This window comes from Brotaphodocola sp. (assembly GCF_983179755.1).
The window spans coordinates 57,672-110,340 of record NZ_CFAHBC010000006.1 but is presented as its reverse complement, the minus strand read 5'-3'; the positions used below and the strand labels follow the sequence as shown (position 1 = coordinate 110,340).

General features: G+C 48.8%; 56 protein-coding genes (1 of these 56 running past the window's edge). 12 read left to right on the top strand and 44 right to left on the bottom strand.

From position 1 onward, the window contains the following. The 5 genes from AC4EVX_RS04495 to rimP form a co-directional block, all read right to left on the bottom strand. Nucleotides 1-525, bottom strand: a 525-nt coding sequence (locus AC4EVX_RS04495) for a translation initiation factor IF-2 N-terminal domain-containing protein (RefSeq protein ID WP_490159655.1), incomplete at its 3' end; no start/stop codon positions are given. A 29-nt stretch (nt 526-554) separates the two neighbouring features. Beyond that, complete coding sequence (locus AC4EVX_RS04490; RefSeq protein WP_331681976.1) at nt 555-875, bottom strand: L7Ae/L30e/S12e/Gadd45 family ribosomal protein; 321 nt, start codon at nt 873-875, stop codon at nt 555-557. Beyond that, the gene (gene rnpM / locus AC4EVX_RS04485) at nt 868-1,137 is read right to left on the bottom strand and encodes an RNase P modulator RnpM (protein ID WP_432628787.1); all 270 of its coding nucleotides are present in this window, start codon (nt 1,135-1,137) and stop codon (nt 868-870) included. The genes AC4EVX_RS04490 and rnpM overlap by 8 nt, the downstream gene beginning before the upstream one ends. Before the next feature lie 48 nt (nt 1,138-1,185). Then, nucleotides 1,186-2,364: a transcription termination factor NusA gene (gene nusA / locus AC4EVX_RS04480; RefSeq protein ID WP_308450381.1), complete on the bottom strand. Its 1,179-nt coding sequence runs from the start codon at nt 2,362-2,364 to the stop codon at nt 1,186-1,188. A gap of 238 nt (nt 2,365-2,602) precedes the next feature. Continuing rightward, nucleotides 2,603-3,067: a ribosome maturation factor RimP gene (gene rimP, locus AC4EVX_RS04475; RefSeq protein WP_432630318.1), complete on the bottom strand. Its 465-nt coding sequence runs from the start codon at nt 3,065-3,067 to the stop codon at nt 2,603-2,605. 263 nt (nt 3,068-3,330) lie between these two features. Between rimP and AC4EVX_RS04470 the strand changes: the two genes are divergently transcribed. Continuing rightward, on the top strand, nt 3,331-4,098 hold the full coding sequence (locus AC4EVX_RS04470; protein WP_490159654.1) for an ABC transporter ATP-binding protein: 768 nt from the start codon (nt 3,331-3,333) through the stop codon (nt 4,096-4,098). Nucleotides 4,099-4,265: 167 nt separating this feature from the next. Beyond that, nucleotides 4,266-5,648 (top strand): SpoIVB peptidase, encoded by a 1,383-nt coding sequence (gene spoIVB, locus AC4EVX_RS04465; protein ID WP_490159653.1) that lies wholly within the window; start codon nt 4,266-4,268, stop codon nt 5,646-5,648. 47 nt (nt 5,649-5,695) lie between these two features. Here spoIVB and recN read toward each other — a convergent pair whose 3' ends face one another. The 9 genes from recN to nusB all read right to left on the bottom strand — a co-directional run bounded on the left by recN (nt 5,696) and on the right by nusB (nt 14,684). Further along, nucleotides 5,696-7,372: a DNA repair protein RecN gene (recN, locus tag AC4EVX_RS04460; RefSeq protein WP_490159652.1), complete on the bottom strand. Its 1,677-nt coding sequence runs from the start codon at nt 7,370-7,372 to the stop codon at nt 5,696-5,698. 48 nt (nt 7,373-7,420) lie between these two features. After that, nucleotides 7,421-7,873: an arginine repressor gene (gene argR, locus AC4EVX_RS04455; RefSeq protein WP_177977686.1), complete on the bottom strand. Its 453-nt coding sequence runs from the start codon at nt 7,871-7,873 to the stop codon at nt 7,421-7,423. A 95-nt stretch (nt 7,874-7,968) separates the two neighbouring features. Then, on the bottom strand, nt 7,969-8,832 hold the full coding sequence (locus AC4EVX_RS04450) for an NAD(+)/NADH kinase (protein WP_177977685.1): 864 nt from the start codon (nt 8,830-8,832) through the stop codon (nt 7,969-7,971). Between the two features lie 42 nt (nt 8,833-8,874). After that, nucleotides 8,875-9,684 carry a TlyA family RNA methyltransferase gene (locus AC4EVX_RS04445; RefSeq protein ID WP_308450376.1) on the bottom strand — a complete coding sequence of 270 codons (810 nt, stop codon included), beginning with the start codon at nt 9,682-9,684 and terminating at the stop codon, nt 8,875-8,877. A 106-nt stretch (nt 9,685-9,790) separates the two neighbouring features. Next, nucleotides 9,791-11,668 (bottom strand): 1-deoxy-D-xylulose-5-phosphate synthase, encoded by a 1,878-nt coding sequence (dxs, locus tag AC4EVX_RS04440; RefSeq protein ID WP_177977683.1) that lies wholly within the window; start codon nt 11,666-11,668, stop codon nt 9,791-9,793. A 43-nt stretch (nt 11,669-11,711) separates the two neighbouring features. Continuing rightward, a complete protein-coding gene (locus AC4EVX_RS04435) occupies nt 11,712-12,611 on the bottom strand; it encodes a polyprenyl synthetase family protein (protein WP_490159659.1) in 900 nt (299 codons plus the stop codon). Continuing rightward, nucleotides 12,604-12,834: an exodeoxyribonuclease VII small subunit gene (gene xseB / locus AC4EVX_RS04430; protein ID WP_177977682.1), complete on the bottom strand. Its 231-nt coding sequence runs from the start codon at nt 12,832-12,834 to the stop codon at nt 12,604-12,606. Before xseB ends, AC4EVX_RS04435 begins: the two co-directional genes overlap by 8 nt. A 76-nt stretch (nt 12,835-12,910) precedes the next feature. After that, nucleotides 12,911-14,137: an exodeoxyribonuclease VII large subunit gene (gene xseA / locus AC4EVX_RS04425; protein WP_177977681.1), complete on the bottom strand. Its 1,227-nt coding sequence runs from the start codon at nt 14,135-14,137 to the stop codon at nt 12,911-12,913. Nucleotides 14,138-14,225: 88 nt separating this feature from the next. After that, the gene (nusB, locus tag AC4EVX_RS04420) at nt 14,226-14,684 is read right to left on the bottom strand and encodes a transcription antitermination factor NusB (protein ID WP_177977680.1); all 459 of its coding nucleotides are present in this window, start codon (nt 14,682-14,684) and stop codon (nt 14,226-14,228) included. A 211-nt stretch (nt 14,685-14,895) separates the two neighbouring features. Here nusB and AC4EVX_RS04415 point away from each other — a divergent pair, with 211 nt between their 5' ends. Further along, complete coding sequence (locus AC4EVX_RS04415) at nt 14,896-15,324, top strand: DMT family transporter (RefSeq protein WP_177977679.1); 429 nt, start codon at nt 14,896-14,898, stop codon at nt 15,322-15,324. A 91-nt stretch (nt 15,325-15,415) separates the two neighbouring features. Here the strand turns inward: AC4EVX_RS04415 and AC4EVX_RS04410 are convergent, their stop codons facing one another. The 3 genes from AC4EVX_RS04410 to AC4EVX_RS04400 form a co-directional block, all read right to left on the bottom strand. Beyond that, complete coding sequence (locus tag AC4EVX_RS04410; RefSeq protein ID WP_177977678.1) at nt 15,416-15,802, bottom strand: Asp23/Gls24 family envelope stress response protein; 387 nt, start codon at nt 15,800-15,802, stop codon at nt 15,416-15,418. A gap of 136 nt (nt 15,803-15,938) precedes the next feature. Continuing rightward, the gene (locus AC4EVX_RS04405; protein WP_490159651.1) at nt 15,939-16,844 is read right to left on the bottom strand and encodes a SpoIIIAH-like family protein; all 906 of its coding nucleotides are present in this window, start codon (nt 16,842-16,844) and stop codon (nt 15,939-15,941) included. A gap of 99 nt (nt 16,845-16,943) precedes the next feature. Beyond that, entirely contained in the window at nt 16,944-17,603 is a 660-nt protein-coding gene (locus AC4EVX_RS04400) for a DNA-3-methyladenine glycosylase 2 family protein (protein ID WP_177977676.1), read from the bottom strand. A gap of 63 nt (nt 17,604-17,666) precedes the next feature. On the opposite strand from AC4EVX_RS04400, the gene AC4EVX_RS04395 reads away from it, so the two are divergent. Continuing rightward, nucleotides 17,667-17,888 (top strand): hypothetical protein, encoded by a 222-nt coding sequence (locus tag AC4EVX_RS04395; protein ID WP_490159650.1) that lies wholly within the window; start codon nt 17,667-17,669, stop codon nt 17,886-17,888. 105 nt (nt 17,889-17,993) lie between these two features. Here AC4EVX_RS04395 and AC4EVX_RS04390 read toward each other — a convergent pair whose 3' ends face one another. The 3 genes from AC4EVX_RS04390 to AC4EVX_RS04380 are packed head-to-tail and all read right to left on the bottom strand — an operon-like array spanning nt 17,994 to nt 20,145. Then, nucleotides 17,994-18,362, bottom strand: a complete 369-nt coding sequence (locus tag AC4EVX_RS04390) for an ACT domain-containing protein (RefSeq protein WP_177977675.1) — start codon at nt 18,360-18,362, stop codon at nt 17,994-17,996. Between the two features lie 51 nt (nt 18,363-18,413). Continuing rightward, a complete protein-coding gene (locus AC4EVX_RS04385) occupies nt 18,414-19,268 on the bottom strand; it encodes a histidinol-phosphatase HisJ family protein (protein ID WP_490159649.1) in 855 nt (284 codons plus the stop codon). 34 nt (nt 19,269-19,302) lie between these two features. After that, nucleotides 19,303-20,145, bottom strand: coding sequence for a Cof-type HAD-IIB family hydrolase (locus AC4EVX_RS04380; protein WP_177977674.1), 843 nt, complete (start codon nt 20,143-20,145; stop codon nt 19,303-19,305). A 343-nt stretch (nt 20,146-20,488) separates the two neighbouring features. On the opposite strand from AC4EVX_RS04380, the gene AC4EVX_RS04375 reads away from it, so the two are divergent. The 6 genes from AC4EVX_RS04375 (at nt 20,489) to AC4EVX_RS04350 (ending at nt 27,281) form a co-directional block, all read left to right on the top strand. Next, nucleotides 20,489-23,257: a PRD domain-containing protein gene (locus tag AC4EVX_RS04375; protein WP_490159648.1), complete on the top strand. Its 2,769-nt coding sequence runs from the start codon at nt 20,489-20,491 to the stop codon at nt 23,255-23,257. Nucleotides 23,258-23,266: 9 nt separating this feature from the next. After that, complete coding sequence (locus AC4EVX_RS04370; protein ID WP_177977672.1) at nt 23,267-23,752, top strand: PTS sugar transporter subunit IIB; 486 nt, start codon at nt 23,267-23,269, stop codon at nt 23,750-23,752. An 18-nt stretch (nt 23,753-23,770) separates the two neighbouring features. Beyond that, nucleotides 23,771-24,541 (top strand): PTS mannose/fructose/sorbose/N-acetylgalactosamine transporter subunit IIC, encoded by a 771-nt coding sequence (locus tag AC4EVX_RS04365; protein WP_177977671.1) that lies wholly within the window; start codon nt 23,771-23,773, stop codon nt 24,539-24,541. Continuing rightward, a complete protein-coding gene (locus tag AC4EVX_RS04360; protein WP_308450369.1) occupies nt 24,534-25,367 on the top strand; it encodes a PTS system mannose/fructose/sorbose family transporter subunit IID in 834 nt (277 codons plus the stop codon). Before AC4EVX_RS04365 ends, AC4EVX_RS04360 begins: the two co-directional genes overlap by 8 nt. A gap of 180 nt (nt 25,368-25,547) precedes the next feature. Further along, complete coding sequence (locus AC4EVX_RS04355; RefSeq protein WP_490159647.1) at nt 25,548-26,771, top strand: hypothetical protein; 1,224 nt, start codon at nt 25,548-25,550, stop codon at nt 26,769-26,771. A gap of 102 nt (nt 26,772-26,873) precedes the next feature. After that, a complete protein-coding gene (locus AC4EVX_RS04350) occupies nt 26,874-27,281 on the top strand; it encodes a PTS sugar transporter subunit IIA domain-containing protein (RefSeq protein ID WP_177977669.1) in 408 nt (135 codons plus the stop codon). A 121-nt stretch (nt 27,282-27,402) separates the two neighbouring features. On the opposite strand, the gene AC4EVX_RS04345 is transcribed toward AC4EVX_RS04350, so the two are convergent. The 7 genes from AC4EVX_RS04345 to spoIIIAA form a co-directional block, all read right to left on the bottom strand. Continuing rightward, nucleotides 27,403-28,023, bottom strand: a complete 621-nt coding sequence (locus tag AC4EVX_RS04345; protein WP_490159646.1) for a stage III sporulation protein AG — start codon at nt 28,021-28,023, stop codon at nt 27,403-27,405. Then, nucleotides 27,989-28,804: a stage III sporulation protein AF gene (locus AC4EVX_RS04340; RefSeq protein WP_490159645.1), complete on the bottom strand. Its 816-nt coding sequence runs from the start codon at nt 28,802-28,804 to the stop codon at nt 27,989-27,991. The genes AC4EVX_RS04345 and AC4EVX_RS04340 overlap by 35 nt, the downstream gene beginning before the upstream one ends. Nucleotides 28,805-28,917: 113 nt before the next feature. Beyond that, nucleotides 28,918-29,991, bottom strand: coding sequence for a stage III sporulation protein AE (locus tag AC4EVX_RS04335; RefSeq protein WP_177977666.1), 1,074 nt, complete (start codon nt 29,989-29,991; stop codon nt 28,918-28,920). A 239-nt stretch (nt 29,992-30,230) separates the two neighbouring features. Beyond that, entirely contained in the window at nt 30,231-30,617 is a 387-nt protein-coding gene (locus AC4EVX_RS04330) for a SpoIIIAC/SpoIIIAD family protein (RefSeq protein WP_177977665.1), read from the bottom strand. Between the two features lie 21 nt (nt 30,618-30,638). Then, nucleotides 30,639-30,833, bottom strand: coding sequence for a stage III sporulation protein AC (gene spoIIIAC, locus AC4EVX_RS04325; RefSeq protein WP_177977664.1), 195 nt, complete (start codon nt 30,831-30,833; stop codon nt 30,639-30,641). A gap of 74 nt (nt 30,834-30,907) precedes the next feature. Then, complete coding sequence (locus AC4EVX_RS04320) at nt 30,908-31,465, bottom strand: stage III sporulation protein AB (protein ID WP_177977663.1); 558 nt, start codon at nt 31,463-31,465, stop codon at nt 30,908-30,910. A gap of 33 nt (nt 31,466-31,498) precedes the next feature. Next, nucleotides 31,499-32,494, bottom strand: coding sequence for a stage III sporulation protein AA (gene spoIIIAA / locus AC4EVX_RS04315; protein ID WP_490159644.1), 996 nt, complete (start codon nt 32,492-32,494; stop codon nt 31,499-31,501). 189 nt (nt 32,495-32,683) lie between these two features. Between spoIIIAA and AC4EVX_RS04310 the strand changes: the two genes are divergently transcribed. Further along, the gene (locus tag AC4EVX_RS04310) at nt 32,684-33,754 is read left to right on the top strand and encodes a Gfo/Idh/MocA family protein (RefSeq protein ID WP_490159643.1); all 1,071 of its coding nucleotides are present in this window, start codon (nt 32,684-32,686) and stop codon (nt 33,752-33,754) included. Between the two features lie 255 nt (nt 33,755-34,009). Here the strand turns inward: AC4EVX_RS04310 and AC4EVX_RS04305 are convergent, their stop codons facing one another. The 14 genes from AC4EVX_RS04305 to coaBC all read right to left on the bottom strand — a co-directional run bounded on the left by AC4EVX_RS04305 (nt 34,010) and on the right by coaBC (nt 50,080). Continuing rightward, on the bottom strand, nt 34,010-34,756 hold the full coding sequence (locus AC4EVX_RS04305) for a hypothetical protein (RefSeq protein WP_177977660.1): 747 nt from the start codon (nt 34,754-34,756) through the stop codon (nt 34,010-34,012). 278 nt (nt 34,757-35,034) lie between these two features. After that, a complete protein-coding gene (rlmH, locus tag AC4EVX_RS04300) occupies nt 35,035-35,514 on the bottom strand; it encodes a 23S rRNA (pseudouridine(1915)-N(3))-methyltransferase RlmH (protein ID WP_177977659.1) in 480 nt (159 codons plus the stop codon). Further along, nucleotides 35,511-36,491 (bottom strand): alpha/beta hydrolase, encoded by a 981-nt coding sequence (locus AC4EVX_RS04295; protein ID WP_490159642.1) that lies wholly within the window; start codon nt 36,489-36,491, stop codon nt 35,511-35,513. Before AC4EVX_RS04295 ends, rlmH begins: the two co-directional genes overlap by 4 nt. A gap of 78 nt (nt 36,492-36,569) precedes the next feature. After that, nucleotides 36,570-38,039, bottom strand: a complete 1,470-nt coding sequence (locus AC4EVX_RS04290; RefSeq protein ID WP_490159641.1) for a condensation domain-containing protein — start codon at nt 38,037-38,039, stop codon at nt 36,570-36,572. A 155-nt stretch (nt 38,040-38,194) separates the two neighbouring features. Further along, a complete protein-coding gene (locus AC4EVX_RS04285; RefSeq protein ID WP_308450361.1) occupies nt 38,195-38,893 on the bottom strand; it encodes a response regulator transcription factor in 699 nt (232 codons plus the stop codon). 109 nt (nt 38,894-39,002) lie between these two features. Then, nucleotides 39,003-39,896 carry a helix-hairpin-helix domain-containing protein gene (locus tag AC4EVX_RS04280; RefSeq protein WP_177977655.1) on the bottom strand — a complete coding sequence of 298 codons (894 nt, stop codon included), beginning with the start codon at nt 39,894-39,896 and terminating at the stop codon, nt 39,003-39,005. A gap of 337 nt (nt 39,897-40,233) precedes the next feature. Beyond that, the gene (locus AC4EVX_RS04275; RefSeq protein WP_490159640.1) at nt 40,234-42,690 is read right to left on the bottom strand and encodes a homocysteine S-methyltransferase family protein; all 2,457 of its coding nucleotides are present in this window, start codon (nt 42,688-42,690) and stop codon (nt 40,234-40,236) included. Nucleotides 42,691-42,745: 55 nt separating this feature from the next. Further along, nucleotides 42,746-43,384: a vitamin B12 dependent-methionine synthase activation domain-containing protein gene (locus AC4EVX_RS04270; protein WP_177977653.1), complete on the bottom strand. Its 639-nt coding sequence runs from the start codon at nt 43,382-43,384 to the stop codon at nt 42,746-42,748. 11 nt (nt 43,385-43,395) lie between these two features. Then, nucleotides 43,396-44,253, bottom strand: a complete 858-nt coding sequence (gene metF / locus AC4EVX_RS04265; RefSeq protein ID WP_177977652.1) for a methylenetetrahydrofolate reductase [NAD(P)H] — start codon at nt 44,251-44,253, stop codon at nt 43,396-43,398. A gap of 141 nt (nt 44,254-44,394) precedes the next feature. After that, nucleotides 44,395-44,937 carry a hypothetical protein gene (locus AC4EVX_RS04260; protein ID WP_177977651.1) on the bottom strand — a complete coding sequence of 181 codons (543 nt, stop codon included), beginning with the start codon at nt 44,935-44,937 and terminating at the stop codon, nt 44,395-44,397. Between the two features lie 100 nt (nt 44,938-45,037). Beyond that, complete coding sequence (locus AC4EVX_RS04255) at nt 45,038-46,444, bottom strand: Sapep family Mn(2+)-dependent dipeptidase (RefSeq protein WP_308450357.1); 1,407 nt, start codon at nt 46,442-46,444, stop codon at nt 45,038-45,040. A gap of 72 nt (nt 46,445-46,516) precedes the next feature. After that, on the bottom strand, nt 46,517-46,963 hold the full coding sequence (locus tag AC4EVX_RS04250) for a GatB/YqeY domain-containing protein (RefSeq protein ID WP_177977649.1): 447 nt from the start codon (nt 46,961-46,963) through the stop codon (nt 46,517-46,519). 68 nt (nt 46,964-47,031) lie between these two features. Continuing rightward, nucleotides 47,032-48,624: a peptide chain release factor 3 gene (locus AC4EVX_RS04245; protein WP_177977648.1), complete on the bottom strand. Its 1,593-nt coding sequence runs from the start codon at nt 48,622-48,624 to the stop codon at nt 47,032-47,034. Nucleotides 48,625-48,892: 268 nt separating this feature from the next. Next, nucleotides 48,893-50,080, bottom strand: coding sequence for a bifunctional phosphopantothenoylcysteine decarboxylase/phosphopantothenate--cysteine ligase CoaBC (gene coaBC / locus AC4EVX_RS04240; protein ID WP_490159639.1), 1,188 nt, complete (start codon nt 50,078-50,080; stop codon nt 48,893-48,895). A gap of 285 nt (nt 50,081-50,365) precedes the next feature. On the opposite strand from coaBC, the gene AC4EVX_RS04235 reads away from it, so the two are divergent. After that, nucleotides 50,366-51,148 carry a type III pantothenate kinase gene (locus AC4EVX_RS04235; RefSeq protein WP_177977646.1) on the top strand — a complete coding sequence of 261 codons (783 nt, stop codon included), beginning with the start codon at nt 50,366-50,368 and terminating at the stop codon, nt 51,146-51,148. Between the two features lie 102 nt (nt 51,149-51,250). Here AC4EVX_RS04235 and AC4EVX_RS04230 read toward each other — a convergent pair whose 3' ends face one another. From AC4EVX_RS04230 to glgA, 3 genes are all read right to left on the bottom strand, one after another. Next, nucleotides 51,251-51,709: a divergent PAP2 family protein gene (locus AC4EVX_RS04230; RefSeq protein WP_308450354.1), complete on the bottom strand. Its 459-nt coding sequence runs from the start codon at nt 51,707-51,709 to the stop codon at nt 51,251-51,253. A gap of 50 nt (nt 51,710-51,759) precedes the next feature. Further along, nucleotides 51,760-52,221, bottom strand: coding sequence for an HD domain-containing protein (locus AC4EVX_RS04225; protein ID WP_490159658.1), 462 nt, complete (start codon nt 52,219-52,221; stop codon nt 51,760-51,762). Nucleotides 52,222-52,407: 186 nt separating this feature from the next. After that, nucleotides 52,408-52,669, bottom strand: partial view of a glycogen synthase GlgA gene (gene glgA / locus AC4EVX_RS04220; RefSeq protein ID WP_177977645.1) — the final stretch only. Its footprint extends 1,184 nt past the window's final position; the window shows 262 of its 1,446 coding nt (coding positions 1,185-1,446); the start codon falls outside the window, past its right edge; the stop codon is at nt 52,408-52,410.

Here is a 52,669-nt window from a genome sequence, read left to right as displayed (position 1 = left end):
AAAGCCTCCCTGACGGTTTCCTCCGTCACGGTTTCCGTTAAAGCCTCCCTGACGGTTTCCTCCGTCACGGTTTCCGTTAAAGCCTCCCTGACGATTTCCTCCATCACGGTTTCCGCCAAAGCCTCCCTGACGATTTCCTCCGTCACGATTTCCGTTAAAGCCTCCCTGAGTGGATGCACCAGCCTGTGCCGGCTTGGAAGCCTGCTCACTGCTGTCTGCGGACGGCTTGCTCTCCTGCGCGCTTGCCGGCTTGGAAGCCTGCTCGCCATTCTCTCCAGCGGTCTTCGGGCGTGCCGGCTTCTGCTGGGAATTCTGGGTGCGGAAAACTGCTGCGATCTTCTTCTTCGGAGCATCTGCTGCCACCGCACGTCCTGCCTGAGAAGCGGAGGTGTTCTTTACGATCTCCACCTGCTCTGCGCTCAGGTTCTCTGTCTCATTTGCTACATTCTGATGATTATGATTTAAAATATTCAATATATCCCTGTTCGTCCTTCCTAATTCTTTTGCCAGTTCCTTTACATTCATACCTACTACCTCCGATTATGTGTCATGAATTACGCATTTTCATTGCCATTCATCTGCTTCTGAATTGCACCGGCAAGACCGGTATCTGTCACAGCCAGAGATGCCCGCATTTCTTTTCCCATTGCGTGTCCCAGTTCGTCTTTTGTGCCAAAGTAACCGATTGGAACTTTATAGTAAGTACACATGTCGGAAAACATTTTCTTCGTATTGTCGGATGCCTCCTCCGAGACGAGAACCAGCCGTGCTTTTCCTGTCTTTACCGCTTTCTCTGTCGAAAACTCACCGCTCGCCGTCTTTCCGGCTTTCGTGGCAAGACCGATCAGATTCAGAATTTTCTGTCTGTTATCCAAGATTTTCCATCTCCTTTTCCAGTGCCTCGTACACTTCCTTCGGAATCGCCATCTTGAATGAGCGCTCCAGTCCTTTTCCCTTCACAGCCTTCTTCAGACATTCCATAGACGGGCACAGATAAGCACCTCTGCCGTTCTTTCTTCCAGTTGCGTCCAGAGTGAATTCTCCCTCCGGAGTCTTCAGAATACGAATCATCTCTTTCTTGTTCTTCTGCTCCCCGCATCCGATACACTGACGCTGGGGAAATTTCTTTGTACTCACTCGCGTTTCACATCCCATCTGTTCAGAATTCTTACCCGTGAACTGTAATTATTTGTCTTCTTCTGATGATAAATCGGCTAAATCAGCAGAATCGTACTCCTCGCCGGAAGCAGAAACCTCATAATCGGTCTCGAAGTCGTCGTAAACGCCGTCCTCCTGATAATCAATTCCCATTTCCTCGAACAGTCCAAGCTCTCTTGCCTGAGACTCACTCTTGATGTCGATCTTGTAACCGGTCAGTCTTGCTGCCAGTCTTGCATTCTGTCCCTCTTTTCCGATTGCCAGAGACAGCTGATAATCCGGAACGATTACCTGAGCCTCTCTTGCTTCCTCATCTGCCAGAACGCAGATAACCTTTGCCGGGCTGAGTGCATTCTCGATCAGAATTGCCGGGTTGTCATCCCAGGTAATGATATCGATCTTCTCACCGCGCAGTTCGTTTACAACAGAACCTACACGCGCGCCGTTGATGCCGACACATGCGCCTACCGGATCTACGTTCGGATCATTGGAGCATACAGCAATCTTTGTACGGGAACCAGCCTCACGGGCAATCGCCTTGATCTCAACGGTTCCGTCCTTCACCTCGGTTACCTCCTCCTCGAAGAGACGCTTTACGAGATCCGGATGGGTACGGGAAACGGTGATGCGCGGTCCCTTATTCGTATCCTTAACTTCCAGAACATATACCTTAATTCTCTCGGTCGGCTTAAATACCTCGCCCTTTACCTGCTCAGTCTCGTTCAGGACAGCGTCCACACGGCCCAGATTGATGCTGATATTGCGTCCGTTATCACGCTGAACAATACCGGTAACGACATCCTTCTCTTTCTGATACCACTCGCTGTACTGCTGACTGCGCTCCTCCTCGCGGATCTTCTGAAGGATCACGTTCTTCGCGTTCTGAGTCGCAATTCTTCCGAAAGACTTGGACTCAATCGGCACATGAACGGTGTCGCCAAGGTAGTACTTCGGGTCACGGATTCTTGCCTCTGCAAGGCTGATCTGGGTTACCGGATCTTCCACGGTCTCAACAACCTCTTTTGATGCGTATACAGCGAAATCACCGGTCTCCGGATTGATGTTTACCTTCACATTGTCTGCTTTTCCAAAGTGGTTCTTGCAGGCAGTGAGCAGTGAATTCTCAATCGCCTCCAGCAGAGTGGCCTTGCTGATATTTTTTTCCTTTTCCAGCAAATCCAATGCTTCAATTAATTCTTTGTTCATGATTTGTTTATCCTCCTAAACTCAATTCCCTTTCGTGCAGATTCTTCGTTATTGTATCAGGTTACTATGCCACTTTATTGTGTCCTACGGCATTTCCATTCAGAAAATGTCTTCCCGTATACAGGAACGATTTTTTTATTTTCATCTGCCTGCTCGTCACAGTTTTTATCCCCTATAACCAGCAACGGATTCTATCTGTTGTTTTACTGTCTTGCTGTCTTTCTTTTTCTGTATATGATTAGAAATCAAATGCCAGACGGATCAAAGCGATCTCTCCGCGCTCGAAGACTTCCTCGGCTCCATCCATCTCCAGAGTCACCGTATCCTTATCGTATGCTTTCAGGATTCCGGTAAATTCCTTCTGACGGTTGCGTGGCTTGTAAAGACGAAGCTCAACTTCCTCGCCCAGACTGCGCTCAAAGTCCTTATCCTTCTTCAGCGGACGTCCCAGTCCCGGAGAACTTACCTCCATAATATAGCTGTCCTCGATAAAGTCTTCCTTATCAAGCCAGTCACTCAAGAGTCGGCTGATCACCTCGCAGTCATCCACGGTGATCCCACCCGGCTTATCGATGTACGATCTCAGATACCAGTTTCCGGCTTCCTTGACATACTCCACATCCACCAGTTCAAACTGATGCTCTGCAAGCAGTGGGAGCAGGAACTGTTCGGTCTTTGCCTCGTATTCTTCCCTTCTTGTCATGATGTCACCTCTTTTTCTCATTTTTCACAGCTGTCGTTGATCCATTCATCCTTTTTATCGTAATACCATTGCGATCCCAGCCGTATGTTCTCTCTGTTCGCTCTGTAACTGAAGCATAAATTAAGAGTGGACCAAAAGCCCACTCTTCAACGTCAGTTCATCATGTTATCATTTGTATTGTAACACCCCTTGTTTAGAATTGCAAGGGTCAAATACCAAATTTTCTGCATATCTTACCGTATATATCAGATTGGTGAAAGATCATGATTCCTATCCTTGATGTTCAAAATCTCAGCTATTCCTATCACAGCATGGACGGCGCAACATTAGCGCTCTCAAACATTTCTTTTCAAATCAATACAGGGGAATTTGTCGCAATCGTTGGACCATCCGGCTGTGGAAAGTCCACCCTTCTTTCCCTGATTTCCGGTCTTCTATTTCCGGAGGAAGGAAAAATCCTCTTAAAAGGAAGTCCCATTACCGGTCCTGACATCCGAATCGGATATATGCTTCAACGGGATCATCTGCTTGAATGGCGCACAATCCTCGACAACGTTGCCCTCGGACTTGAAATCCGCAAACAAAAAACCTCCGAGACGATGAGAGAACTCAGAAAAATGCTCGACACCTATGGACTTGCCGATTTTGAATCCGCCCATCCGTCAGAGCTATCCGGCGGAATGCGCCAACGCGCGGCACTGATTCGCACTCTCGCCCTGAAACCGGATCTTTTGCTCCTCGATGAGCCATTTTCCGCCCTTGACTACCAGACCCGCCTTTCTGTCTGTGACGACATCAGCGCAATCTTACGCTCTGCCGGAAAGACTGCCCTCCTAATCACTCATGATCTCGCTGAAGCCATCAGCATTGCCGATCGAATCCTGATTCTCACTGCCCGCCCCGGCACAATTAAGGCTTCTCTCTCGATTCATTTTTCTCCAGAAGCCGACACTCCGCTCAAACGCCGAAACGCCCCCGAATTCGCCGGATATTTTAATGATGTATGGGGGAATTTACAGACCGAACACTAATCTATTTTTACAAATTCCATAAAAAAATATGCAAACATAAATTTGGCGCGAAACCAAAAAACTGACAGTGTGAATCCTCCAATCTTTCACATACTAAGATCAGAAAACTCACGGACACACGATTCCATTCAAACGCACATCTGAAAAATTGAGGAGGAACAACCAAAATGAACTCAGAAAAATCCACCCCTGACACCCACAATACTCAAAATATCAAAAGCCCTCATTGCCAGCCATCGCAAAAACTCTGCAAAGCGAACCCCCGCTTCCGCCACCTTCTCATCCGCATCTTCTGGATCAGCCTTCTCTTCTCGATCGGCTTCATCTGGTACACCTTCGACCGCCAGATCCCCGACCGCGTCAGTCTCACGCGAAACGAAACCGGCTCCTTTTCATTCGGCGGGCTTCCGCTCGAGGTAACGCTTCTCGATGACACCTCCGAAGTTTCCCTGCGAAATGCCTCCAATATTCCGGAAAATTCCGTGCGAATTTCCAGCGACTCCCCGCTCTCGCTCTCCGCGACAAAATCAGGGACCTACCAGCTCGGCTTAAAACTTTTCGGTGCAATCCGCCTCAAAAACATCCAACTCGACGTCGTTGAACAGCGCTATGCGATCCCCTGCGGATTCCCAATCGGAATCTATCTCAAATCAGACGGCATCCTCGTCGTCGGAACCGGAACCGTCACGGACGAAACCGGAAAAGAAAGCGAACCGGCTCTCGGCATCCTCGAATCCGGCGACTACATCGAAGCAATCAACGGCCATCCCCTGACAAGCAAGGAAGCCCTGATCACTGAACTCCGCCATGTCGGAGGCGCAGAAAACGTTTTCCTAAAAATCCGGCGTGACGATAAGGAGCTTGAGGTCTCTGTGCGTCCGGTGCGAACCTCCGATGGCACCTGCATGCTCGGCGCCTGGGTTCGCGACGACACACAGGGAATCGGCACAATGACCTACCTTGAGCCAAACGGCAGCTTCGGCGCTCTCGGTCATGGCATCAGCGACTCCGATACCGGACATTTGATGGAGAGCCATGAAGGCTCCCTCTATGAGACAGAGATTCTTGGAATTGAAAAAGGCAGTGTCGGAAATCCCGGCATCATGGCAGGCGTGATCTACTATGGTCCCGGCTGTCTTCTCGGAGAAATCCACGCGAACACAGAGACTGGAATCTTCGGCAATGCCAATGAAGCTCTGCGCTCCCGTACGCTCTCGAGTGCAATTCCCGTCGGCTATTGCCAGGATATTGAGAAAGGTCCTGCCCTGCTTAGAAGCAATGTCTCCGGTCAGATCCGGGATTATGAGATTGAAATTCAGAAAATTGAGCTGAAGCCGCTCCAGAAAAATAAGAGTATGGTCATTCACATCACCGATCCGGAACTTTTAAAGCTGACCGGCGGAATCGTGCAGGGCATGAGCGGAAGCCCGATCATCCAGAACGGCAAGCTGATCGGAGCAGTCACTCATGTCTTCGTTCAAGATTCAACAAAAGGATATGGAATATTTATCGAAACAATGCTGGAAGCCGATGATTCCGGCTCCCAATAAAAACTCAGAAAACAAATCTCCGCAAGCGTCAACTTGATCGACTTGAATTAGAACGTGCGACGTTTCTCCTCCCTCGTCTTCTGAGCAAGACGTTTCATCTCCTTTGCGTTCTCAAGCACCGCTCCGGTGATCTCGACACCACCGAGAAGACGCGCAAGCTCCGCAATCATCTGCGTCTCATCGAGCTCATGGATGACGGTTCGTGTCTTTCCATCCTTCGCGGACTTTGCAATCTCAAAATGCTCATCCGCCATCGATGCAATCTGTGGAAGATGGGTGATACAGATTACCTGATGATTCTTTGAGATGATCGCGAGCTGTTCTGAGACTTTCTGCGCCGTGCGTCCACTGATTCCCGTATCAATCTCATCAAAGATCAGCGTCGGAATCTCATCCGTATCTGCAAGCACCGTCTTGATTGCGAGCATAATTCGCGAGAGCTCACCACCCGAGGCGACGAGTCCGAGCGAGCGCTCCGGCTCTCCGGGGTTCGTCGAGATCACAAACTCTGCCTCATCAAAACCATTTGCGGTGTAATGGGACAGGCGCGAAAAACTCATCGAGAATTTTACATCGAGGAAATTCAGATCAAGAAGTCTCTCTCGAATCTTCTCTGTCAGAATGACCGATGCCTTCTTTCTCGCCTCTGAGAGCTTCTCACACGCAGTCTCAAGCTGTTTCTCCGCTTTTTTCAGTCCCGTCTCCGCTTCTCTGCGGTAATCATCAAAGTGCTCTAACTCCTCGAGACGCTTCTGCTTCTCCTCAAGAGTCCGGGAGATCTCTGCGGCCGTGCTTCCGTACTTTGCCTGAAGATTGTGAATCAGATCAAGGCGCTCCTCAGTCTGTCTCATCTCCTCCTCATTAAAGGAAATATCCTCGAGATAACTTCCGATCGCATGGTGCACGTCATCAAGCAGAGACTCTGCATCATAGAGCTGATCCTGAATCGGCTTGAGCGTCTGGTCGTAGTCCACAACCTCACCGACCTCGTGGATTGCGCGCCCAACCATCTCAGAATTCACTGCCTCATAGGCGTCAGAAAGGCTCTCCGCGATCTTTCGGCTGTTGGAATAAAAGCGATAACGCTCTGTCAGCTCCTCCTCCTCGCCATCCTTAAGTCCCGCCTGCTCTATCTCATCCACCTCAAACCGGAGGAAATCATACTCTCTGCGTCTGCTCTCCTCATCCCCGGACAGTTCCTCAAGGCGCACCTTCCACATCCCATACTCTTTGTACAAGCTCACTGTTTTTTCTTTAATTGGACTGATCTGTGATTTGGCGTAAGTATCCAGAATTTCCAGATGTTTCGATGCGTGAAGCAGAGACTGATGCTCGTGCTGACCATGAATATCAATCAGAAGTCCGGTAACCTCCTTGAGCTTTGTAACTGTCACCGTCTCATCATTGATCTTGCTGACACTGCGCGTCGGCATAATCTTTCTTGTAATAATCATGGTGCCGTCGTCGTCCGGATAGACATCCATCCGTTCAAGAAGCTCCCTCTTTTCTTCCTCGACCGAAAAAATCAGTTCCACATAGGCATAATCACTGCCACTGCGAATCATCTCCTTCGGCGCTTTCTGCCCAAGGGCCAGATTAACTGACCCAATGATAATCGACTTTCCCGCTCCGGTCTCACCGGTCAGAATGTTCAGTCCGTCTCCGAACTCCACATCCGCCTGCTCAATCAGCGCAAGGTTTTTCACATGCAGTTCCAGAAGCATCCTGTGTCCCCCTTATTCTGCTATTTATTCTGCTATTTATTCCGCTATCTATTCTGCTACAAGCTTCTTGATCTTATCCATCACAAGAATCGTGTCGTCCACACTGCGGACCGCACACATGATCGTATCATCCCCGGCAATACAGCCGACGATCTCATGAAAATGAATCGCATCGAGAGCCGCTGCGACTGCCATCGCCATGCCGGACACCGTCTTGATTACCAGAATATTCTGGGCCATATCCATCGACACATACCCGTCCTTCAAAATCCGGATATACTTGTCGCTGAACGTCGTCGACGGATTCTGCATCACCACATAGCGCTGACGTCCGCTCTCCGACGGAACCTTTGTCAACCGAAGTTCCCGAATATCTCTCGAGACCGTCGCCTGCGTCACGCGATACCCGGATTCCTGCAGCTTCTGTGCAAGCTCCTCCTGCGTCTCAATCTCATATTTTCCAATCAATTCCACAATCTTGCTGTGACGTTCCAGTTTCATTTTTCCCCTCCAGAGAATGTCTAAAAATATTCCAGTTTCTGAATCTTCTCAGATCTCAAAATTACACTCACAAAATTACGCTCACACCCGATGATTTACACCCGATCCATCTTATTTCTCAGTGTCTCCAAAAATGAGATGTTCTTCAACTTAATCAGCACCGTGTGGTTGCGGGAACGGAAAATTTCCAGCGTATCTCCCGGCCTTAAATCCACAACCTGATCTCCATCAAAAACAGCCGTCTGCTCCTTGTCGCGGTACTCCATCAGATGAATCTCGATCCGATCCTCCGAGGAGAGGACAATGCTCTGTGCTCCGAGCGTATGCGGGCAGATCGGAGTCAGGACAATCAGCTCTGTCCCCGGCGTCACAACAGGTCCTCCGGCCGAGAGATTGTATGCCGTGGAACCGGTCGGTGTCGCGGCGATCATGCCGTCCGCGAGATATTCATTCAGATACTCGCCGTTTAAAAAGACGCGGAATTTCAACATTTGAAGCACATTTTTTCGTGCGAGAACAATGTCATTGAGTGCGACTCCGGTGCGAATTCCATCCTTCCCGGTCACCCGCCCCTCAAGCATCATTCGGTTCTCCAGCGTATAATTATCGTTGAGAAGGGCCTCAAGCATCGGACGAATGTCCTCTCCTCTCGAAACCTGAGTCAGATAACCGAGGTTTCCGAGATTGATTCCAATCAGAGGAAGCTGGCGCGCAACAAGATCCCGCGATGCCTGAATCAGCGTTCCATCCCCTCCAAGCGTAATCACACACTCCGTCTCCTCAGGCACATCTTTCGGATCGGTGTAGCCATTCCGGTGTTTTTTTCCGGACTTCTCCGGATCCTCCTCCACGCCTCCGGTGCAGGTTGCACCTCGTGAGATCAGATAGTCGCGGATTTGGATTGCGGTCTCCACCGCCCCTTCCTTGGTGGGATTTGCGATCAAGTAAAAATGCTTCATTCCTGCCTACTTTCTCCTGCTCTTCTGCGCTTTCACGCATTTTTATTTGTCGAGTGTCTGATGTGCCGACTCTACCACTGCCTCCTCATCAACCGGGAATTCTCCGCGGATCTGTCCGTCCGTGTGATTCTGCAAATGCAGAAGGTACTCGATATTCCCCTCCGGTCCCTTGATCGGAGAAAACTCCAGATTCAGAATCTCAAATCCGATCTCAGAAGCAAACTCCATAACCTTGCGGATTACCTCAAGATGGGTATTCTTCTCACGGACAACCCCCTTCTTTCCGACTTTCTCACGTCCTGCCTCAAACTGCGGTTTAATCAGACAGACAACCTGTCCATCATCTGTGAGAAGTGCCTTGACCGGTCCGAGAACCTTTGTCAGAGAGATGAAGGAAACATCGATCGAGGAGAGACCAATCTTGTCCTCGATATCGTCCGGAGTCACATAGCGGATGTTTGTCTTCTCCATGCAGACAACACGTGGATCGTTGCGGAGCTTCCAGTCGAGCTGTCCATGTCCGACATCAACCGCATAGACCTTGACTGCGCCGTTCTGAAGCATGCAGTCCGTAAATCCACCCGTCGAAGATCCCACATCCATGCAGACCTTTCCCTGTGGCTGAACGCCGAAATGCGTCATTGCCTTCTCCAGTTTCAGACCGCCACGGCTGACATACTTCAGCGTTGTTCCGCGCACCTCCACATTTACCTTCTCTTCAAACATCGATCCGGCTTTATCTTCCTTCTGTCCATCCACATAGACAATCCCGGACATGATAATCGCCTTTGCCTTCTCCCGGGAAGTTGCAAGTCCCCGGTTTACAAGCATTACGTCGAGTCTCTCTTTCATCTCTATCTTGTTCCTCTCTGTTCTATTTCTCTGTTCTATTTCTCTGTTCTATTTCACCATTCTGTTTTTCTGTTCTATATGATTTACGCTTCTGTATTATACTTGTCTATTCTTTTTCTTTAAGCACCGGATAAAAATCGCGCATCGTGCGGATAATCGAATCACTGTCAATCTTCACGGTTTCTCTGAGCACGGAGACATTTCCATGCTCCACATACGCATCCGGAAGCGCAATGTTGAGTACCTTCACATTCGGAGCATACTCATGAACCAGAGCTGTGACATCGAGACCGAAACCACCCTGAAGCACATTTTCCTCAAGCGTGACGATCAGTTTGTGGTGGTCGGCAAGATTGCAGACCAGCTCCTTATCAATCGGCTTGATGAATCTGCCGTTTGCGAGTGTGCAGTTCCAGCCTTCCCCGCCGAGCTTATTTCTGATGTGCTCTGCGGTGCTGACCATACTTCCGACTGCGAGAAGTGCGATCTCCTCGCCCTGCATCAGAATCTCGCCCTTTCCATATTCAATCGGCGAATCAAATTCCTCAAGTCCACGGTATGCCTGTCCTCTCGGATAGCGGATTGCGATCGGTCTGTCATACGTCATCGCAAACTGAAGATCCCGCTCAAGCTCCCACAGATTCTTCGGGGCAAGCACACTCATATTCGGGATACAGGTCAGGTAAGACAGATCAAAGATTCCCTGATGCGTCTCGCCGTCACTTCCGACAAGTCCTGCACGGTCAAGTGCAAAGACAACCGGCAGATCCTGAATGCACACATCATGAAGAATCTGGTCAAATGCACGTTGCATAAATGACGAATAGACTGCGACGACAGGCTTTAATCCCGCTGCCGCCATTCCGGCCGCAGAGGTCACCGCATGCTGCTCCGCGATTCCCACATCAAAAAACCGCTTCGGATACGCCTTCCGAAATGCCGTGAGTCCCGTTCCGTCCGGCATCGCCGCCGTCACAGCGACAATTTTCGGATTCTTCTCGGCAAGCTGACACAGCTCCTTAGAAAACACATCTGTGTACGTCGGAAACTGCTTCGTGCGAAGCGCCTTTCCGGTCTTGATATCAAATGGCTCAACTCCATGAAAGCGCGATGGGTTCTCCTCCGCCGGCTTATATCCCTTTCCCTTTTTCGTCAGGACATGAACCAAAACCGCATGGTCCATCTTCTTTGCTTCCTTGAAAATCTTTGTCATCTCGGGAATGTCGTGACCATCGACCGGTCCGAGATAGGTGATTCCCATATTCTCAAAGAGCATGCCCGGAATGATCAACTGCTTGATGCTGTTCTTTGTCCGGCTGATCTTGTCGACAAGCCCCTCTCCGACAACCGGAACCTTCAGAAGCGTGTTCGACACTCTCTTCTTCAATCGGTTGTATCTGGTTCCCGAGCGAAGTCCGCTCAAGTACTTTGACATTCCTCCGACATTCTCCGAGATCGACATGTTATTGTCGTTCAGTACAATAATAAAATTCTTGTTCAAATGCGCCGCATTGTTCAGCGCCTCATAAGCCATTCCTCCGGTGAGTGCCCCATCTCCGATCACAGAGACGACCGAGTAATTTTCCCCCAGAAGATCACGGCCCTGAGCAATTCCTAAACCCGCTGAGATCGAAGTCGAACTGTGTCCTGTATCAAAGGAATCATACGGGCTCTCCTTACGTTTCGGAAATCCGCTCATTCCACCGTACTGGCGCAGTTCATCAAACATCTCCTTGCGTCCGCTCAGAATCTTGTGCGTATAGGACTGATGACCCACATCCCAGATTACCTTATCCTTTGGCAGGTCAAAAGCCCGATACAGGGCAATGGTCAGCTCCACGACTCCGAGATTCGACGCCAGATGTCCGCCCGTCACGCTGATCTTCTCGATCAAAAACTGGCGAATCTCTGCTGCGAGCGTCTTCATCTGCTCAGGAGTCAGTTTTTTCACATCCCATGGTCCTTCTATCCGTTCCAGAATCATAACTCTTCCTGTGCCCTTCCGTACATCTCTTAATTCCTCTTAATTACTTTTCTCTCGTGACAAGCATCTCAATCAACCCTGCCAGGAATGGATTCTTACCCGGCAGTTTCTCAAGGAGCTGTACTGCACGCTCCGAGATCTCCTGCACATCCTTGTGCGCCTGCTCAATTCCCACAAGAGTCACATACGTCGTCTTGTTGTTCTTCTCATCGCTGAGAACTGGCTTTCCGAGCTGTTCTGCCGTGCTCGTCACATCCAGAATATCATCCTGGATTTGGAATGCCAGACCTACTGCCGACGCAATCTGCTCCGTGAGTGCGATCTCCTCCTCATCTGCTCCCGCAAGCACAGCACCGATCATCATCGATGCCTCGAGAAGAGCTCCTGTCTTCAAGCGATAAATGAAATCCAGTTTTTCCTGTGGAATCGGCTTTCCGGTCAGCTCGACATCGACCACCTGACCGCCAATCATTCCGTAAATTCCGGTCTTCTGTGCAAGAATTCCGATCGCACGTCCGACAAGATCCGGGCGGGTTGTCTTCTCAAATGCCTTTGAAGCCGTCTCAATCGCATAGATCAGCAGGGCATCTCCGGCGAGAACTGCCATGTCGTATCCAAATTTCACCCACGTCGTCGGAAGACCTCTTCTGAGCGTATCGTTATCCATACATGGAAGATCGTCATGAATCAGGGAGGAGGTATGAATCATCTCCATTGCTGCCATAAATGGACGAATCTCCTCTCCGTTTCCGCCAAAAAGGCGATATGTCTCCTCCATCAGCATCGGGCGCAGGCGCTTTCCACCGGCGCGCACACTGTAATTCATTGCCTCAAAAATCGTTTTCTGATGCCCGGTCTCTTCCGGAAGAAACGCTTCCACAACTGCCTCCACCTCAGCTGTGCGCTTCTTAAGCTCTGCTTTTAGCATCTCTTTGTCATTCATTTCCATCTTCCATTCCTCCCCGAAGAACAATCATCTGTTTTTCCACGCGATCCAATTTCTCCGTACAGCCCTTCAAAAGCCGAATTCCCTCCTCATAGAAGGCAAATGACTCCTCCAGCGATGTATCTGGAGCTTCCATCTTCTGCAAAACCTGTTCAAGCTGTGAAAATGCCTGTTCCACGGTCAACTCCTCGAATGCTTCCTCAGACGATTTTTTCTCCATCTTTCCTCCCAAGCCTCCCTTTCTTGCCTCATCACCTATGTCTCACATGTCTCACTCCACTCATTGATCGAGCTTTTTATATTTCCCTGACATCATTCACATCAGCGGCCTCACTAATCTCGGTGACAACCGCCTTAACTCGTCCATCAAGAACTCGGATTGTGATCGGATCACCCACTTTGACATCAGAAACGCTCTCAATCCGATGCTCATTTTGATTAGTCAGAAAACCAAAGCCCTTGCTGATCTTCTCAAGCGGAGAGAGTCCCTGAAGACGTCCACTTGCGAGCGCAAGGTGATGTTTTGCCTCAGTGAGTCTTTTTTCCATCGCCGTGTTTAATTTGCCTTCCATATCGGCAAGATTCCGTCGTTTTTCGCTGAGTTTGAAGTGCGGATCCTGAACCAAAAGGCGTTTTTGACACCAACTTAAATAATTTCGACGGTACTGAATCCGCTGACTCATTGCTCGCACCAGGGATTTCTCATATGTCTGACAGTCACTTACAAAACGGTTCCAGTCAAATACGGCAAGCTCTGCTGCTGCCGACGGGGTCGGTGCGCGAAGATCTGCCACAAAGTCCGCGATCGTCACATCCGTCTCATGACCGACTGCCGAGATCACCGGTGTCTGACACTCAAAGATCGCTCTCGCGACCTCCTCCTCATTGAATGCCCATAGATCTTCGATCGAACCACCTCCACGCCCGACAATCAAAACATCAAGTCTCATCTCGTCGAGCGTTCGGATGCCAGCGCAGATGCTCGCGACCGCACCATCTCCCTGCACGAGAGCCGGATAGAGAATCAACTGAACAAACGGATTTCTGCGCGCCGTGATATTCATGATATCGCGAATCGCTGCACCCGTGCTCGCTGTCACAATCCCGATTTTCTGCGCGTAACGCGGAATGGGGCGTTTGTACTCTTCAGCAAACATCCCCATCTCTTCCAATTCCTCACGCAAACGACAGAAGCGCTCATAGAGATCGCCCCGCCCATCGAGTTCTATTTTCTTTGCATACAGCTGATACGTCCCGTCCCGCTCATATACATCCACGGCTCCGGTCACAACCACGCTCTGCCCTTCCTCCAGCCGGAAAGAAAGCCCTCTGCGCTGTCCGGCAAACATCACAGCTTTCAGAGTCCCGCTCTCGTCCTTCATCGTGAAATAGATGTGTCCGGACGGATGGTATTTGCAGTTGGAAATCTCTCCGCGAACAGAGATTCTGTTCATGACAAAATCCTGTGCAAACATATTTTTAATATAAGAATTTACCTGTGCAACCGAATAAACACTCGCCATCTCAATCGCCCTTCGCTATTCCTTCCGGTCTCAGAGTTTCAAAACTGCTAACTGCAATTTTGCAACTTGCTATCCTTACGATGTTCGCTTAGTTTGCCTGTTCCTTCACCAGTCTTGCAAGCACACCATTGATGAAAGCCGGGGAATCATTTCCGCCGAACTTCTTTGCAAGCTCAACTGCCTCATTGATTGCCACCTTATCCGGCACATCGCTGTCATAGCGCATCTCGTAGACTGCCTGACGCAGAATCGTCAGCTCCACATGACCCATACGCTTTGTGTTCCATCCCTGAGCTACTTTATTGATCTCCTCATCAAGCTGTGGAATCATCGGTGCGATCTCCTCCACGCGGGCAATCAGGAACTCTCTGTCCTTGTCTGCCATCTCCACCTGGTGAACGATCTCCAAGGTTCCATCTGCTGTTGTATCATCCTCATCAGGTGAACCGAAATACTGTTCTACCTGCTTTGCGGTCTCCTCTGCCGGGTAAAAATCTACCCCAAATAACATTTTAAAACAGTGTTCCCGCATTTCTCTTCTGGTCATTCTTCCTTTTCCTCCTGGCACAATATCTGCATAGTTGGATATTATCATATCACATTTTTTTCAGATACTCAATGGGTGGTTTTCGCATAAAATTTTCCTGATTTTCGCATACTGTTACTGTTTCTTTCCCTGATTTGGCAAATAAATGACGCAATTTTTCCAATATTTTTTAATTTCCTGTATTTTGGGAGTCCATTAGGAGGTCTTTGTGATGTGGGGATTTTTGATTGCGCTTCTCTCTGGCGCACTGATGAGCTTGCAGGGTGTCTTAAACACCGAAGTGACAAAACAGAGCGGGGTCTGGCTCTGTGCCGTCTGGGTTCAGCTGACGGCGCTTGCGACCTGCGCTCTGTTCTGGTTATTTGGAGACCGTGCTCCGTTCTCTTCTCTTTTTCAGATTCGCCCCTGGTACCTGCTGATCGGCGGTGTCCTCGGGGCATTTATCACCTGGAGCGTCGTCAAAGGCATGGATCGTCTCGGTCCTGCCCGCGCAACGCTCACAATCGTGGTGACTCAGATTCTCGTCTCCTACGGGATTGAACTTTTTGGACTTTTCGGCGTGGAAAAGGTTCCGTTTGAATGGCGCAGACTCCTCGGCGCCGGAATCGCAATCGCGGGGATTGTGATTTTCCATTTATAGCTCAGAAGAGAGGCAATCTCATTCATTGTAAAAGGAGCCTGATAAATGCCAGACTCCTCTTTTTTAATCTCTTTTTTCACTTTTTCTTAACTTACTTTTCCTCTGCCAAGTTCACACCTGCAATTCGAATATTGACATCCAGAACAGTCAGACCGGTCATATTCTCAATCGCGGACTTTACACGATCCTGCACGCGCTCGCTGACATCTGGAATGTTGTATCCATATTTCAGATTCAGGGACAGATCTACGGATACATGCTCCTCAGTCACATCCACCTTCACACCTTTTGACAGGTTCTTCATGCCGAGCTTTCCGACAAGCTCATTCGTGATGTTGCCTGCCATCGAGTCAACACCCTCTACCTCTGTCGCTGCCAGACCTGCGATGATCGCAACCACCTCATCTGCGATGCGAACCTCTCCGATTTTATCCTTCTCATATACCTTGTGAGTATTTCTTCCTTCCAGTTCTGCCACGGTTATCCCTCCTCAATCGCTCCGCCATTTCAGAGCTATATTCTGCATTTCGTTCTGCTGTTATTATAGCAAATGACGGCAGTTTTGCAAAGGGCTGTTTTTTGTAACTCCTACTCCATTACAGTTGTACAGCAGCTTATTCTTCGAGCTTCATCAGCGTAATCACAATTCCATCAACCGGAACTTCCGTCTTTCGCTTTACAATGTCCTCAATCTGCGCCCTCTGCTGGTCGGTGATCGACGGCGCATTGATCACAACATCCACCTTGCCGTCCGTGATGCTCACAACCGGGTCAGCAAAACCTCTCGCCTGAAGAAGCGTCTCCGTCGCATTTTCCTTCTCCGCAATCGCCGTCATCTGAATCATATTCTGAATTGCTTCCTGCTTTGCCGATTCTGCGATATTGGCGTTGTTGATGATGCTGTTGAGCGTCTCTTTGTTCTTCGCACGGATCTGCTCGCGGTTCATCTGCACTCCGGCTATGTAGTCTGACACCGTGATTCCGCTTGTGAGCACGGCTTCCCCGGGATTTTCAAGTCCACTCTCCTCCGCGTCCCAGCTGTCAATCTCGGCAAGCTGAGTTCCCGCAGTATCAGTATCTGCACCCGAATTTCCGCTTCCGTCAGTCTGCTCTCCCCCTGCTTCCGCCTGAAGAAGACTTCCCTCCGCCTGCGGTTGCAGATTGTCGCCACTCACCTGATTGTCTGTCAGACCGTTCTCATTTCCTGTCTGTCCGAGCATCGTCCCGTCTGCCACATTTTGCCCATTCTGCCCGTTCTTGTCCCCCGCCAGCTGATTCTCCGCAAGTTGATTCTCTGCAAGCAGATCTTCGTCTGAAATATCAAGACTTCCCGCCTGATAGATCTGATTTCCTTTGTCTGTGCTTGCCTCAAGTTCCTTCTTTCCCGCATAGTTTAAGTATCCGGCTGCCGCAATCATAATCGCAAGTGTCGTGATAATCATCTGATTTCTGCGGAACATTCGTTTGACTTTTCCGTCCCCATCCTTCTGCGGACGTATTTCCGGTTTTTTCAACTTCATGACGCCACTCCTTTATTCCACCCGCTTTGACACTTTTATTCTATGCGATTGATTTTATTTTATGCCGAATCCTTTTTTCTTCTGTTTCCCTCTATTTTTTTATTTCTTCTTTGTATCTTTCCCACTCTTCTTTGGCGCATAATCCTTCATGTCGGGAATCGCACCACCTGCAACTGCCCAGAGATAAAGACTTGCGACACTGCAATAAGGGTGGAACCGTCTGCGATATTTCTCAAACAGTTTCCGGTCAATCTTTCTGTGATGGTAGACCATGCGAAGTCCTCTCTGAATCGCAAGATCATCAAAGCTGAATACATCGGGACGTTGCAGACAGAATAATAAAATCATCTCCGCCGTCCACACGCCGATTCCGCGCAGAGAGGACAAGGCTTCGATCGCGTCCGCATCGGACATCTGCTCCACATTCTGCAAGTCAAACTCACCGCTTTGCACCTTGTCCGCAAATTCTTTTATATACTCTGCCTTGCGAAAACTCATCCCAAACGCCTGCAATTCCGAACATTCTCTCGCAGAAATCGTCTCCGCATTTATTTCTCCCAACGTATCTTGGAGTCTCTTCCAGATTGTTGCCTGCGCCTTGCTCGAAATCTGCTGTCCGACAATGTGATGAACGACAGAAGAAAATAAATCCGAATCTGTCACCCTCTCGATATGACCAATTCGGTCAATCACCTCCGCCAGTTTTTTATCTTTTCCCTTCAAATATGCGATTTCCGTCTCTCCGTATAAGAAATACACGTTTTTCCTCCTATCCGCCTTCACTCTTCTTTTCTCTATATGTTTTCTGACGACATCTGTGCGATGCCACAAGGCTTTGACACAAATGTCGGTGAGCGCGGTGTTCCGCTCTCCGCAGGACGCACCACGATCGTCATCGCCCACCGCCTGTCGACAGTCAAGAATGCTGACCGCATCGCCGTGATCGACAACGGCAGAATCACCGAGCTTGGCTCACACGAAGAACTGATGCAAAAGGATGGCGAATACTCTGCCCTCGTGCACAGTCAGCTTTTGAAAGAGTAACTTGATCTGTTCAAAATGAGCAATACAAATTTGCGGAAGTGCCGGTAGCCCTTCCGCAATATTTTTTAATCAAACTGAAATTTTCAAATACTCTGGTACGGATTCTCATCCCACAATCGTATAACCCTCATGCGCGAGAACCCCCAGCGCCTTCTCATAATTCTCTTTCTTAATAAAAACATAATCGGTATTGTAGGTTGAGACTGCAAAAATAGAGATTTGATTCTCTGCCAAAATTCCAGCAATCTTTGCCAGAATCCCGATCAGTGAAAAATCAAGAATTCCCTGAATCCGAAATGCTCTCCATCCGTCATCTCGCTCAACCGTGTTGGACGGCACATTTTCCGTCATGCAAACGAGAGAATTTTCTTCATCCGTCTTTTCGATAAAGCAGTACTGCGCATCCAGATTCACAAGAGAATAATCTTTCACCTTGCACACTGAAAAATCATGATTGATCTTTTTTATCTCCATCACAGGTCTCCTCCAAATTTCCCTCAAATTTCCAAATTCACTCCGCAATTTTTATAGCGGATGATAAACCGGCTTCATCCGATCGAACGTACAAAACTCCGTAAATCCAAGCGCCCGCAATTCCTGCTTTGCGTCATCGATATAAGCACCAAGATGCTCTGGCTTGTGACTATCACTCCCGATCGTGATGATCCGTCCGCCAAGTTCGCGGTATAAGCTCAAAATAGCGCGCGACGGAGTCAGATCTTTGAGACCATATCTGTGGCTGGAAGTGTTGATCTCAATTCCCTTTCCATCCGCAATCACAGTCTTTAAGATCTCTGTGATCACAGGTTTTACCCTCTCAAACGGATAAATCCCCACCTCGTCATATCTCGTGATCAGATCCAAATGCCCTAAAATGCTGTAATTGTGATAGTGCTTGACCAGATACAGCAATTCCTGATAATACCGCTCGTTGTACTCCTGCTGGCTTCTGCCTTTCTGGAAATCCTGATTCCAGAATTCCTTGTCATCCACCTGATGAACGGAAAGAATGATAAAGTCAAACGGGTATCTCGCAAACAACTTTTCATACCGCTCAATCGTGTGCGCCTGCACACCAAATTCCAGTCCCAGTTTGATGGAAATCTTATCCCCATATTTTGCTTGGAGTTCCCGGATCTGCGCCACATACTTCGGATAATCCACATTGTTTAAAACCATTGCGTCCGGCTCACCAGATCCACCCACACGACAAACCGTCTCCCCCGGCTCATCCCAGTCTTTCTTGATTCCATAGTCCACATGATCCGTAAAACACAGCTCATCAATGCCCTTCTCGATCGCGTCCCGGACAACCTGTTCCATCTCGTAGGCGGAATCATCACTGTATTCCGTATGTACATGATAATCAGCCCTCATCATTTTATCCTCCCGTAATTACAGATTTCCTCCATACTCATCTTTTTCCCCCGTCATTCAGCACCCACTCTTCCAGAAAATGCCCTGCTCCGTCGTCCTCATTGTTGCCTGTCACATACTTTGCGACCTGTTTCACGTCCTCCTCAGCATTTCCCATCGCAACCGAAACACCGACTGACTGAAGCATCGAAATGTCATTTTCATTATCGCCTATTGCGAGCACATTTTCCATACTTATTTTTAATTTTTTACAAAGTATACACAATGCATTTCCTTTCGAGGCATCGACGGAATTTACCTCCACAATTCCGTCGCCGGTTCTCAAAAATACAATTCCGGGAGTCGGACTTCCTTTCTCTAAAATCTTCTGTGCCAGTCCATCTTCCAAGGCAAACGCCCCCATTTTCAGTACTTTCACCCCACTGGTTTTCAAGAACTCTCTCAGATTCTCGACATTTCCTTCGCTAAACTTTATATAGGGATATTTTTCTGATAAGCCGGTCTTTTCCCAGCCCACTTCCCGAAATGTTCCCTGATCTGTATGTGCATACACCGCGGTTGGAAACTGCTCCAGAAACGCAAGCGCTTCTACCGCTTTTTCAGTCGGAATTCCAGCTTCACAGATGCATCTCTCCTCGGGCACATCCATCAGCATTGCACCATTGGAGCAGATCGCATATTTGATGCCATCGACCTGATTTAACACCGCCTTCTTCATTCCTTCGAGCGGTCTGCCGGACGCCGGCACCAGGATCACACCTTTTTTCACGATATTTCTCAATACCTTTAATGTATAATCCGATATGCTCTTGTCCTCATGGAGAAGCGTTCCATCCAAATCTACGGCTACCAGACGAATCTCTTGTTTCTCACTTTGCATAATCCTTTCCTCCTCATTCAATACACTAGCTAATACGTTTTTTCCGTTACTTTTCTGTTTCATTTTCTTCTGTCCAATTCTCCAACTCCCCACTTCTCGTAGTTCCAGTATACCACAACTCCCACTCCTAAAAGTGTCAATCCTAGTGTCGAACCCCCTTCGCTTTCTTCTCCCACCCCCTTATTTTCTGCCCCTCTACTGACGAAACCCTTTCTCAACTGGCGAAATCGTCCAAAACCTATTCCCTAAAAAAAGATTTTTTGTATAATAATGCTTGTAATCAGGTAGACAAGAAAACGCGCGAAGAGACAAGCTCAAATTTACAAACAGGAGAATCATGTACATGCTCAGCACCAAAGAGGAATTATATCTTTACTTGGAAAAAATAAGTCGGGGTTTTACTCTGAAAGATCTGAAATATTTTACGGCGAATCACATCAGCGAATCTCTGAATATTTCCCGTAACTTAGCCAGTCAGTATCTGAATGAGTTGGTAAAAGAAGAGCGGGCCATCAAGGTCAACTCCCGCCCTGTATACTTTTTTCATAAAAAAAATGTTGAACGCGAAGCCCAGGTCACCCTGGAAACCTGCGTATTCTCCGGCATGGACGAGTTTCAGCGTAAATGCCGAAGCGATGAAAAGAAAAGAGATTTTCAAAAAGCCATCGGCTATTACCTGAGTTTAAGTTCTTGTATCGAACAGTGCAAAGCGGCAATCAAATATCCGCCGAACGGTCTTCCGGCTCTGTTTTACGGCGCCGGCGGAACTGGAAAGGCTTTTCTTTCCCGGCTGATGTATGAATACGCGGTAAACGAACGGGTCATTGGAACAGCGGGGGCAACCTCTCTTCCACCCTACATTTCCGTAGACTGCTCGGAATACGCCCAGAACGAAGAAAAATTTGCTCTTGCCCTCTGTGGCGGAGCGGATGGAAAAGGTTGGCTTGCAAAAGCCAAAGACGGTATCCTGTTTTTTGACGAGATTGACCGCCTTCCATTTTCAGGTCAGGAACTGATTTATTTTTACCTGATCTCGGGACAGTACAAGAGTTATCACGATGAAGAACATATTTTTGAATCGAACGCAAGACTGGTGTTCTCCACGACAAAAGCATCCGGAGAAACACTCTATAAACCGCTTGCACGGATGATCCCCATTGTGATCCCTGTTCCCACGTTACACGAACGCACCGCCGATGAAAAAGAGGAAATGCTGATTTCCTTTTTGAGAGCAGAGGGACGGCGCATGGGAGTCGACGTCAGCATCAGCCAGAACGCCTTCCACTGTATGCTGGAATTTTCCTACGAGAACAACATCGACGAGTTAAAAACCTGCGTTACCAGCAGTTGCGCCGGAGCTTATCTGGAAAAAAGCAACGATGGAATCGCTATTTACAGCTACCACCTTCCGGAATACATGCTCTCTTCCCTAAAGCTGGAAATCAAGGACAAGGACAAACGGATGATCCACTTAAACAGTTACAGTCGAGATACTTCACTTGGACAGACCGTACAGTTTTTCCAGATCATGTTAGATGTCTTTGAGGATTACCGTCAGGACACAATCAATTTTACCGGTCTGATGAGTGAATTCCGGAAACAACTAAATGACTACTACGATTATCTGATCTACGGACAGAAACTTGTAAACATCAAGATCTCCACTTACGAGCAGTTGATCAACCAGATCTTTGAAAATGTGGGCGAGATGTATGGCATCAGTCTTTCTAAAAAATACAGTCACCTGCTTGCCCGCTGCCTTTACATTCAGCTTCAGGGCGATCACCTGATTGACAACTGGATGAAGCAAAACCGAGATGAGATCGAGGAAATGTTTCAGGCAGTCAGCACCGTCCTCGAAAAAGAGGCAGTCATCTGTTCCCGGATCGTAAATTTAATCAAACTGAATCTGGACATTGAGACAGATAGTTTAAACCAACTCTTCCTGCTTCTGGACATCAAAAACCAGAATCAGAAGATTCAGGGACTTTCCGCTGCCGGCATCATTCTAAGCCACGGCTATGCAACCGCTTCAAGCATTGCAGACGCCGCCAACCAGATCATCGGCAGAAAGGTATTCGACGCAATCGACATGCCTCTCGACATGCAAATGAATGAGATCACCGGTCTGTTGGAAAAACACATTGAACGATTTATCACCTGTCAGGACGTAATCCTTCTGGTCGATATGGGGTCTTTAGAGCAGATCCACAGCCAGATGCGTGGTCTGAGAAACTTAAACATCGGCATCATCAACAACATTTCCACTGCCCTCGCCGTTGACATCGGTCTCGGCATCTGTGGAAATCAAAAGTTGGAAGACATTCTGAAACGTGCCAGTGAAAGCAACATCTGTACCTATCGCATCATCCACAATATGCAGAAGGAAGATGCCATAATCTTCAGCGGAGAAAACGGCATCGACACAACTGAGAAGTTGAAAGAACTGATCTTAAAAACTTCCGAGGCTGTGATCCCTCTAAAATTTGTGGCTTACGATTATTATCGACTGGTTAAAAACGGCAGTCGCGATGAGATCTTCCAGCAGTACCATGTAAAATGCATCATCGGGGTCTTCAATCCGGAGATCGAAGGAATTCCTTTCATCTCATTGGAGGACATCATCTCGATGAATTCCGCGGAAAAACTGACCAACATTTTTTCCGAGTACCTGAATGAAGAACAGATGGAAGTTTTCAATCAGAACCTGGTAAAAAACTTCTCCCTTCAAAATGTTGTGGAGTCCATCACCATTTTAAATCCTGACAAACTCTTAGACGAGGTGGAACAGGCGGTTGGACGGCTCCAGAAGATCACCGGAAGAAAGATTGCGGGGCGGATTATGATCGGGCTTTACGTCCACCTGTGTTGTCTGGTAGAGCGTCTGGTCACAAAAACTCCGATCGACAATTATCAGGATCTGGAAGATTTTGAACAAAAACACGCTGAATTTATCGGACAAGTAAAAGACAGCTTTCAGGATATCTCCCGTCATTACCGGGTGGCTCTCCCTGTGAGTGAGATCGCTTACATTTACGATTACATACATCTGAATTCAAAAAATAAGCTTTCCGGGCAGGCAGAAAGCCCGGTCGTCCGCGAGGACGAGTAGGAGGTAAATATGGGTATTGTACTTGCAAGAATTGATAACCGTCTTCTTCACGGCATTGTGGCAACACAGTGGGCTGGTCGTTCTGGTGCACAGCGCATCATGATCATCGACGACACAGTTGCCAACAATGAGCTGACCAAAGCGAGTATGAAGCTTGCCAGACCTACCGGCATGGCAATCTCCATCATCACTGAAGAGACCGCACTGAATAACTTCAAGGCCGGAAAGTACAACGATCACACCGTATTTGTTCTGGTCAAGAAGCCGGAAACTCTGGTTAAACTTACCGAGATCGGTGTAAGGGTTCCGGAGCTGGTAGTCGGCGGAACTGTAAAGCCTGCGGAGGGCGAGGAAGCTGTGAAGATTTCCCCGAGAGCCTTTGCAAAGCCGGATGACATCGAGGCTTACAAGAAGTTAAAGGCAAGTGGAACCAAAATGTATGCACAGTATGTACCTGCTGATGCAGAAATTTCGATGGATGAATTTCTGAAATAACAAAAGGGGGGAATTGTTATGCAATTAAGCGCTTTACAAATTATACTGCTTGTTCTGGTGGCTGCTGAGATCAACGTTGACCGTCGTGGATTGTCACTGACACACGCAAGACCGGTTATCGTCGGTTTCCTGTGTGGACTGATCCTCGGTGATATGAACAGTGGTCTCTACATCGGTGGTACATTCACACTGATGTCCTTGGGTGTTGCTGCTCTTGGTGGTTCTTCCGTGCCGGATTACGGCGTTGCGACGATTATCGCCTGCGCGTTCGCAAAGACAACCGGACAGGGACCGGAAGTTGGTATGACGATTGGTCTTCCTGTTGGTATGCTCGGCGTGCAGATGGACGTTTTATACAAGATCTGCAACTCCTTCATCGCACAGAAATCTCAGAAGTATGCAAATGAGAAACAGTTTGGCAAAATGTATGCGATCCTCTACCTCTGCCCGATCATGGTAGCAGTCTTCATGGCATTCCCGACCGCAGTTGCTCTGACTGCCGGTGCTCCTCTGGTTCAGGCAATTCTCGATGTCCTTCCGGCCTGGGTAACAGGTGGTCTGTCCGTAGCCGGAAAACTCCTTCCGGGTCTTGGTATTGCAATGTTGCTCCACTACATGCCGGCAAAGAAATATTTCAACTACATTCTGATCGGTTTTGTACTCAGCGCATACATGGGCGTTCCGATTCTTGGTATCGCATTCCTTGGTGTCGCACTGGCTTACAAGTTCTATATGGATGAGGAAGCAAAGGAAAATGTAGGATTTGCAGGAGGACTTGAAGATGAATAATGAGATTATGGAAAAGAATGAAGGAATGGAGAAAGCTCCCGTTTTAACAAAAAAAGACTGTGTGAAAGGTGCTATTCGCTGGTCCTTAATGGCAGTAACAACCTTTAACTACGATACCCAGCTCGCTCCCGCTGTTGTTTTCGGTATCGGACCTCTCCTGCGCAAGATCTACAAGGATGATGACGAGTATGTTGAGGCATTGAACAACCACTTTAAGTACTTCAACACGATGCCGTGGCTCGCAAACATCGTTCTCGGTGCTACTCTGGCTCTCGAGGATAAAGAGGGAATCTCCTCCCTCGATGCGGTACAGAACATCAAGGTCAGCCTGATGGGACCCTTGGCAGGTATCGGTGATACGCTGTTCTGGACACTGCTTCCGACGATCATGGGCTCGATCGCAGGATATATGGCTCTTGAGGGCAACCCGATCGGCGTCATCCTGTGGCTCATTGTAAACCTTATCTTCATCGGCATCCGTACTCAGCTGATGTGGATCGGATACCGCGAAGGTACCAAACTGATCACCAAGGTCGGCGGAAAACTGGCTCGTATCACAGATGCAGCTTCTGTTCTCGGTCTGACTGTTGTCGGCGCTCTGTCCGCTACGGTTGTAACGGCAAAGACACCTCTGGCATTCCAGATGGGCGATGTCAATCTGGCAGTCGCAGATCTGTTAGATAAGATCATGCCTTCGATGATCTCTGTTGCCACTGTCCTTGTTCTGTACAAGCTCCTCGGAAAGAAAGGCATGAAGATCACCACCCTGATCCTCATCGTGATCGTCTTCTCGATGATCTGCTCTGCACTCGGAATTCTGGCTTAACAGATCATAACCGATAATATCCATAAATGACAAAATGACGGTTCTGCCCTGTCTTTATCCGGCAGGCAGAGCCGTTCTTCATTCATCGAAAATCACATTTCAAAAATCAATGGATACACACATAACAATCAACAAATTTGACCTGAACAATCACTCAGGCACTGAGGGGAGATTTATCATATGGTTGAAGTAAGTACAGCCAAACGCGTCATTACACCTCCATTTCCCATGTACATGCGCGGTTACGCGATGAGAACCGGGAAATCCATCGGGGTTTTAGATGAGCTTTATTGCAGAACTCTGGTTCTGCGCATTGACGGGGAGATTTTTATATGGTCCACTCTGGATCTGTGCCGGTTGGAGGAGCCGATTTCCGACTACGCCCGCACGGTTCTCGCCGGAAAATATTCCGTTCCAAGGGAAAATATCATCATCGGAACAATCCACACACATTCAGGCCCTGACATCAGTTTTGAGGACGAAGGCGAGGACAGAAACCACCGCAAGGCCGTTTACCGCGAAATCGTGATGAAACAGCTCTTCGACGCTGTGGACGAATGTTTTGACCGTGGCTTTTTGGAGGTAACCCCTTATATGGTAAAAGGCACAGTAAACGGTGTCTACGGAAACCGCAATTACCTCGACAAGCCAAGCGACAAGGACATCAACATGATCCTCTTCCGCAACGAGAACCATGTCGTTGCCGGTATGTTCCAGTTCACCTGCCATCCAACCGTTCTCGGCATCCACAACATGAAGATCAGCTCCGACCTTCTCGGTAATATCGGAAAAGCACTCGACGCAAAATACAACACGATCTTCATCACCATGCAGGGGGCCTGCGGAGATATGGGCAACCGCCAGTACCGCAAAGGAAACGACGAGAATGAGCTGTGGCGTGTCCGCGATGAGGTCATGAAACAGGTAGATGTCTTTGCAGAAACCGAAACTCCGATGGAATTAAAAGTGGATTCCGTCAAGACAACCGAGTACACGATCCATCAGACCTACGATCTCGATGCGATGAAGGCACAGCTGGCAGAGGACGAGGAGAAACTGGCAAATGCAGTGACCGAGGACGATAAGAAGCTTCTCTGGTCCGGTGTCCGCCATTTAAAGAGAAAAATTGCATCTGGCGGTGTCAATGTAACGCTTCGCTCCGTAATCTTCCATCTCGGTGATCTGGAGATCATCACGATTCCGGGAGAACTGTTCTCCACATTCGGAATGGAAATCAAGAAACATTTTGAGGCTCCTATGCGCATCGTTTGGGGCTACGCAAATTACAGTGCCGGTTATATCGTGGAGAGAGAGGAATTCGGAAAGGGCTATGAAAGCATGCAGACCCCGTTCCCACAGGGAGAGGCAGAGCTTTATGTGGATCATTTGATCCAATCTCTGTAATAATCCCCCCATTTTTCCGTTATATCAGTGAAACGTAATTGTGTGTTTTTAAGTATTATAAGTATTATTTGAATATCATTACGAATTACAAGGAGAAGCGCTATGAGAAAATATATTATCGCCTCCCATCATTTACTGGCTCATGGTCTGAAAGACACCTTAAATTTTCTTACCTCCATGGACGGCATCATTGACATCAGCGCCTATATGGACGACACTGATCTTCCATCCCAGATCAAGGAAATTTTTGACTCGTTTGACCCGGAGGATGAGGTCGTGATGATGACGGATATGTTAGGTGGCAGTGTAAACCAGCAGTTCTGCCCGTACACAAACGATCATCGTCATCTGATCTGCGGAATCAATCTTCCCTGTGCTTTGAGCCTGGTTTTACAGCCTCAGGACATGCCTCTGACCGCTGAAACCGTGCGAAATATCGTGGAAGAATCCAGAAGTCATCTGATCTATGTAAATGAGTACAATGCTGTGGCAAACGATGAGGATGAGTAAAATTATCACCCTCATCTCACCAAACTACTAACCAATCCCAAAACCTTTCTGTATAAAAAAGCCATAACGAAAAACCGCTCTCCGGAAAAATCCTCCGGAAAGCGGTTTTTTGCAAATTCTTTTACCCGGCTCGCTTCAAGACTTTGATCTTGTGGGCGGGCAGTCCAAACAATGCTTCCATCGCCGTTGAAATCTCCGAGCGGACTTTCGGATCATCCCCACCCTCGGCGCTGATCACAATCCCTGAAATCTCCGGATAGACCTCCTTTTCAATGACAGGGGTAGAATTCCCGTTGCTGTCCTCCATGACGGTTGTCGTGCTGTACGCACTGCTCTCACTTCTTCTCGTCCCGCCGGTGGAATCCGTCTCCTCGGTCAGCGCCCCACTGCTGTTCGTATCACTGCGAATCACCTTCTCCGATGAGGAGTACAGCGCGATCATCACATCGACTTTTCCTACTCCATCCACATTTTTTAAAATATTTTTGACTCTCGTCTCAAGCTGTTGCTCATACGTCCGCGCAACGGAGCCTGAGGAAACCGATGACACGGTAAGATCGTCCTCTGACGTTGCAGAAGAGTCACTCTTTAAAAACAGACTTTTTTCATCATCTCCCGATGAAAGGCTTTGCATTTTGCCTGTCTGCTTTCCGGATGGAATCGCGAGAATACAGAGAATCGCCCCGATCGTCAGCACAAACAGCCATTTATCTTTCCGCTTCCACAATTCCGATTTCCACATCCTGCTCCTCCACCCCACAATACGATGATATTCTGCTTCTCAGCTCCCCGATCTTCTGATAAACCGGACCAGAGACCACTCTTGCTGTGTCGTCCTCCGCCAGAGTCTCCCCCCGCATGGTTTTTTGATTTTCTTCTTGAGTTTTATTCAAATTTTTATTTTGGTTTTCACTGCTTCCCGCACGCTCTTTCTTATCTACATTCTCCGCATTTTCCGCATGTTCTATGTTTTCTACTGTAATCTTTGAAATCTGAATTTCTGATTTATCTGCTCCATCATTTTTTGTCATATTCTTTGAAAGCTCTGTGTCTATCTCTGCACTCTGCTCCGGCTGAACAGAACAAACCTCTGCCCTGACTCCTGTCACCTCTCCAAACTGTTCTGAGTCCATATCCTGATTGATTTTCACCCGACAATTTCTGACCTCAAATCCGTCCGCCTGAGCAATCTTAGAGATTTCCTGACTGAGTGCTTCCTCATATTGATTTACCATCTGGGTTCTCCGCTTTTCTTCGACTCCGAGAAGATTTTCTCTCAACTCTCCCGTCTCATAGCGAAAAAGATTGCTCTCATAATACTGCGCGATCCGCTCTTCCAATTTGCGATTTCCCGTGATCGGCTGTAAAACAAGAAGAATAAAAACCATACCCGAAAAAAGTCGTATGTAGGACGCATATGCCTTTTCCGGCATCAGATGATCCATCACAGACATAAACAGAAAAAATCCGGTCAGATTGCGTATCCACTCAAAAACTGCCCGCATCAGCCCTTCCGTGATCATCCCCCCTTTTCCCGCCCATAAATCTGTCTTTTTATTTATTACACGCTATTTCTATCAAATTTTGCGCATCGAGTTTTAGTAACAAGAATGTGATGTGCATTTATTCAAATTTGCTACGCAAGATACGTCGCATTTGTCCCGGTGCAGATCAGCGCAATCGTGAGAATAAAAAGGACTACCGCAGATAAGAGCATTTCCAGCAACATTTTCTGAGCATCCCCCGCTGTGCTGATGCATCCGGTCAGACGAGCATCCGCCACAGGCTCCAAGACCGCCGAAATCAGGCGATAAAAAATCAGCAAAATTCCAAGGCGAAGAATCGGACTTAAACTAAATAAAATAAGCAGAAAAATCGCAACGGCTCCCATCGTATTTTTAATCAAAACGCCCGATCCGAACACAAGTTTCGCTGTTGTCTCTATTCCATTTCCAATCCCCGGAAGCACCTGAAGCATCTTCCACATCCCGGCAGATTTCACGGCATCCGCATAGGGCAGAACCATGCCCTGAATCAGCTGAAATCCAATGACTAGCGCAAACAGCGATGTCACCCCGAGATGGACTCCTGATTTCATCAGTTCAGTCATTTTAGAAACCATCGCTTCTTTCCCAAGATTTCCCGCTAACTTAATCAACAGATACATCTGCACAAGAGGCAGAAAGAAATGTTTGTAGAGCCATGAGACGATCGCAATCAGAAAAAACACTACCTCATACCATGCGACTGCCGTAAGCCCGCTTCCCGCCCAGGCGGTCGCCATCAGACACGCCGGCATCAGCACCTTCATAAATTCAATCTGTTGTTCCAAGACCTGCCCGGTGAATCGCACACTCTCAAGAAAGGACGTCACAAGCAGGGCAAACATCAGCAGATACGTCATAAAAAATCCAGTATCGGAAATCTGACTCTCCGAAAAGATATTTGAAAATGTGACAAACACGGCTCCGACAATTCCAATCCCCAGAAGCTGTCCTGCAAGTTGCCAATCCTCGCCGATATTTCCAGTGACTCCCTGTTTTAAGGCATCAATCAACATTTTTCCCGTCGCTCTGCTATCCCCCGCAAGAATCGTTTTCATCAGCTCCGAAAAGCTGAACGCTCCATTTCCAGTAAGTTTTTCTCGCTTTAGAAACTGGTCGATCTCCTGCCACTGCTCAGCCAAATCGGTGTTCTGATCGATTTTCATCCCATTAAGACCGATTCTATTAGGATTGACGTTTTGGCATACATTTAGACTTATATGGGGGCTTATATTTTGTCTGCCATCAATCTCACAAATTCGCTTTATCCCATAATTTTCTGTCCCATAACATTTTGCCTGCGCCGAACTGACCCCAACAAAAGCTCCAAACAAAACACAACAACTCAAAAAGAGAAAAATCTTCCGCAATCCTAATACTAATCCTGTCAATGCCGTCCACTCTCTCATGATAGAAACCGCTCCAACGTCTCGAGAAGAGCGAGCACAATCGGCATGCTGACTGCCAGAATCGACAATTTTCCGAAGATCTCAATCTGCTTTCCGATCGCCCCGTATCCGGCATCCCGACAGATCCCCGAGGAGAACTCTGCCACATAGCTGATTCCCGTCATCTTGAGCAGAGTCGCCAGATAAAGCGGACTGATCTGAATAAAATCCTGCACCCGGCGCAGGGCATCAAGAACGGTCTGAAGTTTTGTAATCCCGTAGAAAAACAGGAAACATCCGGTTGCAACTGCCAGATACGTCGCATACTCGCCTTTTACACCTTTCATCTGCACCGCAAGCAATACCGCTGTGATTCCGGCAATCCCGATCGTTATGATTGTCATGCCTGCCCATCCCCTTCCAAATCATAGTGCAAACAGATCTTTGATCGTTTCAAACAATTCATAGATATATGGCACCATCCAAAACAGCACCAGAATCAATCCCGCAAGACTCGTCAGAAATGCCTGTTCCTCCCGCCCGCTGTGCTTTAAGACCTGACAGACAACGGAGACAAGAATTCCAACCGCTGCAATTTTAAAAATCAGATTTACCCCCATTTGGCATCCTGCCTCCCGTCCCCAGATAAAATATTTATGCTCTGCAAACCTCACAAATTGTGAACTACCCCGGCTTAAATCAGAATCACCGCAAGAAAGATTCCTCCCATCACCCCAAGACTTGTATACAGGCGACAGGTCTCCTGGCGATGCCCTCTGAGCTGTGCGATCTGCTCATCAAGTTCCTCCAGATACAAAAGAAGATTTCTCTCCTGCATCTCGCGGTCAAGAAATCCCAGATGACGCCCCAGCCCGGCAAGCGACTGCCTGTCCGATCTGCTGAGTGCGCTTTGTTCCCTTCCATTTTTTTCTTCCAGCTTCCCGATCTCCTGCTCCCAGACCGCAGAAAAATTCGCTTCTTCCAAAGTCTCCGCCTGTTTAGCGGCAGCCAAAAACAGTGCACCAAGAGGTCCCTTCTCCCGTTTCCCGACCGCCTCAAAGGCTTCCGGAAGTGAGGCATTTGCATAGACAATCTGACCCTTGAGCAAAAAAATCATTCTGCGAAGCTGTTCCAACTGGGAGAGTCGCTTTGTATACTGAACTGCCATACTGATCCCAAATCCGGACGCGCCAAGAATCACAAGCACAGCACCGAGACATCGAAGTCCAAAAATCACGGCTTTACTGCTCATCTGCCCCTACCTCCTTTTCCGCAAAGAAGCACTCTATTTTTTGAAAGCTCCTGCTCTGACTGAAAGAGACACCACCACGATCGAATTTCCCTCTGCATCGCACACCGTTGCCGTCATTCCATCCGTCATCGTGTGTTTCAAAATCAGATAGCGGTCAAACCATTTTTCCTGAATCATCCGATCGAGCACCGGCTTTTTGCGAATGTCCTCCATCCCATTTCCGTGCACGGTCGCAATCACCAGGCACCCGCAGTTCATCGCATACTCCACAGCTTCCATATCCATCCGGCTTCCGATCTCATCCACTGCCACGACCCGGGGGGCCATCGTCCGGATCAGCATCATCATCCCATGCGCCTTCGGGCACGCATCCAGGACATCGGTGCGAATTCCCACATCATTCTGTGGAACTCCCTGATAGCAGGCGGCAATCTCAGAGCGCTCATCCACAAGCCCGACTGTCACCCCATCCACCTGCGAACTCCCATCAGAAATCTGTCGCACGAGATCCCGCAGAAGAGTCGTCTTTCCACCGCGGGGCGGGGACAGAATCATCGTATTGAAAAGCTTCTTCTGATCCTGATCAAACAGATATGGCAGAACCTCATCCGCGCATCCCAGAACTTCGTGGGCGAGACGAATATTGAGAAACGAGAGAAACTTCATGCTCCGAATCTCTCCGCTTTGGACAATCGTTTTTCCTGCAATTCCAATGCGGTGTCCCCCGGGAATCGTCAAATACCCCTGACGAATCTCCTCCTCAAATGCATAGAGCGAGTACGAAGCCATGTGCTCGAGCGTCTCTCGAATCTGCTTTGGCGAGACCTGATATGCTTCTTTTTGATCTTTACAAAGACCGCCCCTGTCAGACCGGACAAAAAACTCGCGATTTCCATACTGAATGAGAAGCGGGCCTCCGACTCTCAGACGAATCTCCTGAACCTGCTCAAACCAGTCCGGAATCTGCACAATCTTCTTCCGAATCTCCTCCGGAAACATTTTCAGCAACGTCTCCTCCCGCTTTACCATGTCCATCTCCTCCTGCTAGAATATATGAGACAACGCTTCTGAATTATGCGCAATTATGGTTGTTATTCACGCACTGCGTAAACAGCGAATGTTTTGAAATGGAATATTGACGGAAAATCCGCGACTTTTTATAATAAGAAGCACAGAGAGAATTTATCAGAAAATCTATTTAGAGTGGAGGACGGCTTTATGCATGACGATTTAAACTGGGCAGTGCTCGGAACAGGCGTTATCGCAAATGAGATGGCACAGGCACTACAAAAAATGGGAAAGTCTTTATACGCGGTCGCAAACCGGACGCATCAAAAGGCAATTGACTTTGCAGAAAAATATCAGATTGAAAAGGTCTACGACCAGATCGATGACATGTTTGAGGATGAGAACGTGGACATCATCTACCTCACAAGCCCGCACAACACGCATTACGCCTTCATGAAAAAGGCACTTGAGCACGGCAAACACCTCCTCGTCGAGAAATCCATCACGCTGAACAGCCGGGAGCTTCAGGAGATGATCGATCTCGCGAAAGAGAAAAATCTGGTTCTTGCCGAGGCAATGACGATCTGGCACATGCCAATTTACAAGAAGCTCTGGGAAATCGTGAAAAACAAAGATCTCGGAAAGGTTCAGATCATCACGATGAATTTCGGAAGTTTCAAAGAGTACGACATGAACAACCGCTTCTTCAACATGAATCTCGCCGGCGGTGCGATGCTCGACATCGGAGTCTATGCGCTGTCGATCGTCAGAAGTTTTATGGATGAGACTCCTGACGAGATCGTAAGCCAGTGGAAACCGTCTCCGACCGGATCGGACGAGCAGGCAACGATCCTCTTAAAGAACAGTCTCGGACAGATGGCAACCGTCGCACTCTCAATGCACTCCAAACAGCCAAAACGTGCGATGATCAGCTGTGAAAAAGGTTATATCGAGATCATGGAATATCCGCGCGCAAGCAAGGCCATCCTCGTCGATGCCGAGACCGGTAAGCAGACGGAACTTGACTGCGGAGACACTGCCAATGCCCTGTACTACGAGATGACAGACATGGAACAGGCGGTGAAAAACAAAATCTGCGCCAATGAAAATGGCATCGATAAAAACTCCGCTGATAAAAATGATACTAATAAAAATAGTGAATCGAATGAGCAGAACGAGCAGGATGAGATGCATCTTGCATACACCAGAGATGTTATGGAGATCATGACAAGACTCAGAAAAGACTGGGGAATGAAATACCCGGGCGAGAACTGGGACTAAAATAACTAGTAACTAGTATTCGGATAACCAGACTTAAAAGAAAAAGGAAACGAACCCTCAGAGGCTATCGCTCTGTTTTCCGAAAAGTATCCTACCGTGGATGTGAAAATTATAGCTGGAAGCCCGTCTCAAAATTATAACAGGGCATGGCTATATGCCTGTGGATGTGATAGGGGAGCAGGTCGACACTTGCAGAAACCTGGCGCGTGACTCTGATCCCCTCTGAGTTATATTTAAGCTTCACTTATCTTGCCTTTACTCTGCAAGAAGCACACCCGACTCATCAAACACGAAGATCGTTCCATCGATCGTCTGCTCCCCAGTCAGCATTGCGCCGGAAGACGGATCGCAGTAATATCTCTTCTCATTGTCATTGATCCAACCAGTCTTCATATATCCCTGTTCATCCAGATAATACCAGATGATTGTGGACGGATCCTGCCACCAGCCGTTTGACGGATAAGTGCCATCTTCATTGCGATACCACCAGCCGTTTGCATCCTGTTGCCAGCCTGCACTCAGCACAACACCTGCCTGGCTTGAGGTCTGCGTTGTGCTCCCGCCGGTCTTTGCTCCCGGACCGGAATGTTCGGTGTCAATGTATCCACCATTCTTAATCAGCTCTGCATAATCTTCGCTGATATAGGTCACATCCGACTCGGCTGACCAGTATCCGTTCGATGTCGACCGTCCTTTTCCGAGCGCACGAACCTTAAATGTGTACTCACCAGATGTCGTCATCTTCTTTTCCAGGTTCAGATAAGTCTTCTTTGTCTTTGCCTCACCGACCTTGCTCTCATTGCGGTAAAGATAAATTTCGTACTGGGTTGCATCCTCAACCTCATCCCAGCGCGCCACCGTGATGTTCGTGTCATCCCAGTACGCATCGCTCACCTTATCGAGACGCGTTGCCGCAAATGCGCTCACTCCCATCGCTACGGACAAGAGTCCCACAGCGACCGCCGTCACCAATCGTTTTCCCAGAGCCTTCATTTTGATCATCACAAATTCCTCCTCCATCTTCGTCTGCGTATCCCCATTTATCGTCTCTATTCCCCTTATACTTTAATCCCGGTTACATATTCCGGTCACATGTTGGCACACGTTGGTGCTCCTTTTAGGGATTATTTCTGGTTTCACGCATCCTCGATCTAGTTTTATTCTAACTTTATCATTTTACTTTTGTATTTTTTCATCATACCATAAAGCTGCAAAGTATTTGTGATAAAAATCTTTCATTTTTCTGACATTTTATTGCCTGTTCTCGTTCTCCACAAACTTTACTTGTGGTATGGTTCTCCCGCCATGATCTTAAATCCGCGGTACACCTGCTCCAACAATACCACACGCATCAGCTGATGCGGAAATGTCATCGGAGAAAAGCTCAGCTTATAATCTGCGCGGTCGAGCACCTCTTTCGAGAGTCCAAGCGAACCGCCGATGATCATCACGATCTGGCTCTGCCCCTGATTTCCAAGGCGCTCGAGTTCTGCCGAGAGCTGTTCGGAGCTGAGCATTTTTCCGTTGATCGCAAGTGCAATCACATAGGCGCCATCCTTGATATGCGCCAAAATCCGCTCGCCCTCCTTCTTCTTGATCTGCTCATTTTGCAGATCGCTCGCCTTGTCCGGTGTCTTCTCATCTGCGACCTGAACAATCTCAAGCTTGCAGTAACGGCTCAGACGCTTCTGGTACTCTGCAATCGCCTCCGAGAAGAATTTCTCCTTGATTTTTCCAACTGCAATTACTGTAATTTTCATCTTTTTTTCCGTTTGCGATTGGAACGCACCAACCGCACCTTTCGTCCTTCTTCCGTCCTCTCGACTCCGTAAACGATCTCAAGAAAGCGCCCTGCCTCCTCCCACGCCTCACGGCTTTCCGGGATCAGGCGAAGCGCCATCTGAAAGACATGAAACATTCCGTCATAGACAGAAATCCGAAGTTTTCGGTGCGCCTCCCTGAGTTTCCGGGCGACTGTCAGCGAATCACTCAACAAAACTTCCTCGCTTCCGACTTGAATCAGTGTCGGCGGAAAGTCTGTGAAATCTCCAAACATTGGAGAGAGATACGGAGCATGTGGATCTGCATCCCCGATGTAACTGCTGTTGTGCAACATATTGTCGGTCGTCCCGCCAAACTGCGGATCTCTGTGAAAATTCGTCTCGTGGCTCTCTCCACTGCACGTCAGATCCGCCCACGGCGACATCACAAGAACCCCCGCCGGAAGAGGAAGCGCGTGATCCCTTAGATACATCACAAGCGCAAGCGCAAGTCCCCCGCCCGCAGAATCTCCGGCAACCACAATATCACTCGCCCGGTAATTCTTCTCTTTCATCAGCCACTGATACGCGGTGACTGCGTCCTCAAGAGCACAGGGAAACGGGTGCTTCGGTGCAACACGATAATCGATCGTCAACACATCTGCTCCCCTGCTCCGCTGGGAATACTGTACGGCAAAATCGCGATAGATATTTTTCATCGGTCCGATGTAACCGCCCCCGTGAAGCTGGAGCACAACGCGACCCGTGCAGACTCCCGTTGGGCGCAAAAATTCCATCTGAAATTTTTCCATCTCCACGATCTCATACTCGTACTCCGACGGGCAGATCCACGCCGGCTCTACGGGATTCATCCGATACTCACCAGTCTGAAACTTATGTCCCATTGCGGAATCCATCATATTTTTCATCATATCCCGCACCAGTTTCCCGCGCAGGCTTACTCGTTCTTCTCTCATGCTGTCTCTCTTCCCTGTGTACAGTAAACTTTTCCTGCTCTCTCAAATTCTACTGAAACGTTTTGTACTCTTTCCCCCCTAAACATGAAATCTCCGTCGAAGTTCTTCCTTCCAGTTTTCTTTTCCTCTGAGATAATCCCAAAGACCTTTTGCGACATGCTCCCCGGTATGACCAACTTTCTTTGCCATCCGCGTTGCGCGCTTCTCTCCGCCCTTCTGGATCACCCAGACTCTGCGGATTCTCGGATAATTGTCCCGCTTTCTCGCCCCGCTGAGCTCATTTCCCTCAAGGCGTACTGCAATTCCGTCCTCCTTCATCTTTCGGAAGAAACGCCTCTGAATCCGGCTGTCCGCAAACACGGAGGTAAACGTCACCGTCATCTCATCCCCATACGCACAGACACTGCACTTACACGGCTGTTTTCTCGAGACTCCGATCATCACCTGAAAACGCTCCACATCATCCGCAAACTTGGCAAATTCAGGGTCCATTCGGATCGGTCCGATGTTTGAGAGCGTCATTGTGTATGCCCGATCCTTGAGACTGAAAATAAATCCAAGTGCGAGGCGTTTGATCACAAGCGGAATGATCCGCAGATACCATTTCTTCTCGTTCGACACATTATAAGAAATGCTCTCCTCAAGACGTTCCTTCGTGATTTTCCGATCCATCTGACGACTGATCTTTTGAACAAGCTGATCAAATGTCATATCCGAATCGCGAAACAGCCATCCGATACTGCTGACCGCAAAAAAGTTCGCCATCGTATCTGATTGAAAAAATGCCCTCAAATTGATCGGAATATTCAAAACCACCGGTCTTCGATCCGCTTTTCCATCGAGGTATTCCTGCCAGATCGACCAGAGCAGAGCAGAAGCCAGATACTTTGTCACCGTCACGCCGTGCTTCTTCGCCACTGCCTTGACCTCTGCGACTTTCAGATAACCGTGGAGCACCTGTCCACTTCCAAGCGGAAGGAAATGTCCCTCCATCCGAAATGCCGGTTTGGAGCTGTAACTTCTGTGCTCCATCTCACGGTAATTCTCCAAATAACTGTCCACGGTCTCAAAAATCTGCTCATCCGGCTTTTCCTCGTCCTCCGGCATCCAGACTCCCGGCTCCTCCTTGACAAGCTCTAAGTAGCGCGCCACCAGACTTCTCAAAAATCTCGCACATCCGAGTCCATCTGTCAGCGCGTGAAAGACCTCCAGATTGATTCTGCACTTGAAATACGTCACGCGAAACAGAAATCTCTGGCTTCCATGAGGATCTAAATAGCGACACGGATAAGTGCTCTCGCGCTGTACCTGCGGAATCCGGTCATTCTCCTCAAAATAATACCAGAAAAGTCCCCGGCGCAATTTTACACGAAACTCCCGAATATGAGGAAGAATATCCTCCAATGCTTTTTGAAGAAGCTCCGGCTGAACCTCCTCCTTCATGACTGCGGAAATGCGAAACACCTGACTCATTCCCTCATTTGCAATCACCGGAAAAATCTTCGCTGTATTATCCAATCTTCTCCATCTATGCCCTTTCTCTGCCATCTCAGGAGTCCCTTCTTTCTCAGTTTTATAAACTCAGAGTGGATTCCCCCTCTGAGTTATACGCTCCGCGAGCGTCGACTTGAATTGTTTCTCACACCCTATTATTCTACTATGATCCGATCTCCCATGTCAGATTTGTGATGGGAAATTGAGGACTAGGCACGAAAATAATATCCCACGCCCCATTTCGTGTGCACATATCGCGGATCACTCGGACTCGGCTCAATCTTCTCTCTCAGACGGCGCACATGGACATCGACGGTTCTCACGTCACCTGACTCGGATGCCTTATTTCCCCATACGAGCGCAAGCAGATTTTCTCTGCTGTACACCTTGTTCGGATTGCACACGAGAAGCTCAAGGAGATCAAACTCCTTCGCAGTCAGATTGATCTCCTTCTCCCCGATAAAGACTCTGCGTCCCTCCCGGTCAAGTTTCAGATCTCCGGCACTGATCATCTTGTTCTCCGGCTCGTTTGCCACTCTTGTCTTTTTCGCATTTCGGCGCATGATCGCCTTGATGCGTGCCTTCACCTCAAGAATGTTGAACGGCTTTGTGATATAATCATCGGCGCCATATTCCAGACCAAGGATCTTATCCATGTCTCCCCCCTTGGCAGTCAGCATGATGATCGGCATCTCTGAGAACTCGCGAATCGCCTGACACACCTCAAATCCATCAAACTTCGGAAGCATCACATCGAGCAGAACCACATCGTATTCGGTCTGCTTTGCCAGATTGATCGCTTCCTCTCCATCGTAAGCACAATCCACTTCCCAGCCCTCATGCTCCAGACTGAAACGGATTCCTTTCACAATCAGTTTTTCATCATCCACTACCAAGATCTTTGCCATAATAATTTCCTCTACTCTTGCTCTTCATTCACTTTCTAAATCTCTAAATCAGCAAATCAACGTTTCCTGCCATTTCCTATCCTTCGATGATCGAATCTCAATCTATTCCTCAGACAGTGATCTGATCTTTGATCTTTTCAAAGGTTGTCTCCTTGATGCCGGAGACTTTCTTGATCTCCTCAATCTTCTGGAATCCACCATGCTTCTCCCGGTAACGGATGATATCTTCCGCCCGCGCTGATCCGACCCCTCTAAGCGTCATCAGTTCTTCCTTTGACGCAGTATTGAGATTGATCCTTGCTGAGGCTGATGCCGATCCTGATCCCGTCTTTCCGGCACCGATGGTACTTGCTATGTTCCCGGCATTCACTCCACTTCCATCACCAAAGCCGTAAGAGACAAGCCCCTCCGGTGGAATCTGCCCGGACTGCACCTGTTCCCTGTTCGGGACAAAAATCTTCATCCCATCGCAGATCTCATCTGCCAGATTCAAATACTCGCGCACCGCCTTATCAGTAAAACCGCCCGCCTGCTCGACTGCCTCAAAGATCCGCTGTCCCTCCTCCATGCAATAGACTCCCGGACTTCTGACTTCGCCACACACATAGACAAAGCACTCTGATTTTACCTCTTTTCCCTCTTCGATCGCAGTCGCATTCTCTCCGGTTACAGTCGCCGTCGCATTTCCTGTCGGATTTTCTTTTCCGGCCTTTGTGAATGCTTCGCTCCCCGCTTTCCGTTCGGATTCCGTGAGGGCTTCGCTTCCTGCCTTCTTCGGAGCTTCCGTGAGGGCTTTCTCTCCCACATTCTGCCCATCCTCTGCTTCTTTGTCATCCGACACATTATCCGACGCATCTGCGTCCGTCGAGGACAACTCGATCTCCATCGACACCTCCGACGCCCCACAACTGAACAGGCATCCTGCGACGAGCAGAAACACTGCCAGAACCACCCATTTTAAGATTCCAGATACGCCCATCGGTTTTGATTCTTTTTGATTCATAAAATCCTCTCCTTTTCCGAGAGAATTCCAGATTCAGCCTAGCTCTATTCTACCGAAAGAAATCAGGAATTACAAGCCGAAATTCCTAACGAAATTCTTGAGTTTCCCTTTAGAAAATTCCGCCACCTTTGCATAAAGAGATACCGCCACCAATTTCAAACCAATTTCAAATCGAAGAAACGAACATCCCCGATTCCCCTCTCGCAAAGCAAAAAGAGACAGAAATGCAGATCTGATCGCTCTTCTCTGCGTTTCCATCTCTTTCCCTTTTCTCCTTCATCTCAGGGATTTTCATAAATAAATTCTTTATGAAACTCTCCATCATTTTGCCTGAGCTCTAGTTGATTCCAAACACACTCTCCGCATAGTTGACCGAAGCCATCGCATCCCGGCAGTACTGATCTGCGCCCATCGTATCCGCATACTCCTGCGTCAGGACAGCTCCGCCGACCATGACTTTCGCCCACGGCGCGGAAATGCGAAGCTGGCGGATCGTCTCCTCCATGCTCGGAACCGTCGTCGTCATCAGTGCGCTGAGACCGACGAGCATCACATGTTTTTCTACTGCCGTCTCCACGATCAGCTCCGGTGGAACGTCCTTTCCGAGATCGAGAACATCGTAACTGTAATTCTCAAGCAGAACCTTGACGATATTTTTTCCGATGTCGTGAATATCGCCCTTTACGGTTGCAAGGATGATCGTTCCCTTCTTCTCCTGCTGTTGTCCGCTCTTTGCCATCTTGTCCTTGATGACCTCAAATGCAGTCTTTGCAGCTTCCGCACTCATCAGAAGCTGAGGCAGGAAAAGTGTTCCCTTCTCAAATCCTTTTCCGACTACATCGAGAGCCGGGATCATGCATCCGTTGATGACATCGAGCGGATCTTTTGTCTCAAGAAGCTCCTTGACTGCCATACCCGCCTGATCTCTGAGTCCACGGATGATGCTGTTTCCGAGAACTTCTTCCAAATCACCGGAACCACCGGCATTTCCAGATCCTTCTGCCCCGCTCTTTGCCGTCTTGCCGTCCGACGAGCGGACAACACTCTGACCGAGACTGACTGCCGGCTGGTTACCGTAAATACTGATGTACTCTCCGCACTGCGGATCGAGATCCATCAGTGCCTTAAAGCTGTAATAAGCGCGCATCATCGCCTCGGAATTCGGGTTGATGATCGCCGCAGAAAGTCCATTCTGCATCGCCATCGTGAAAAATGCCGAGTTGATAATCTCTCTCTGCGGGAGACCGAACGAGATGTTTGAGACACCGAGAACCGTGTATCCATGAAGCTCATCGCGAACTCGGCGCAGAGTCTCAAGCGTCGTGATTGCACCCTGGCTGTCGGAGCTGACCGTCAGACACAGGGCATCAATGATGATGTCCTCCGGCTCAATTCCGTACTCCGAAGCCGTTTTGTAGATCTTCTTTGCTACCTGGATTCGTCCCTCCGCAGTCTCCGGGATTCCGCTCTCATCAAGCGCAAGCGCGACAACCACACCGCCGTATTTCTTCACAAGCGGGAAAATCGCATGCATCGACTCCTGCTTTCCGTTTACAGAGTTGATCAGAGCTTTTCCGTTGTAGACGCGGAGTGCCGCCTCCATCGCCTCGATGTTTGTCGTATCCATCTGAAGCGGAAGCTCGACAATACTCTGAAGTTCACGAACGACCTCGACGAGCATCGCCTTCTCATCGATCTCTGGAAGACCGACATTGACATCGAGAACATGGGCTCCGTGATCCTGCTGGGTCACACCCTCGCGCAAAATGTACTCGAGATTGTGATCGCGAAGCGCCTGCTTGAACTTCGACTTTCCGGTCGGGTTGATGCGCTCTCCGATCAGCACCGGACTCTTTCCAATCTCAACCGCCTTGCAGAACGAGGAAATCACACTGCGGTGCTTTTTCACTACCGGAACCGGAACCTTGTCCTTGCACAGCCCGACAACCCGACGAATGTGATCCGGTGTCGTGCCACAACATCCTCCGACAACGCGTGCACCCATATCGACGATCTCGGAGAGGGCATCCGCAAACTGCTCCGCATTGATGTCGTAGACGGTCTCGCCGTTCTCACTTCTCGGAAGACCTGCATTCGGGTTCACGATGACCGGAACCGAGGTGACTGCGAGCATGTCTTTGAGGATCTCCTTCATCTGAATCGGACCGAGACCACAGTTCATACCGATTGCATCAACACCGAGTCCCTCAAGCATTGCGACGATCGAAGCCGGAGTTCCGCCTGTCAGCAGTTTTCCCTTCTCATCAAACGTCACCGTCACAAACACCGGGAGATCACAATTCTCCTTTGCCGCAAGGACAGCCGCCTTTGTCTCGTAGCTGTCGCTCATCGTCTCAATGATCACGAGATCCACACCCTCGCGCGCACCGATCCGAACAACCTGGCTGTAAAGCTCGTAGGCGTCCTCAAATGCGAGATCGCCAAGCGGTTTGAGCAGTTTTCCGGTCGGTCCCATATCAAGGGCAACACAGGCATCTCTTCCGCTCAGTTCCACTGCTTTCTTTGCATTGCGGACAGCCGAAGTAATGACCGGATCAAGCTGATACTCCGTATTCTCATTGTATTTGAGTGCATCGACACCGAACGTATTTGTCGTCATGATGTCTGCACCTGCATCCAGATAGGCGCGGTGGATCTTCACCAGCTCCTCCGGATGTGTGATATTCCAGATTCCCGGAAGTTCTCCCGGTTTCAGTCCCGCTGCCTGAAGCAGGCTTCCCATTCCACCATCAAAGAAGCAGATCCGCTTCTGTATCTCCTGTAAAATATCCATGCGCTCTGTTTTCCCTTCTCTCATTTCAAGTCGACACTCGCATCCCACATCTCATTTATCTGCGATATGCACAGTCCCGCTTCGCACAGACCTCACAACCCTGCACGGTACAGTTTCTAGGCAGACGGCTCGCTCCGATCACCGCCGTCACAGATTTAGACGGCATCATCAGAAGCGTATCTGTCAGATTGACTCCGATTCGCTTTCCCATCTCAAGCGCCGGTGCGATCTCACGCTGACACTCAAGCGGAAAATCCCCATATCCGGGGCTGAAACGCGGGCGAAGATACCAGCCCTTCGCCTCGTAAGAACTCTTAAGTTCCTGATTTTTTTCATCGCAAAACGTCTCAAGCATTGCGACTGACGCCGCCTGCATCACAACCGCCTTGCTCATCTGAATCATATTGTAGCGGTGCAGAAGGACATCCACCCTGCTTCCAAGTGTCGCCGCAAACAGAATGACTCTCTCACAGTCCCTGAGATTTCGCTCCAGACTCTTGCTCTTTGTCTGCAAAAATCCCATGTCCAGGACGTGATCGTGAATCGAGAGCGGATATTCCTTCCACATTGCCCGTGGAGATGCCATCTGCTCCAACTCCCGCTCGCACTCCTTGATCAATTCTTCTACATTTTCCGGAATCTCCTGCCCCCGATGCCCTAGATAGCGCAGGATCTCCCGCTCATTCCACTCCATTGCTTTTGACCCTATTTCAGGATCTCAGACAGACTCGTCTGAATCTGCTGTGCCACATCCGGCTTATTCATCGAGTAGACATGAATTCCATTCACATGGTTTGCGAGAAGGTCAATGATCTGCTCCGTCGCATAAGCGATACCTGCCTGCTTCATTGCAGACGGATTGTCGCCAAAACGGTCCACAATCGCCTTAAAGCGAGTCGGCATATACGTTCCGGACATCGAGAGAATTCTCTTGATCTGAGCGGCATTCGTCACCGGCATAATACCTGCGATCACCGGAACCGTGATTCCCTTCTCGCGGATGCGGTAGAGATAGTTGTAGAGAATGTTATTGTCAAAGAACATCTGGGTCGTCACAAAATCACAGCCCGCCTCAACCTTCTCTTTCAGGTGCTGAATATCCTCAGACTTATTTGCAGACTCGACATGACCCTCCGGATAGCAGGCTGCACCGATGCAGAAATCTCCGGATTCCTTGATCTCACGAATCAGCTGGGAAGCATACTGATAATCGTGCTCCACTTTTCCATCTTTCGGAATGTCTCCGCGAAGTGCAAGCACATTCTCGATTCCGTGCTCCTTGAGCTTTCCAAGAACGGAATGAACCTTCTCCCGGGTGGAAGAGACGCAGGTCAGATGAGCAAGCGGAGTTACGCCGTGAGCCTGAATTGCAGAAGCAATATCCACGGTGTAATCACTCGTCCCACCACCTGCACCGTAAGTAACGCTCATGAAAGCAGGATTCAGCTCTGCAATCTCAAGTGCTGCCTTCTCCACAGAATCAAATTTATCCTCCGTCTTCGGCGGAAATACCTCAAATGACAGAGTCGGTTTTCCCTCTGCCAGAATATCTCTGATTTTCATGTTATTTTCCTCGTCTCTCCGTTCCATTTCCATTTTTCTCTTCGATCTTCCTATTTCCTGTCTTCTGTTTTTCAGTAGCCTTCCTGATACCTTTTCCACAGAAAAATAAAAGACCAGAAAGATCAGGAGTCAGAACTTTTTTTACCAGACTAAAAATGCCTGAATGACACTCCAGATCGCAAGAAAAAGTCTCCAGAACACAATCAGAATCAGAAAGAGGGAAAAAGCGCCGATCGTGCGACCGCTCCCCTCCTTCTTGGATTTGTCTGTCCGATTTCCAAATGTCTCTTCCCAGTCGTTCCCACTTCCACTGCGGTAATTTCCACCCGAAGCAGGGACGGGGTTAGAGGGTTTGGAGGATTTCTGGTTGTTTTTCTTGCCTGGCTGAGACGGATTTCCCATCCTCCAAACAGTCACCGTCTTTTCTGTCTTCTTTTTGTCACCTTTTTTGCCATCCTTCTTCCCGCTCTTCTTCATCTTAGAACCGGCAGAATCCTCCTGCCTATGTACCGAATCATGGTAAGAATCATGATAACTGCAAGCAGTCTCATTCTGCGGATGGCGCTCATTCAGATAGTACGTCACATCCTGAATTCTCGGATGGCGCACCAAGCTGTGGCAGATCCGACAGTAATGTCTTCCTGTCATGACCTGATCACAGATCGGACAAACTCTCCGAATCATCGCTCCTCCTTTCCGAAGCGAGGAATCTCCAATGAATATCCAATCGTTCGATTCGTTTGTTATCGAATACTTCTCAGAGATTCCTTCGATTCGTCAACGATCAGCCACAGAGCTCCACAATCGCCAGAGCAAAGATCTTCGCACTCGTCACAAGATCATAGACATTTGCAAACTCATCTGCTCCGTGCATCCGGTTGTCCACACCCGGCATTGAAGCGCCGAAAGCGACACCGTTCTTTAAGTGGTGCACATAGGTACCGCCACCCATAGACTGGCAGGTTCCCTTCTCACCCGTATATGCCTCATATGCCTTGAGCAGAGTCCGAACAAAATCAGAATCCTCGCTCACATGATGCGGAGCGATCAGTGCCTTGTTGTGCAGAGTAAATCCATGCTCGCCAAGTCTCTTTCTCACAACTTCCAGCACGTTCTCATCTGTTCCGCAAACCGGGATTCTTCCGTCAACCTCAGCGTCAAACGTCGTGTCAGTCACAGTCAGCATGTTGAGGGAGAGCGTGATGCGTCCGGAAATCTCATCCTGCATGTCGACACCGATCGTCGTACCGTTCATGTCGCCGTGCGGGAAAAGCTCGGCAACTGCCTTCAGAGAGTCAAACTGAGCGCTCTGTGCAAACGGCAGACGGCACAGCAGATTCACAAGACCGGTCAGCGCGTTATTTCCGTCCTCCGGGGTGGAAGCATGAGCACCTGCACCGACAGCGGTGATCTCTGCCTCGTCTCCGTTCCAGTCATTCTCAAACTTCACACCGATTGCCTGAGTCGTCTCTGCCTCCGCACTCTCAAGAACGGATTTCTCAATTCCCTTCACAACAGCTTTTGCCTTGCCCGGAACGACATTGATCTTTGTTCCCGCGTTGATCTTCACGATCTTCGGCAGTGCCTCGGATGCTTCAAACTCCTTTGTAAAATGCCCCGGGAAACGTCCCTTCTCCACATTTACAAGCGGGTAGGAGGCATCCGGTGAGAATGTCATCGGAGCTTCCTTCTCGATGCTGTAATAGTGCCTGATGTCAGAGCTTCCGCACTCCTCATCGGTTCCGAGAATCAGGCGGACATTCTTCTTTAACGGAATTCCAAGTTCCTTGACTGCACGCATTGCGTAGAGAGCTGCAACTGCCGGTCCCTTATCATCTGCGGTTCCACGTCCGTACAGGCGTCCATCCTTCTCGATCGGGTCAAACGGCTGAGTCACAGTCCAGCCCTCGCCTGCCGGAACAACGTCCAGATGAGCCAGAATGTCGAGATGTTTCGGCAGTTCCTCGCTCATATCCACACAGCCGACATAACCGTCATAATCGAGGGTCTCAAAGCCGTATCCCTCTGCCATATCCAGAGCCGTGTCAAGACACTCCGCCGGTCCCGGTCCGAACGGCATGTCCTCCTCTGCCGGCATCTTCTCGCTGTTGATTCGGCAGAGTTCAAAGATATCCTCAATCATCTCCTGCTTGTGTGCTTCAATATATTTGTCAATTTTGTCCTTGTACATGATGTCGCTCACTTTCTGCAAATTGCTTTGCACTCTTCTTTTTTCTAATTTCTATTCTTCTTACTGCTCGGATTATTTCATCATCTCAGACAGGGTCTGGTTGACGAGCTTGCCATCTGCCTTGCCCTTTACCTTCGGCATCAGAACCTTCATGATCTTACCCTTGTCTGCACCGGTAGGCTTCTCAATTCCAAGCTCTGCGAGAACGCCCCTGATAACCTCTGCGATCTGCTCTGCGCTCATGTCCTCCGGAGCGAACTCCTTGTAAACGGTCATTCTTGCCAGAGCCTCTTCCTTGATGTCTGTGCGGTCTGCCGGAGCAAGATCGTAAGTCTCCTGAGTCTGACGGATCTCTTTCTTCACGATCGCATTCTCTTCCTCTTCAGTCAGCGGTTCGCGCTTGTCAATCTCCGCATTCTTCAATGCGGACAGAAGCATGGAAAGGGAATCCTTTCTCGCCTTATCTTTTGCCTTCATTGCCTCTACCATTGCTTTTCTTACTACATCAATCTTGCTCATGACACATTCTCCTCTCTTATGTTTATTTTTCTGTTTTAACAATTAATAAGCAATCTATTAATTTCTTATTAATCCCGTCCGAACTCGCTGAGTTTCAGACCCGGATTTCTCTCCTCAACCATGCCGACACTCCAGCTGTTGACAAACAGCAGAAGCGGGTTGTCCTTGAGATCCTTGATGCGCTTCATGTCGGACGTACCCTGAATTCGGGAAACATCGATCTCTTCCTTGTTCTCAATCCAGCGGATGTACTCGTAAGGCAGTTTCTCGAGCTTAACCTCTACGTTGTACTCATTTTCCAGACGATATGTCAAAACCTCAAACTGAAGCTCTCCGACTACACCGACAATAATCTCCTCCATACCGGTGTTGAACTCCTGGAAGATCTGGATCGCACCTTCCTGTGCAATCTGGGAAACACCCTTCAAGAACTGCTTGCGCTTCATCGTATCGATCTGGCGCACACGAGCGAAATGCTCCGGTGCAAATGTCGGGATACCTTCAAACTGGAATTTTTCATTTGACAGACAGAGCGTATCACCGATTGAGAAAATGCCCGGATCGAAGACACCGATGATATCTCCGGCATAAGCCTCATCGACAATCTTTCTGTCCTGAGCCATCATCTGCTGTGGCTGAGTCAGTCTCAACTTCTTTCCGCCCTGAACATGGTTGACCTCCATTCCAGCCTCAAACTTGCCGGATACGATTCTCATGAATGCGATACGGTCACGGTGTGCCTTGTTCATGTTTGCCTGAATCTTGAAGACGAAAGCGGAGAACTTCTCCTCAAACGGGTCAATAATTCCGGTTGTCGTCCTTCTCGGAAGCGGGGATGTCGTCATCTTTAAGAAATGCTTCAGGAAGGTTTCAACACCGAAGTTTGTCAGCGCCGATCCGAAGAAGACCGGGGAGAGGTTTCCACGGCTGACACGATCCATATCAAACTCATCCGCTGCTCCGTCGAGAAGCTCGATCTCGTCGAGAAGTTGCTGGTGATAATCCACTCCGATCACAGAATCTACATCTGCTCCCTCGACATCAAATGTCTGAGTCGCAACTTCCTTCTGTCCGCCCATTGCTGCGGTAAATGTTGTGATCGTCTTGTCGTGGCGGTCGTACACGCCCTTAAAGTTCTTTCCGCAGCCGATCGGCCAGTTGATCGGACAGGTGCGGATTCCGAGCACATTCTCGATCTCATCCATCAGCTCAAACGGATCTCTCGCTTCACGGTCCATCTTGTTGATAAATGTGAAGATCGGGATCTTTCTCATCACACAAACCTTGAACAGCTTGATCGTCTGTGCCTCGACACCCTTTGATCCGTCGATAACCATGACTGCACTGTCCGCTGCCATCAGGGTACGGTAAGTATCCTCCGAGAAGTCCTGATGTCCCGGGGTATCCAGAATGTTGATGCAATATCCGTCGTACTCAAACTGCATAACGGAGGAGGTAACGGAAATTCCTCTCTCCTTCTCGATCTCCATCCAGTCAGAAACTGCATGCTTTGCAGCCTTTCTTCCCTTTACGGTACCAGCCAGATTGATTGCTCCTCCGTAAAGCAGGAACTTCTCGGTCAGGGTCGTCTTACCTGCATCCGGGTGGGAAATAATCGCAAAGGTTCTTCGTTTCTTAATTTCTTCTGCTATATTTGACAAGCGTCTTTCCTCCAATTACTCTTTATGTGCTCTCGGAATCTTTTTGTGCCTGTTTTTGCGAAAAATCGGTCGCAAAGACAGGTGCAAGAGAGACTCCGAGAGTACATCTTCTATTCTCTTCGTATGATTGTTTTGAATCGTTTCGTATTGCCAGTTCTGTTGCCTTGTTATTGCAACTTGTGTTGCTATTTTGTCTCAACCTTTAATCTTATCAGAGAAATTCCGTTTTGACAACCCAAAAAGGATGTACCCTGACACACAAAAAAGATTATCTGTGAAAAATTCGATCGAGAAGCACATGGGCAACCTGATCTTTTGACATTTTCTCAAGCTCTTCCGCTCCGTCCTTTGTGATCAGCGTCACGACATTCGTGTCTGTTCCAAATCCGGCTCCGGCAGTCTTTAAATTGTTTGCGACAATCATGTCGACATGTTTCTTCTCGAGCTTCGCCTTTGAATTCTCAAGCATATTCTGGGTCTCCATCGAGAATCCGCACAAGAACTGTCCCTCTCTGCGATGATCTCCAAGCCACGAGAGAATATCATCGGTTCGCTCTAGTGCAATGCTCATATCCCCGTCGCTCTTCTTCGTCTTCTCCGTTCCAACAACTGCCGGGCGGTAATCAGCAACCGCTGCCGACTTGATGATCGCATCCTGCTTTGCACTCCGGGATGTCACCGCCTCAAACATATCCCGCGCACTCACAACCGGAACAAGTGTCACTCCGAGCGGAACGGACTGATTCACCGGTCCGGAGACGAGTGTCACCTCAGCTCCTCTTCGCGCACCTGCGCGCGCAATCGCATATCCCATCTTTCCGGTTGAGTGATTGGTGATATAGCGAACCGGATCGATCGCCTCCTGTGTCGGACCTGCGGTCACAAGAATCTTCTTTCCGGCAAGATCTTTCGGGAACGCGATCTCCTGAAGAATATACTCAAACAGAGTCTCCGGCTCCGGCATCTTTCCGGCTCCGGTATCCCCACAGGCGAGATATCCGCTCGCAGGCTCAATCACATGCATTCCGTATTTTCGACAAATCTCAAGATTGTCCTGAGTGATCGGGTTCTCATACATCTGCGTGTTCATCGCCGGGACGATGTATTTCGGCTTCTTGCAGGCAAGAAATGTCGTCGTCAGCATATCATCCGCAAGACCGTGTGCCACTTTTGCAATCACATTTGCCGTCGCCGGAGCGATCATGAAGATATCCGCCTGTTTTGCGAGCGAGATATGCTCCACCTGAAACTCAAAATTCCGGTCAAATGTGTCAACCAGACACTTCGTCCCGGTCAATGATTCAAATGTCACCGGTGTAATAAAGTTCGTTGCATTCTCCGTCATAATGACACGCACGTTTGCATGCTGTTTTTTCAACATGCTGACAAGACTGGCGATCTTGTAAGCGGCAATTCCGCCCGTCACGCCAATTACCACAGTCTTTCCCTGAAGCATGATTTTCCTCCCTGCCGACTCTCCCGGCATTTTATAGAATTTTATATTTATGAAACATTCTCAAATAAAAATTCACTTGGTATTTTCTGATGTTTTTTTCATAAAACAAAATACGTTCGAGCTCTCGAGTTTGCATCAATTTGCACTTCATTGTACCATATTTTTTTCTTCATTGAAAGGGATTCCATTTGAGTTTCTTTCCATTATGTGCTAATCTGTTACTATATATGGGTAGGCATTTTCTGAACTGAAAATACCTCAAATTATTTTTAAAGGAGTTTTTATATGATATTGGCAATCGATATGGGTAATACAAACATTGTCATCGGCTGTATCGATGATAAACAGACTTACTTTGTGGAGCGCGTGACAACAAGCCACGATAAAACTGGTACCGAGTATGCGATCAACATCAAAAATATTCTCGAGATCCATCACATCGAGCCGTCGCAGATCGAGGGAGCGATCCTCTCCTCCGTTGTCCCTCCTCTGAACGCCATAATCTCCTCCGCTGTGAAGAAGATCCTCGGCTATCACCCGATGCTCGTCGGTGCAGGCATCAAGACCGGAATGAACATCCTGATGGACAACCCGAAAACCGTCGGCAGTGATATGATCGTCGACGCAGTTGCCGCCATCCACGACTATCCATGCCCGATCATCGTCATCGACATGGGAACAGCGACGACACTCTCCGTTGTCGACCACTCCGGCAACTACATCGGCGGTGTGATTCTTCCGGGTCTTCGCGTCTCCCTCGACTCTCTGAGCAGTAAGACTGCACAGCTCCCGTCGATCAGCCTTGACATCCCAAAGAGTGTCATCGGCAAGAACACGATTGACTGCATGAGAAGCGGAATCATGTACGGCAATGCCGGAATGATCGACGGAATCCTCGACCGCATGGAGGAGGAACTCGGAACCACCCCATCCGTCGTTGCGACCGGCGGTCTCTCCCGCTTCGTTGTTCCGCTTTGCCGTCACAAGATCATCTATGACGATGCTCTTCTCTTAAAGGGACTTTTGATTCTCTATGAGAAGAACAACACAGCAAAAGAGAACGCATAAAAAAGAGCGTTTTTTGTTTCATAGGATGCACTTTCCTATGAAATCAAAAAAGGGCTGATCTCCGGCAAACTCACATCTCTTGCCGGGGACCAGCCCCTTTTTTTAATACAGCGAATGAATCCAGAGTGCCAGCAAAATCCCAAGCACTGCGCCTGCGAGAACCTGAAGCGGGGTATGTCCGACAAACTCCTTGAGCCGTTTTTGAATGTGCTCATTGTCGAGCTTAAAGAAATCCTGCTCCATGATCAGATTCAAAAGTTTCGCCTGCTTTCCGGTCTCCTGCCGAACCCCGATTGCATCGTACATCACAACCGCCGACAATACAAAGGAGATCGCAAACTCAAACGAGCTCACCCCGTAGCACAGTCCCGCTGACGTTGTCAGACCACAAACTGTCGCGGAATGGGAGCTCGGCATTCCGCCTGATCCCACAAGTCTCTCCGGTGTAAAACTCTTGTTTATCGAAAAATCAATGATCGTCTTAAGCACCTGCGCGACTACCCAGCCTGTCAACGCACTGACGAGTACCTCATTGCTGCACAAACTTTCCCAGAATGTCATGTTTTCTCACTCCCATCCGGACGTCGTTATCGTTCGTTTTCTTTTTATTTTTAACCTGCTCCATGCAAAACGTGAGCCAGCCGACAAACCCACTGGTTCTCTCTGATCCCATCTCCGACTTCCGCCAGACTGCACGCCTTATCTGCAAGGCAGAGTGCCATGCCTTCCTTTGTCGCCGGAGGAATCGGTGTCAACGGCCACATATGGCGGAGAATCATATTTTTCTGATTCTCCGTCACTTCAAAATATTTTTCTGCATTGTTCATCGCAGTTCTCGGATGGGTGAAACCGTGAAAGCGCTCTCCGGTCATCTTTCCGTGAGTATGCCAGTCATAGAGAAACAGATCGTGAAGGAGACCGGCTCTCGCCGACTCCCGGCTGTTCCATCCCATCCGCCTGCATATGCAGTAAGTCAGATACGATACCCGGATGCAGTGATCCCGGCACGTCGTCTGACCATGCTGAATGTAACGTTCCATCGACTGAAACACCGGATGCTCCAGAATGTCCATCACATAGCTCAAATATTCCTCATCCCCCGCATACCGCCCGAGAGCGGTCCAGCCGGTATCTTCCAGCCATTCTTTCAGCTGACGCCGTTCCTCGGCAGTCAGCAGATTCTGTTTTCCGATCAAATTCCTCACCTTATTTCCATCTTACACCAGAAATTTCATCTCACATCAGATGACCGCGAATCTTTAATATCCAATCAGCCAGTCGTAAAGCTCCTGATACTTCATTGCGGAAGCATGCCAGGAGAAGTCTGCGCTCATCGCACGGTCAATAATCTTGTTCCACTCTCTCTTCTTGTCGTAGTAGATGTGTTTTGCATAGCGAACGGTGTCAAGCATCTCATGCGCATTGTAGTTTGAGAAGGAGAAACCGGTTCCTCTGCTCTCATACTCGTTGTACGGCTCTACGGTATCCTTGAGTCCGCCGGTCTCACGAACAATCGGAACA

Bases quoted from the DNA above. Each gene is read 5' to 3' on its own strand.
- AC4EVX_RS04355 (WP_490159647.1), top strand. From the start codon at position 25,548: ATGGTTGAAGTAAGTACAGCCAAACGCGTCATTACACCTCCATTTCCC.
- AC4EVX_RS04470 (WP_490159654.1), top strand. From the start codon at position 3,331: ATGATTCCTATCCTTGATGTTCAAAATCTCAGCTATTCCTATCACAGC.
- AC4EVX_RS04285 (WP_308450361.1), bottom strand. From the start codon at position 38,893: ATGGCAAAGATCTTGGTAGTGGATGATGAAAAACTGATTGTGAAAGGA.
- metF (WP_177977652.1), bottom strand. From the start codon at position 44,253: ATGAAAATCAGAGATATTCTGGCAGAGGGAAAACCGACTCTGTCATTT.
- AC4EVX_RS04280 (WP_177977655.1), bottom strand. From the start codon at position 39,896: ATGAATCAAAAAGAATCAAAACCGATGGGCGTATCTGGAATCTTAAAA.
- nusB (WP_177977680.1), bottom strand. From the start codon at position 14,684: ATGACCAGAAGAGAAATGCGGGAACACTGTTTTAAAATGTTATTTGGG.
- AC4EVX_RS04365 (WP_177977671.1), top strand. From the start codon at position 23,771: ATGCAATTAAGCGCTTTACAAATTATACTGCTTGTTCTGGTGGCTGCT.
- AC4EVX_RS04450 (WP_177977685.1), bottom strand. From the start codon at position 8,832: ATGAAGCATTTTTACTTGATCGCAAATCCCACCAAGGAAGGGGCGGTG.
- argR (WP_177977686.1), bottom strand. From the start codon at position 7,873: ATGAAACTGGAACGTCACAGCAAGATTGTGGAATTGATTGGAAAATAT.
- spoIIIAA (WP_490159644.1), bottom strand. From the start codon at position 32,494: ATGGTAAAGCGGGAGGAGACGTTGCTGAAAATGTTTCCGGAGGAGATT.
- AC4EVX_RS04340 (WP_490159645.1), bottom strand. From the start codon at position 28,804: ATGATCACGGAAGGGCTGATGCGGGCAGTTTTTGAGTGGATACGCAAT.
- AC4EVX_RS04290 (WP_490159641.1), bottom strand. From the start codon at position 38,039: ATGGCAGAGAAAGGGCATAGATGGAGAAGATTGGATAATACAGCGAAG.
- AC4EVX_RS04385 (WP_490159649.1), bottom strand. From the start codon at position 19,268: ATGATGAGGGCTGATTATCATGTACATACGGAATACAGTGATGATTCC.
- AC4EVX_RS04225 (WP_490159658.1), bottom strand. From the start codon at position 52,221: ATGGACATTCTGGAGCATCCGGTGTTTCAGTCGATGGAACGTTACATT.
- nusA (WP_308450381.1), bottom strand. From the start codon at position 2,364: ATGAACAAAGAATTAATTGAAGCATTGGATTTGCTGGAAAAGGAAAAA.
- AC4EVX_RS04390 (WP_177977675.1), bottom strand. From the start codon at position 18,362: ATGGAGATAAAAAAGATCAATCATGATTTTTCAGTGTGCAAGGTGAAA.
- AC4EVX_RS04360 (WP_308450369.1), top strand. From the start codon at position 24,534: ATGAATAATGAGATTATGGAAAAGAATGAAGGAATGGAGAAAGCTCCC.
- recN (WP_490159652.1), bottom strand. From the start codon at position 7,372: ATGCTTCTGGAACTGCATGTGAAAAACCTTGCGCTGATTGAGCAGGCG.
- AC4EVX_RS04305 (WP_177977660.1), bottom strand. From the start codon at position 34,756: ATGATCAAAATGAAGGCTCTGGGAAAACGATTGGTGACGGCGGTCGCT.
- AC4EVX_RS04415 (WP_177977679.1), top strand. From the start codon at position 14,896: ATGTGGGGATTTTTGATTGCGCTTCTCTCTGGCGCACTGATGAGCTTG.
- AC4EVX_RS04330 (WP_177977665.1), bottom strand. From the start codon at position 30,617: ATGACAATCATAACGATCGGGATTGCCGGAATCACAGCGGTATTGCTT.
- spoIIIAC (WP_177977664.1), bottom strand. From the start codon at position 30,833: ATGGGGGTAAATCTGATTTTTAAAATTGCAGCGGTTGGAATTCTTGTC.
- AC4EVX_RS04380 (WP_177977674.1), bottom strand. From the start codon at position 20,145: ATGCAAAGTGAGAAACAAGAGATTCGTCTGGTAGCCGTAGATTTGGAT.
- AC4EVX_RS04350 (WP_177977669.1), top strand. From the start codon at position 26,874: ATGAGAAAATATATTATCGCCTCCCATCATTTACTGGCTCATGGTCTG.
- AC4EVX_RS04270 (WP_177977653.1), bottom strand. From the start codon at position 43,384: ATGGAGTGGAATGAGCGGGAGATCCTGCGCTATCTAGGGCATCGGGGG.
- AC4EVX_RS04395 (WP_490159650.1), top strand. From the start codon at position 17,667: ATGCCACAAGGCTTTGACACAAATGTCGGTGAGCGCGGTGTTCCGCTC.
- AC4EVX_RS04310 (WP_490159643.1), top strand. From the start codon at position 32,684: ATGCATGACGATTTAAACTGGGCAGTGCTCGGAACAGGCGTTATCGCA.
- AC4EVX_RS04235 (WP_177977646.1), top strand. From the start codon at position 50,366: ATGATATTGGCAATCGATATGGGTAATACAAACATTGTCATCGGCTGT.
- xseA (WP_177977681.1), bottom strand. From the start codon at position 14,137: ATGGCGAGTGTTTATTCGGTTGCACAGGTAAATTCTTATATTAAAAAT.
- xseB (WP_177977682.1), bottom strand. From the start codon at position 12,834: ATGGAGAAAAAATCGTCTGAGGAAGCATTCGAGGAGTTGACCGTGGAA.
- spoIVB (WP_490159653.1), top strand. From the start codon at position 4,266: ATGAACTCAGAAAAATCCACCCCTGACACCCACAATACTCAAAATATC.
- rlmH (WP_177977659.1), bottom strand. From the start codon at position 35,514: ATGAAAATTACAGTAATTGCAGTTGGAAAAATCAAGGAGAAATTCTTC.
- AC4EVX_RS04275 (WP_490159640.1), bottom strand. From the start codon at position 42,690: ATGGATATTTTACAGGAGATACAGAAGCGGATCTGCTTCTTTGATGGT.
- rimP (WP_432630318.1), bottom strand. From the start codon at position 3,067: ATGACAAGAAGGGAAGAATACGAGGCAAAGACCGAACAGTTCCTGCTC.
- AC4EVX_RS04370 (WP_177977672.1), top strand. From the start codon at position 23,267: ATGGGTATTGTACTTGCAAGAATTGATAACCGTCTTCTTCACGGCATT.
- AC4EVX_RS04255 (WP_308450357.1), bottom strand. From the start codon at position 46,444: ATGTACAAGGACAAAATTGACAAATATATTGAAGCACACAAGCAGGAG.
- coaBC (WP_490159639.1), bottom strand. From the start codon at position 50,080: ATGCTTCAGGGAAAGACTGTGGTAATTGGCGTGACGGGCGGAATTGCC.
- AC4EVX_RS04445 (WP_308450376.1), bottom strand. From the start codon at position 9,684: ATGAAAGAGAGACTCGACGTAATGCTTGTAAACCGGGGACTTGCAACT.
- AC4EVX_RS04435 (WP_490159659.1), bottom strand. From the start codon at position 12,611: ATGAATGACAAAGAGATGCTAAAAGCAGAGCTTAAGAAGCGCACAGCT.
- AC4EVX_RS04375 (WP_490159648.1), top strand. From the start codon at position 20,489: ATGCTCAGCACCAAAGAGGAATTATATCTTTACTTGGAAAAAATAAGT.
- AC4EVX_RS04345 (WP_490159646.1), bottom strand. From the start codon at position 28,023: ATGTGGAAATCGGAATTGTGGAAGCGGAAAGATAAATGGCTGTTTGTG.
- AC4EVX_RS04335 (WP_177977666.1), bottom strand. From the start codon at position 29,991: ATGAAAATCGATCAGAACACCGATTTGGCTGAGCAGTGGCAGGAGATC.
- AC4EVX_RS04250 (WP_177977649.1), bottom strand. From the start codon at position 46,963: ATGAGCAAGATTGATGTAGTAAGAAAAGCAATGGTAGAGGCAATGAAG.
- AC4EVX_RS04320 (WP_177977663.1), bottom strand. From the start codon at position 31,465: ATGAGCAGTAAAGCCGTGATTTTTGGACTTCGATGTCTCGGTGCTGTG.
- AC4EVX_RS04260 (WP_177977651.1), bottom strand. From the start codon at position 44,937: ATGATTCGGAGAGTTTGTCCGATCTGTGATCAGGTCATGACAGGAAGA.
- dxs (WP_177977683.1), bottom strand. From the start codon at position 11,668: ATGATTCTGGAACGGATAGAAGGACCATGGGATGTGAAAAAACTGACT.
- AC4EVX_RS04230 (WP_308450354.1), bottom strand. From the start codon at position 51,709: ATGACATTCTGGGAAAGTTTGTGCAGCAATGAGGTACTCGTCAGTGCG.
- AC4EVX_RS04295 (WP_490159642.1), bottom strand. From the start codon at position 36,491: ATGAGAGAAGAACGAGTAAGCCTGCGCGGGAAACTGGTGCGGGATATG.
- AC4EVX_RS04405 (WP_490159651.1), bottom strand. From the start codon at position 16,844: ATGAAGTTGAAAAAACCGGAAATACGTCCGCAGAAGGATGGGGACGGA.